The sequence below is a fragment of the Kiloniella litopenaei genome, from assembly GCF_000982415.1.
GTDB classification, from domain to species: Bacteria; Pseudomonadota; Alphaproteobacteria; order Kiloniellales; family Kiloniellaceae; genus Kiloniella; species Kiloniella litopenaei.
Genome location: NZ_LANI01000002.1, coordinates 57,672 through 114,350 on the forward strand (window position 1 = coordinate 57,672; position 56,679 = coordinate 114,350).

Consider the following 56,679-nt stretch of genomic DNA (forward strand, 5'->3'; position numbering starts at 1 on the left):
ACAGCTTGGGGATGAAATTCAGAAATGTCGGGATCTGTCCGGCGGCAAGCCCTTTGGGGTCAATCTCTATATTTCTCCCAGACAGGATGCCAATGACCGTCTGGAAAAACTATTGACGGTGGTCCGGAATGAACAGGTTGCCGTGGTCGAAACTGCGGGCGGCAATCCCGGACCTATTATTCCCTATATGAAAGAAGCCGGGATCAAGGTTATTCATAAAGTCCCCGCCGTCCGCTTTGCGCTTTCTGCCGAGCGCGCGGGCGTTGATGCCATCAGCCTGGTCGGGGCTGAATGTGGCGGACACCCCGGTTACATGATGATCGGGTCCATGGTACAGGCCGCTGACGCGCCACAAAAACTGTCTGTCCCCGTTATTCTGGGTGGCGGCATTGGGCACGGCAGCCAATTGACCGCCGCTCTTGCCATGGGCTGCGATGGTATCTTGATGGGAACCCGTATGCTGGTTTCCAGTGAACTTCAAGCCCACAGAGACTATAAGCAACGCGTGGTCGAAGGCACAGGACTGGACAGCATTGTTGTGCAAAGCAAATTGAAAAACCACCATCGGGTTCTGGATAATAAAACCGCACGGGCCGTTCTCGCGCTGGAAAATGAAGGTCGGGAAAACTACGAAGATTACGCGCACCTGCTTAGCGGTCAACTCGCGCAAGAGGCCTATGCATCAGGCAATACAGATCAGGGATTACTCGATTATGGGCAAAGTGCCTGCTTTGCCCATGCCATCGAACCGGTCGAGACAATCATCACACAGTTTATGGAACAGGCTCATACGGCCATAGAACAGGTTGAAAACCTTTCCAGAAGATCGATAAGTTCTTAATCCCGCTTGATCATCGGCTGGTAGAAATAGGGAAAACCTTCATCGTCTCTGTTGATAATCAGGCTACCGCAAACGTCCCACCCTTCATTGAGTAATGAAGTTACCTTATCGTTGAGATCTTCGCGACTGTGCTCCAGAACGAGTTCATATTTCTTCATCTGAAATTCGCTTCCCTTTTCCGAATTGGTTATCCGATTTACATCCAGCATGAACCAGAAAGATTAAAAGGTTCTGAAAATTTTTATGAAGCCATTTTCTGAACCTTAAGAACATATCAGCTTTGGGGGACTTCCACTTCTTTTTTGATAATCCCGTTCAACTTTTCCAACAAACCGGACGAAATACTATTCTTGCCAAACATTATATGAACAGGGCCCAAATCAACTTTGACATTATTATGGGGCACAATTTGTCCCTGTAAGCCATCGGCCTCGATCCGCGCTTTGCCCGTTTCCTTGTCGACCAGAAAGCCATCAACCCGATCACTGATCAGCATTTGGAAATTTTCACCGCCGATTGCCTGAAAAACACGACTTTTGAATTTTGGGTCTTCGATTAGTTTCAGATATTCATCGCCATAATAGGCGTTCCGGGATACCCCCAAGCGAAACTGAGTGCCAATAATATCCTTTAGACTCGTGAAATGGTCAAAATCATGCTGATTAGACCGCATGAATAGCCATACCGTTTCGTTCCGATAGGGCGAACTGAACTTGGCGTATTTGCTTCGTTCGTCCGTCTTGGACATACCAAGCAGAACATCCAGACGCCCCTCTTCCATCGCTTTTAACAGCCGCGCCCAGGGTTTTGATACAAATTTCAGATCACAGCCCAACGCGCCCAAATACTTTCTTGCTGCCTGAATATCCACTCCCACAGGTTGGCTACTGTCATTATCTTTGCCAACCATCTGGTACGGTGGCCAGTCAATCCAACCGACCGTCAGCTCCCCGCAACTTTTATCTTTCTGTCCTGTTATGGTTTCTGCTCGCACAGGCGTGGCAAGGATCAGACCAACCCCCATCAGGACACCAAGCACGGAGCCCAAGCCACGTTTTAACCCCCTGTTCATTCTGCGTTCCTCCTCTCACAAAGAAATTCGGCAATTCCTTTGAAAGATTATTTACCAACCAATATTTTTACTAACTTTCAATAACTAAAATACCACAAGCATTGTTCACACAAAGAGGTTGAACGGCCTGGTTCATAACCAAACACCCGCGTTACACGCTGCCCCCAAATAAAACCTATGTCGCGACATTAATAATATAAATTATGACCTTATAGGCTTTATAAGTTAAAAAAACTGTTAACCGAGCTTCCTGTTTCTTGAAACTTTAATGACAACTATCTGACAAATAATACCCTGTCTTTCTTGTCATCAACTTAGTCAGATTGATGCAAACCTGGTAATAAAACAAAAACAGTTCTTATTATTTACTCAATCATTCTACTCATTATTCGAATTTATTTGAAGTATCTAATTTATCTTCCTCTGCTACTTAAATATAAGTATTCTTTTTAAGTAAAGAGTGCCCCGGTGTTAATGAGGACCTCTATGTTAATAAAAACTCCATGTTAATTAAGAATCTCTGTGTTAAGACAGAAAGTTCTACAGAAGTAATGTGACGCACGACAAAGCATCTGAACGCGACATTGCCTCCTTTGCCTAGCTCTGAAAGCTGGCCAAGACTATTGAAAAGCCACAGAGTGTGATCGGATAAACAAAAGTGCTAGAAATAGGACGAGATCTGGAAATCAGCATAAATCACCCCGCGATCAAAGGTTTTCTGAACCTTTGCGATCAAGCACGGGGGAAGCGACAGATGTCCCTTGACCTGATCCAAAGCCGCCCTTTTGTCCCTTATTGGTCAACACTGATCGTCAACCGCTGGCACGAAGACAAACAAGATTTTCTCTATAGTTTCTGGGGCTCAAAACTGTCCAGCATATACGGTATGGACCTAACCGGGAAATACATCCTGCGCGGAGAGTTCAAATCAACAGAAAAGGTGTTCTGGAACGCCCATAAAGACGTTATCACAGACCTGAATCCCGTCTATCTGAACACCAGCATTCATTGGCTAAATAAAGAACATCAAAGTTTTAATGCCGTCATCATCCCCATGGAACGTAACGATAAAATTACAGAAACTATCGCCTACATCGCCTTTGATAACTAGATTATGATATCTGGTTTTTGATATCTGTTTTTTGTAAAACAGACAAAAATCTTACCAAAGCTCACTATGCATTTGGCAAGAAGCCGCGATACATTCTTTGAGTGCCTTGATTGTTTCTTCGCCCCCCGCACCATCTGTCTGTCCGAAATAGTACCCGTTTTCCTTGAGCCAGATTTGATCCATTTCGATGCGGTCTTGCCCGCCAATTTCCTGAGCTTTCAAATAGGCATCCAGGGCTTTATCCCCCTGTCCATCTTCCACATAGGCCGCCGCCAATGTATCCCAGATTTCATAATCATCGGGGTTCACATCCAATGCCCTCTGGGCAAAGGTAATGGCCTCGGCCCCTCTTCGTTCTGCCTTGTCCGGATTAACCGCCAAAAGCCACGCCAGCGAATTCAGCCCATAGGCATCATCAGGGTCAAGACGAACAGCTGCCCTGTAATCCAGAATTGCCAGATCTACCTGTTTTTTGTCTGTAAAAAGACCTGCGCGATAAAAATAGGCTTCTGCATTGTTCGGATCAATGGCAATGGCCTGATTATAATCATCCATAGCCAGACCATTATAATTGCGTAAGCTATGGGCATAGGCCCGGTCCAGATAATTAGATACCCGCTTGGGGTCATGGGCAATCGCCTGGGTCAAATCTGCAACAGCAAGATCGTAATCTTCCCCGTCAATATAAGCCATTCCCCGCAACCGATAGACAATCCCGTACCCCTTGTCAGGCAATTGACCAGACTGGATAAGCCAGCCACATGCCTCGATCCGCAAAGCAACAGAGGCATCAGGGTTATTACAATGCCTTGATTGCGTTTGAAAATTTTGGGCATGCGTCAACTGGGGAAAGAAAAAAGAAATCGCAAAGAGCGCACAAACGTAAAGAGAAAGTGATCGAAATATCATTATTCTTTTTATCCTAGACCCAACTAACCCGGTCACACTACAATCAAAAGATGTAATTTATAGGCTGTGACGTGAATTGCAAACCCTTAGGAGATGCAAGGTGGACACCATAAACGAAATACTAATCGCCTTAACCACCCTCATTCTCGCTGGTTCGGTTATTGTCGTTCTAATCATCGGGCACCTCAATCGCAAAGGCGGCAAAGACGGCGAAACCCGGGGGATTGGCTGGCAGTTTATTCGCTATACGGTGCTGAGCATCGCCCTGCCTATTGTTGCCATTTTAGCCCTCAACAACACGTTGGAAGGTGAAGCCGCGACCATTATAGCCGGGGCGCTGGGCTATGCTTTTGGCAAAAAGGATGATAGCTGACAAAATTCAGTGCATGACCCAGCATTAATTTCCAATAGTTTGTCACCATCGAATATTCGCCCCACTTCCCCTTTTTTCCTCTTATTTCAGAGACCACTCTCATGATACAAACAAGTAACCTTACAAACGCAGCATATAAACAGATTGAAATAGAGGAATGGGATCAGGCAGCAGCCGCCTGGCATAAATGGATACCCATCATAAACGCGTTTGTCAGCGTTGCCACAGACATCATGCTGGATCAGGCAGGTGTAGAGACAGGTAATCAAGTTCTGGATATCACCGCGGGTGATGGCAGCCAGTCGATAATGGCCGCGGAACGTGTCGGCAAAACTGGCTCTGTCCTTGCCACCGACATATCACCGGCCTTTGTCAAACTTGCGCGGCATATCGCACGAACACAAGGGGTCACCAACATGACCGCAGAGGTTATGGACGCCGAAAACCTTGCCCTGCAAGACAACAGCTTTGATGCCGCAATATCTCGTTTGGGCATGATGTTCCTGCCCGATCCTCTCAGGGGGGTACAGGAAATCCATCGTGTCCTGAAGCCTGCGGGGGCCTTTGCCGCCATTGTTTATACCACGCCGGATAAAACACCCTTTTTTACCCAGTCCCCACAAATCATTCGTGAACAACTGAACTTGCCAGAACCGCCAACAAAAGAAGCACCAACACATACATCCCCGGCGCCACAAGCCCACCAACCCGGCCCCTTTGCCTTGGGAACGCCAGACTTCTTTGCCGATCTCTTTGCACAGGCCGGCTTTGTCAATATTGAACAGGAAATCATAGAGGCCCCCCTTCGGTTCGACACAACCGAAGACTTTATTCAATGGCGTCGTGACGTTGCAATCTCTCACAAAACAATGCTGGCCGGACAAGACACAGAAACCCAGGAAAGAATTTGGCAGGAAATCACCAAGGCCATGCGCCAATACGAAACCAGCGACGGCTTTGAAACCCCCACCGAACTCCTGATCTGTTCCGGGCAAAAGCCGGGAAACTCCTGATCTGTTTTTATTCTAATTTATTCAGAGAACATTTTTTCAAGCATGACACATAGCCTAAACTTCAAACAACGGTTGTTTCTAGTGCTCTTAACAGTCTTGGTAGGAAGTCATATAGAGATATTTGAATTTGAAATTCACTTTCACCTAAGGCAAATCATTGAAATAAAATACTATTACGAATCAGTGGCTATAAATATAGATCGCTTTGCTATTGAATTTTTGATTCAACTCACTGCCGCTATTCTGTTAGGTACAACAGTAATCCCGAGATGGATGAAAAACACCATTTTCTCAAAATGGGATCGTGTTCTGCTTAGTTTATTTCTGTTTATCCCTATTGCGATTTTCTGTGATCAGGCCTTCATAGGTCGCTTTATCCCTGGCTCAATCTACTTAAGTGACTTAACCACTGGCCTCTACTTCACACCGCTTTTTCTTATCATTGGCCTGTATATCCTGCCCAAATTTATCACGCTGACTGAATACAATCCTGCAAAAGCCTTTAAAGGGGGCCTTTTGGCGTGCTTACTATGTCTTCCCTTTGTTTGGCTTTATGACACACTGTTCAATCACTTCCCCTTCTACCTTTCGGCTTACAGTGATTGGTTACAAACCAAACCGGAAGAAAATCACATATATTACTTTATCGGATATCTAATAGGTCACTACAGTACTTTTGAAACCTATATCGGCTCTGCAGGCCTGATATGGCAGTGTATCTGGTTTATCGCCAGCGGCGTCTGCGCTTGGTTTGCCTACTTTGTCATTTACCAAAACAACTTGAAAAGCTGGCGGGAGGAAGCGACTGTTTTTGAGTAAATACCCGCCGCATTGTCTCTCCGCAAGAAACGAAAACCCCCGCGCCTTTGAGCCGGGGGTTTTCGTTACGCCTATCCTTTAAGATAAAGCGTCCAGATATTTATACAGCTTATAGAACCTATTCCAGAGACAGATCTCTTTCTACATTCCTTACTGGGTCTGCATACTATACTGGGTCTGCCTACTATACTGGGTCTGCCTACTATACTGGGGGCTGCATTCCTTACTGGGGAATGATGTCACGAACCAGACGTGGGTCCAGATCGTTCAGGATCTTTGCAATACGACGTTCCCGACGTTTTGCTTTATAAGCAATAATCGCGTCTGAAACAGCGGTTTTAACAAAAGCGACGATGCCTTCTTTAGCGAAGGAAACGGGTTGTGCAACATTTACTGACACATGTGCCATAGTCTTAATCCTAATCAAAGGGCCCGGTCCCGTAAATCCCGACAGCCAAGTTGTTTCTACTGATTCCTAGGTACGCTCAGTTGATCAAATCGACAATTGAAATTTATTCATTCTGGCTATGCATTTTCAGCATGGAAGTCCCCCTACAAGCCCCTCTCAGCAAGGGTTTTGTCGCGATTAAGACAAATCAATGTCGCATATAATCCTTGCCCCTGATTTGCCTCATTTTTGAAAATATTTTACGTCTGAAAAAGTTTTATTTCGGACAGTTTTTTGTGTCGTAAACAGCACACAAATGCCGCTATTTTGATACTCGATCTTTCTGCCTGTCCTTTTGGCATCATATCACAGAACATTTTCTATCCATCACGATCGATGAACGAACCGAGTCTTGTTAAAAACAATACCTGTCGGGGCATAATCCATGGTTTTTGATCCCCCGCTTGCCCCACGCTAGTGGTCAAAAACAAGCGACATAAAAACGACATAAAGAAGCGACAAACAGTTGAAAATCTATTTATATTCATCGCTATTTTAGAGTACCATCACGAGAATTGTGGATTTAGGTCATGTGCGATATACAAACAGGACCGAAATTAAAGTTTAAGTGGTGGGGATAAATGACACTTGAGAACGTAACAGCCAACGAAGGCCTGGGAAGAAAAATACTCGCAAGAACATCCTGGCCCGTGCTTCTTACGCTTTGCATCTGTACCACGGCCTATGGCTTTGCCATTGATCGCCCTGTCATCGTTTTCAACCTGACCTATCTTGGCTTGGCCATTGCTCTCTTTTTACTGGAACGCAAAATGCCGTTCGAGAAAACCTGGCTGGAAAACGACGGACAGACCTTTGCCAACATCGCCCACACCCTGACCAGCAAAGGCCTTGTCCAGGGCCTGGTCACCTTTAGCGGTGTCATCGGCATTACCGCCTATGTAACGCCTCTACAGGGCGAAGGTTATGGCATCTGGCCACGCGACTGGCCACTTGCCATTCAGGTAATCATGACGCTGGTTGCAGCTGAATTCGGTCTCTATTGGGCGCACAGAATTTCCCACGAATGGAAACCACTGTGGAAATTCCACGCCATCCACCATTCCGTCACCAGACTGTGGATCGTCAATACCGGGCGGTTCCATTTTATTGATTCCCTGTTGTCCATCGTACTGGGCATCAGCATCCCCCTCGCGCTGGGTGCGCCACTGGAAGCAATCACATGGCTATCGGCCATAACCGCCTATATCGGCATGCTGACACATTGCAACGTGGATATGCGTTTCGGGCTGCTTTCCATGATCTTCAACACCCCCGGTCTGCACCGCTGGCACCACAGTAAAAAAATCGTCGAAGGCAACAGAAACTACGGCGAAAACCTGATGGTATGGGATATGGTTTTTGGCACCTGGATCAACCCGGACCGTCGCCCCCCGGCCAAGATTGGCATCACCGAAGAAATGCCGCCAAGCTTTCCCGCCCAACTGGTCTGGCCCTTTAAAGAAATCAAGGAACTGGATCATGAAGGTTGGACAACGCTGATCTCGGAAGAAAATACCAAGCCGAAAGTTTAGAGTTTGAAACCGACAGCAGCACAAAGAAAAACAGAGCCTGATCAAACAAAATAGGGTATGTTTGAATTTCAGGGATAATGACTTAGATAACAAACGGGTAGCAGGCTTCTTATATGCGCATTCTCTATGTAGAAGATGATCAGGAAGTCCTGAGCTATATCAGCAATGGCCTCAAGCAAGAGGGGCATAATCTGGATACGGCGGACAATGGCAAAGACGGGCTGTTTTTGGCAACGACCGAAAACTACGATGTCATTATCGTTGATCGCATGCTGCCAGAGTTAGATGGCCTGACCATTATCAGAACATTACGGGGGACTGATAACCATACCCCCGTTCTCATTCTCAGCGCCCTTGGCGAAGTCGATGATCGGGTAAAGGGACTTAGATCGGGCGGCGATGACTATCTGGTCAAACCCTTTGCCTTTGCCGAACTTCTGGCCCGTATAGAGGTTCTTGCCAAACGAAACGGACCACAAGGCACCCCGCAAGATACGCGGTTAAGCGCACAGGATCTCGAAGTTGATCTGCTCTCGCGCAAGGTCAAACGCAGTGGACGGGCCATTGAGCTACAGTCACGCGAATTTCGTCTGTTGGAATACTTGCTAAAGCACAAGGGGCAGGTTGTGACCCGAACCATGCTGCTGGAAAATGTTTGGGATTATCATTTCGACCCCCAGACAAATGTGATCGACGTGCATATCAGCCGTCTAAGAGGTAAGGTCGATAAAGATTTTGACGTTTCACTGATAAAGACGATACGTGGTGCCGGATATATCATCGAAGACACCCCATAGACCCTACGCCCGAAGCTCTAGCTTTCAGATGGCTGTTCTGTTTCTGCTGCTTTGCGGAACGGCTGTTATCATACTTGGCTATTTTAGTTACTATTTCAGTCGGGGGCACTTTGTCCAACGTACCGAAGCCATCATTGACACCGACCTGCATTATGTATCGCAATGGCAAGATCCCGCCCGCATTGCCAAGGCGCTGAACAGGCCCGATCGGGTTTATCTTTTGCTGTCACCGGATGAAAAAAAGATTATTGGCAATCTGGATGAATTACCGGAAACAGTTTCCCTTTTGGCCGAAGGTACTCTGACCTTTTCAGTCACGCCCCCTGCCGAAGCAAAATCACCCGTATCAAATTCCCCAGATATAAAGACCCCTGATATAAATACCCCCGATATAAATCCTTCTGATACAGAAAAAGATTACGCCGCGAAGATATACACCTATCCCAATAAAAATCGTTTGTTGATCGGCGTCGATATCACGTCGGTGACAAATGATTATAAATTGATGCAATGGCTAAGCTTTCTCAGTATCGGCTTTATGGTACTCGTCATTGTCACCAGCTATCTGATCAGCCGTTTTGTTGTATCCAACACCAACCGCATTGCCCTGACCGCAAAGCAGATCATGGAAACCGGCGACCTTTCCCAACGGATTGAGTTGACGTCCCGCTGGGATGATCTTAGCTACATGGCGGGGATCATCAATGATCTGCTTGATCGTATCCAGCTGTTGATGCGGGGTATCCGACAGGTTTCTGACAACATTGCCCATGACCTGCGTACACCCTTGACCCGCCTGCATCACAATCTGGAAGATTTGCGATCACAAGATCATATCACTCAAAACCAACAGGCCTATGAAACCGTTGACAAGCTGGTCAATGAAACCGACCAGATGCAAAGAACCTTTAACGCTCTGCTCCGCATTTCGCGGATTGAAGCGGGCAAACAGCACTCTGCTTTTGAGCCAATGGATCTGGGTGAACTGTTACAGGACGTTATTGAGCTCTATGAACCTCTTCTGGAAGAAAAGGCCATCACCCTGGAACAAGATGTCCAAAACATCACTTTGCGGGGTGACAGGAACTTACTGTTCCAGGCCTTTGGAAACCTTATGGACAACGCGGCGAAGTTCACCCCGACCAAGGGTTGGATCAGGCTCAGCCTGCGTAAACAGGAAACCGGGATCATTTTTGTCATTGAAGATAGCGGCCCCGGCGTTCCCCCGACCGATCTTAGGAAAATATTCGAACGCTTCTATCGCACAGAAAGCAGCCGACACACCCCCGGCAGTGGGTTGGGATTGAGCTTGGTTGGCGCAGTCATCGACCTGCACAAAGGACAAATATCAGCCGAAAACGGTGAAAAGGGCCTGCGTCTGACCATACGTTTTTCATAGTTTAAAACGGTACAATCAAAAGAGAAACCAACGGAGAAAACAAATCATTTTCTTTCATTACCATTTTGTAATGTTCAGGACAGCAAGAGGTAAGACGCCATAGCCGATTGTAATCGCATGAAAATAGCAATCATTGGCTCAGGTATTTCCGGTTTGGGCGCAGCATATCTGTTGCATCCCCATCATAACATCACCGTTTATGAAAAAGGAAACTATCTGGGGGGACATAGCCGGACAATCGACATCTCTCCCAAAGGGACGCAAACACCTGTGGATACAGGGTTTATTGTTTTCAACCACCGGAACTATTATCACCTGACCCGGCTGTTCAAGCACCTGAACGTTCCCACCATCGAAAGCGACATGTCTTTCGGGGCCAGCATTCAGGACGGTTGGCTGGAATATGGCAGCAAAGGCATGTTCGCCCAAAAGCGTAACCTGTTGCGCCCCAGATACTGGAAAATGATCCGGGATATTCTCAGTTTTAACAAAAAAGCCCTGCCCTATCTCGAGAAAAACAAAGATGCCACCCTGGAAGAGTGCCTGAATGACCTGAAACTCGGGGACTGGTTCAAACGTTATTACCTACAGGCCATGGGCGCAGCGATCTGGAGCTGTTCGGTTGAAACCATTCTGAAGTTTCCGGCGCGTACCTTTATTCGCTTCTTCGACAATCATGGCCTGTTAAGCGTTAATCAACATCCCCAGTGGTATACGGTAAAGGGGGGAAGCCGCGAATACGTGCAACGAATAAGCGCAAGCTTTCACGATCACATAAGGCTGAATTGTGGTGTTGTTTCTGTCAAAAGAAAAAACGGAAAGGTCGAAGTACTGGACGACAAGGACAATACAGAAACCTATGATCAGATTGTTTTTGCCTGTCATGCTGATCAGGCCCTGAAAATGCTCGACACCCCGTCAAAAGACGAAGAACGCATTCTTGGAAACTTCACCTACCAGAAAAATCTGGTTGTCGTTCATGGGGACACCAGCTTTATGCCCCGCAAAAAAGGATCATGGGCCAGTTGGGTTTATCTATCAGAACAACAGGAAGACAAAAGCGAAAGTGTCTCCCTCAGCTACTGGATGAATAATCTTCAGGATATTGGTCACGATGCCCCAGTCATCATCACCCTAAACCCCGGCAGACAGCCCGCCGGGCACCTGATTTATGATGTTAATGAATTCGAGCACCCGGTTTTTACAAAAGATGCAGTCGATGCCCAGGAACAGATCAGTGCTATACAGGGCAAAGACAATTTGTGGTTCTGTGGGGCCTATCAACAATATGGTTTTCACGAAGATGCCTTGGCCAGCGCCGTCAGGGTTGCGCAAAAAATTGGAGTGTCCATTCCATGGGAATAGCGCCCAAACTTCTAAACGCCCCAAAACTCTTGAACGCAAAAGTTTTTCACAAACGCCTGTCCCCAAAGGTGAACAGTTTCACCTATGGCATTTATTACTACTGCCTGCCACTCTCTCAACTCTCCCCCGTAAACGGCAAGCCGCGCAATAGCGATCTGGAATTTCCCATAAACAAAAAAGGACTGGTCAGCTTTTATCAAAAAGATCACGGCAAGAAGGATGGAAGCTGCCTGACCACATGGGCCAGAGAACTGCTTGAGCGATTTGATGTAACACAGGCAGATGGTGAAATTATACTTGTCGCCATGCCCCGTGTTCTTGGGTACGTTTTTAACCCTGTAAGCTTCTGGCTTTGCCTTGACCGGAATGAAAAACTCCGCGCCGTTATCTGCGAAGTTAATAACACCTTTGGCGAAACCCACTGCTATCTATGCAAACACGACGATGGCCGCGCCATTGAAGCAAACGATACGCTACAAACAGAAAAGCTGTTCCATGTTTCCCCCTTTATTGAACGCGAAGGTCATTACGACTTTCGCTTTAATGTCAAAGAAGATCACTTTGCCGTCTGTATCGATCTCTTTAACTCCAATGGTGAAAAAACACTGGTAACGTCCTTGGCTGGCAAGCTGTCCCCCCTGACCAAAGCTGCTGTAACCGCAGCGTTCTGGAAACATCCGCTGGTGACCTTCAAGGCTATTTACCTTATCCACTGGCAAGCGCTGAGGCTGATATTAAAAGGCATAAAACATCTGACGAAGCCCGAACAAAAGTCAGAAAAATTCAGTGCGACCCGCAACCTTACCAAAAGTTAATGTCCGCGTAATCCAGGGGTTATTTTCATCCTTGTATTCTGAAAGCATCACAGAAAACAATCTGTTCTCAACACCCACAAACAAATAACGAAACCCAACGAGGCCTGATAAAAAATGTTTGGACTAAAAGCGTCATCACAACTGTTTAAAAGTCTTGATAGTCTTCAATATGGTTCTCTCGCCCTGACCACACCTGATGGCCAGATTCGTGTTTTTGAGGGCAAGCAACCTGGCATCAAAGCCAAGATGGAAATGCACGACTGGCGCGTGATTACGAATTTGGCCGCACGCGGGGACGTGGGTTTCGCCGAAGATTATCGTCAGGGACATTGGGAAACAAACAATCTGCCCAATCTCATCGCCTTGGGGCTACAAAATGATCAGGCATTCAGACGCTTCGTTTTTGGCAGCCGTCTCTTCCAAACCTTTTCCCGACTGACCTATCTTTTCCGCATTAATACCCTACAGGGCAGCAAACGAAATATTCATGCCCATTACGATCTGGGGAATGAGTTCTACAAGCTTTGGCTTGATCCAACCATGACCTATTCTTCGGGGCTGTACCTGAACGAAACAGATAATTTAGAACAGGCACAGAACAACAAATACGACCGCCTGTTAAACAAGTTGGATCAAAAATCCGGGTCACTTCTGGAAATTGGTTGCGGTTGGGGTGGTTTTGCAGAACGCGCCGCCAACCGCGGGGATTTCGACATAAAGGGCATCACCCTGTCAAACGAACAACATCACTATGCCAGCGCCCGCCTGGGTCCCCGGGCCAAAATCGCGCTAGAGGATTATCGGCATCAAGATGGTAAATTTGATCATATTGTTTCCATTGAAATGTTCGAAGCCGTTGGCGAACGCTATTGGTCCACCTATTTTGACAAGGTTAAATCCCTGCTAAGTCCCACCGGCAAGGCTATGATCCAGACCATCACAATCGACGATAGCCGCTTCGAAAGATATCGCCGCGGTGGCGATGTTATCCGCAGCTATATTTTCCCCGGCGGTATGCTCCCCAGTCCCAGCAAATTCAGACAAGAAGCAGCCAAATCAGGTCTCGTCGTCAACGAAGAATTCCACTTTGGTCAGGATTACGCCCGCACACTCGAAGAATGGTTGCATCGCTTTGATAGCCAGCGGAACAATATCAAGGCACAGGGCTTTGACGACAGTTTTATTCGTCTGTGGCGCTTTTATCTGGCGGCCTGTATCGCAGGTTTTTCAACCGGACGCACCAGCGTCATGCACGCAGAGCTATGCCATGCGTAAAAGGTACATTGCCCCATTCGCCCTGTTCCGAAATATAAAGTTCGCCATCGGTCTCATTCTATCACTGGTACTGGCAAGCCACCTTGCCATGTCATCCCCCGCCACAGGCAACGAGCTGGTTGCAAAGCATGTTCCCTCTGCACAGGCTGTTGGCAAGGGCAGATTATCGATCCTGTTTTGGGACGTTTATGACGCTGTACTACTGGCCCCCAATGGTCAATGGAATATCGCCCCTCCCTTTGCGCTTAGTTTGACCTATCTGCGCGACATTAATGGTCGGGATATCGCCGACAAGTCCGCAGAAGAAATTCGCAATCTCGGCTTGGATGATGAAGTCAAGCTCGCGGCCTGGCACAACCAGATGCTCAATATTTTTCCTGACGTTAAAGAAGGCACCAACCTGACGGGGATCTATGCTGAAAATGGCGAAAGCATCTTTTTTCACAAAGACAAAGAGATCGGACGGATAAGCGACCCTGATTTCGGGCGTTACTTTTTCGATATCTGGCTTAACCCCAAAACCAGTGCACCGCAATTACGCGCAAAGCTGTTGGGACAGTCATGACCGACAACACGACCATATCCAGAAAAAGCCTGTTCCAGTACAGCTTTCTGGCAATTCCATTGGCTTTTGCCGGATTGCCGCTCTATATCCATGTGCCGGATTTCTATGCGACCACATTGGGGCTTTCTTTGTCCGGTATCGGTATTGTCATCATTCTGGTCCGGGTTTTCGACGCGGTTCAGGACCCGATGATCGGTGTGTTTTGTGATCTTTATAACGACAAACGTCCCCTGATCATATTTATTGCCAGCCTTATGATGGCTCTTGGCTTCTTTTTGCTCTTTCACCCACAAGAAAGTTTGGGGTTAGCAGGCTTGGCAATCAGTCTGGTTCTCGCAACAACAGCCTATAGCATGATGACCATCAACCTCAATGCATTGGGCAGCACATGGAGCCAGGATGGCGTACAAAAAAACCGCATTACATCCTGGCGTGAAGCGTTTGGATTAATCGGGTTGATTATTGCCGCCGTTCTGCCGGGGATTATCACCTTTGATCAATATTCCTATGTGCTGATCCTCTTTCTTGTGCTCGGTTTTACCATTTTTATGCTCTGGAACAAAAAGCACAAAAAGTATGACGCGCTTATAAATCTGCGTAACAAAAACAACAAAGACACAATAAAGCTGCACGAACTGTTACTGCCATCCAACAAATGGTTCTTCGGTATCTATTTTATCAGTACGCTCGCCTCTGCAATCCCCGCGGTTCTTATGGTTTTCTTCACACGGGATCTGTTGGGCGCCGAACAATACACGGGTGCTTTTTTGCTGATTTATTTTCTGTCTGGTGCTTGCGGCATGTCCGTCTGGTTAACCATCGCTAAACGATCGTCAAAACTTATTTCCTGGGCACTCGCAATGCTGCTTGCGGCGACAACCTTTGTCTGGGCCTTTTTCCTGCAACCCGATGACGTCTGGCAATACGCGCTCATCTGCGTTCTGTCCGGTATTGCACTTGGGGGTGAACTCTCCCTGCCCCCGGCCATTCTCTCTGAATTGATTGATGCACAGGATAAAACAAGAAATACATCGTTTTTGTTTTCCATCCTGGCATTTCTGTCCAAAACAGCCCTCGCTTTGGGAAGCGGCATTGCCTTCCTGATCTTGGGCGTCACATCTTTTTCACCCGCAACACAAAATGATAGCGAGGCACTTTTGGCCCTCAGTTTCACCTATGCCCTTGCCCCCTGCATTATCAAAGTATGTGCGGCTTTGGGGCTTCTTTCCTGGCTTCGAAAATTAAAACAAAGGAACGATCATGCGTATTCTTCTGGTTATAACTCTTCTTTTGGGGGGCAGCATGATGCTTAGCGGTTGTTCCGGTCCTTCGCTCAAACACTATGAGAACTCTGAACCGACAATGGATTTACAGGAATACTTTACAGGCCCGATAAAGGCGTGGGGCTTGGTTCAAAACCGAAAAGGCGAAGTTGTCAGACGCTTTGATGTTGTCATGAACGGCACATGGGATGGCGACACAGGTACGCTTGAAGAAACCTTTGCCTATTACGACGGCGAAACCCAGGACAGAACCTGGACTATCAAGCGTCTCGCCCCGGGAAAGTACGAAGGGACTGCCGCCGATATATTGGGAAAAGCGGATGGTCAGGTAAACGGCAGTGCCATGCGCTGGGCCTATCAAATGGATCTTCCCGTTGGCGATACCAGCTATAAAATTACTTTTGACGACTGGATGTTTCGTATGAATGACGGCATTCTTATCAACCGATCCTATCTCAAGAAGTTTGGATTTACGGTTGGTGAACTGACGCTCTTTATGCAAAAGCAGGACGGATGATTAAAAGCTTCAAAGGGGCACATATCTGGATTTTAGGGGCCAGCAGCGGCATTGGGCTGGCGCTTGCGCGCGAGCTTTCAGACGCGGGGGCTATTCTTGCCCTCTCGTCGCGCCGACGCCCGGAATTGAATGATATTAACGAAGCATTGGGCGGACAGCATCTTGTTGTCCCCTGTGATGTCAGTATCCCCGCATCCCTTAAAGAAGCTTCGGACAAAATAGCACAATCCTTTGCCAGACTTGATAGCGCGATCTATATGGCGGGTTATTATAACCCGACCAGGTTTGAAGACATTGAAGTTGAAGAATTGCGCAAAACAATAGACATCAACCTGACGGGTGCTTTTGTTTTCAGCCACCATGTTCTCGCGATCTTGCAAAAGCAGTCAGCCGGACAAATAGCCCTCTGTGCCAGTGTCGCGGGTTTCAGAGGACTGCCAAACGGCCAACCCTATAGTGCAACAAAAGCCGCCATGATCAATCTGGCCGAAAGCCTGCGTGCAGAAAACAAAATACCGGCGATCGATATTAAAGTCATCAATCCGGGTTTTGTCCGAACCCCCATGACAGACAAAAACCCGTTCAAAATGCCGATGATTATTGAACCCGAAGATGCAGCCAAAGCCATTGCCGTTGGCTTGCAAACCAAAGCGTTTGAAATTCATTTCCCCAAAAAGTTCACGTACTTTCTGAAACTTTTGCGAATACTACCTAGCTGGGTTTATTTTCAGATAATGAAAAAGCAATAAAGCCCCATATCTTTTTATCCGTATAAAACACAACGATCCATCCGGTAGGCCGTTCAACCTTAATTTAGAAACCTGAAATAATAGAGCCAACCTTCGCCTGTTATAGCTCTTTTCGCCTGAGTTCACCCAGTTATATTTCTTGTATTTCTTATGTTTTTTATATTTTTTTGGACCTGATGCCATCAGTCCTTAAAGTCAGAAACCCCGGCCCCAATATCAATAAAATCACGACGGACAATTGTTATATTTTCCAAACGGGCATTATCGGGAAAATGTTCTTCCCCCAGAGGTTTTATCTCATTGCTTTGACACAGAACAATTGGGTTTGGGCTCATGTCATTTTCCAGTGGCAGCATGAACACTTCCAAAAACATTTTGCGACCCGTCGACATACCGTGATTTGAAACCACCCGCATACCGCAAGGCTGCTGAACAACAGAGAAAAAAGACTGGCTTGCCTTTTCCTTGCGTTCATCCGCCACATAATTCAGATAATTTTCCCCAGTTGGATCAAACCCCATGCGTTCTCGTACCGCCGTGCCTGCAAGTCGAAAGCGGATAAAATCCTTGGCCACCATCTCGTAGATAATAAGGCTGGGAAGTATTTGCGGCACTTTTTCCGGAAAAAAAGCGCTTCGTAGCGGCAGAACCCCCTCACGTGGAAGGCTCAACCAATGATCAAACAAAGCCTGGCTTCTGGGGTGATAAAGCTCAATAATTGTCCAAACTCCACACTGTCAGATTCATCTGTTGGGGCATCAATATGTGCTTTGCCTAACTTCTACATGCTTCATTGCATATACTAGCATTCATTTTGTCAAAAAATACATACAAATTATTATATTAAAAAGCTTTGATTTCAATAAACTAAATAAAAAAAATCAGCCCGCTTTCGCCATAGAAAGCGTCTGTTTAAGTATCATGGGAACACACTTATCAAGGCGGTGTTTCCTGCTTCATCTTTCCCATTAATTTCAGTAAGCTGCACTTAGCAATCAATAACGGTATTTTCCCAGAACCTCTGTCAGGTTCTTTTCTACAAGTTCTACAAACCAAGAGTTCCCGATGCCTGTTTATCTTATTCGCCATGGACAATCCGAATTTAACGCTGTTGCCCGGGATGGCATTGATCCATTAATATATGACGCACCTTTGACCGCGCTGGGACGATCACAGGCCGATCAGGCACGTAAAAATATTGCTGGGTTGAATATACAGCACGTTATCTGCTCGCCCCTGACCCGTGCAGTTCAAACGGCATTACGTATCTTTGGGGATGATGTCCCCATTACCATCGATGCAGGTCACAGGGAAATGGTCTGCAACAGCTGTGATGTCGGTCGCCACCCCCATATACTATCCCGCGACTTCCCAAACCTCAGCTTTGATCATCTGGATGATCACTGGTGGCATAAAGGTCCGGAAAACGCCCATGGTGTTCCCCATGAACCGGAAGACATTTTTACCAGACGCATCGAAGATTTCGTCGCCCGCCTAGAAGCCGCTGCACAGGAAACCACCACAACAGCGCCTTTTGCCACACGCCCCCTCGCCATTGTTGGCCATGGGCTATTTTTTCAAGGGCTGGTTGGGCGGTTGATGGATAATTGTGAAATCGTCCGATACAAATAGCCCTCTCAACCGGGTAGAGAAAATTGCTCAATCACGGGGGATGTCTCACACAGGGTATGTATCAATGCCTGTTGCATCAGTGACTTTGACCTGTCAGGCCAGTTAGCAATTATCCTTGATCAGGCCCTAATAAGGTTGAAATCTCTTCTTTGAAGTCCGCGACGGTTGCCATCAACCAATTGCGGAATATTTCCACATGGGTTTGCCCGACTTTGCCCGCCTCGGTGACGAGGTAATGCGCCCCAATGGGCAAGGGGGCAACATCCACAGCGGGAACCAGACTGCCCAAATGCAGCTCATTTGAAATATAGGCCAGATTAGCCAAGGCAATGCCATGCCCTGCGACAGCGGCCTGAATAGCAGTATCATCGTGTTCGAATTTAAGTGCCCGATCCAAAGCAAGCTCAACATCACCAGATTTCATTGCCCAACTGCGCCAATCCCGCCCCGTGGGCTCATTAAAAATCACCCGATGATTTTTCAAATCCTGCAACGGGAATGCTTTTTCGTGGTGAAAATTCCCTGGTGAATTTTTTTCAAGATACCCCGGTGCACAAACGGGCAAAAGCCATTCAAGCATAATCAGCTCACCATTTTCGGGTACAGAACTTGTTTTGTCCGCCGGGTCACCAAGCTGATAGATAATCGACGTATCAAAGCGGCGGCTTTGCGATGTACCCGGCGAGGTAACTGTTTGCAGACTGATCGGAATATTAGGGTGTTGAGCTTCAAACCCTGATAATCGGGGCATCAACCATCGAATGGCAAAAGAGGTGGTTACAGAAAGCGTAAAGTTCGAAACACCACCCAGAATTTCATCACTTACCGCCGCAATCTGAAACAATGCCTGATCCGTAACCTCAAAGAGCTTTCGACCTTCGTCACTTAGCTGAACCCCCCGATGCAAACGCAGAAATAACGCGCATCCCAAATATTCCTCTAGCACTTTTATTTGGCGACTTATGGCCCCCTCGGTCACACATAGTTCCCGTGCTGCCTCTTTAAAGCTCATATGCGTTGCCGCAGCATTAAAATGTCTGAGTGCAGTCATTGGGGGTAATTTCATCATAGCTGCGATTGATCCAATCAATAGGGAAAAACAATTGGCATTCATTGTTCAAGACGAAACATATCACTTGATATTATGTAAAGCCAAATTGATTTTAAATCGTTTGAGCAAATAAACAGATAGCTTATTTTATGTGTTAGAAAATCGTCGTACACTGAAAATATAGCAAGAAAGATTAGCCACGATGCCCATGAACATTGAAAAGGTTTTTGCCGACACTCCGGGTAAAAAAAGCTGTATTCACCTCAATAACTGTGGATCATCCCTGATGCCACAGTCTGTATTACAAAGCCAGATCGATCATCTTGAACTGGAAGCTGCAATCGGGGGATACGAAGCCGCCAATAAAAGACACGATGCCATCGAAGCCGTCTATGATTCTGTCGCTCGCTTGATAAATTGTCATCGTGATGAAGTTGCCGTTGTCGAAAACGCAACCGTGGGCTGGGCCATGGCTTTTTATGCCATTCCCTTTCAGGCTGGTGACCGTATCTTGACCGTAGAGGCAGAATACGCATCGAACTACGTGGCTTATTTACAGATTGCCAAAGAAAAAAATGTTTCCGTAGAGGTAATCCCCAGCGACGAAAACGGTGTGGTTTCCCTTGAAACACTCGAAGACATGATTGACGAGCGCGTCCGGGTCATTTCCGTCACCCATGTTCCAACAAATTCCGGGCTGGTAAACCCGGTCGAAGAGATCGGGAAGATTGCCCGCAAACACAATATTCTCTATGTGGTTGATGCTTGCCAATCCGCAGGGCAAATGCCGCTGGATGTCGAAAAAATTCAATGCGATGTTCTCTCGGCCACCGCCCGTAAATTCCTGCGGGGTCCCCGCGGTGTCGGCTTCGTTTATGTCAGATCATCCGTGATTGAACAGCTGCATCCCCCCATGATTGATCTGCTCTCTGCAACTTGGGTCAGCGAGAACGAATATGTCTTAAGATCAGATGCCCGACGTTTCGAAAACTGGGAAAACAACTATGCCGCAAAGCTCGGCATGGGGGCATGTATCGACTATGCACTGGAAATCGGACTGGATAATATTCAAGCCAGAATCAATGAATTGGCTGATTATCTGCGCAATAGCTTGCGGAAAATCAAGGGCGTCAAACTCCACACCCTTAACCCCAACCAATGCGGTATTGTTACCTTTTCCATCGCTGGGGTCGAGTCTGCGGATGCTGTTCAGACCATCCTGCAACAGGGTGTGAATGTCAGCACGTCATCCCCCGCCAGCACTTTGTTGGATGCAACAAAAAACAATCTGCCTGTTCTGGTGCGTTCTTCGGTACACTATTACAACGACCATCAAGAGATTGATAAATTTATCAATATTGTGCGCAACATCGCGAACTCTTGATAATCCAGCGGTCAAAGGACCTATGAACTGATAAATCCAACCGTCTAATTGCTCAATCTGCTTGCTGTTTAATCTTTGACATGACCGCGTCACCAGTCTGCCGCGTCACCATCAAAGGTGAAACCCGCCCGTCAAAAGAACTAAACAGCAAGCGATTTTCTCATTATATCTTTAGAATTTATAGCCTATCCTGTACTTTGTTTGTAAAATTACATGGTGATGAGGCTCTATGTTTTTATCCGCACAATCGGATCTGACAGAACTGGAAAAATACCCCAGACTGCGACAAAGTTGGCAATGGTATTCTGATCTTTGCGCAAAGTTGGGGCGGATTCCCGCGCGGCAAGATATCAACCCGGCTGATATTAAATTTGCGTTGGGGTACGAATTACTTGTCGAAATTAACCGCGAGAGCAAAAATCCGCGGGTGCGTCTGATCGGCGTTGTTACCGAAGAGTTCTTCAAACTGGCCAACGGTCGTCATGCGGGCAAAGACTATGACACCTTTCTGACCGAAGAAAGCCAAATAGCTGCGTCTGAAAAACTTACGGAATCCTTGGACCAGGGACAGCCTATTTTTGGCACAGCAACCTATACCCGCAAAGATGGACGCCGCTTCGGCTACGTCAGAATAATTTTTCCCCTTCAGTCACAAAATGACGAGCCGGAAATGGTCTTCCTCATTTTTCAGGACTTTACCGAAAACGAAGACCGCGAAATCGGCGCTCAAAAGGAAGAGGCTATGAAACGCTGGTCTTAAGTTAATCAATAAAAATACGCAATTATTTGATAATGAGCCGCTTGGCTATATCCTGTTTAGGATTGATGTAATATTCTGATACCTGTTTATAATAATCACACCGTGGTGGCACGACATGTTCATTTCCGCCCAATCGGATTTATCAGTACTCGAGGAATATCCCCGCCTGCTGCAAAGCTGGCATTGGTATTCCGGGCTTTGTGAAAAGCTTGGTCGATTACCATCCAGAAAAGATATTAACCCGGTTGATATCAAATTTGCGCTGGGCTACGAAATGCTGATCGAAACGGATCGCGAACACATGAATCCCAGGGTAAGGCTAATCGGCACAGTTACCGAAGAATTCACAGGCCTCCCGCATAGCGCAACCGGCAAGACCTACGACGCCTTTCTGTCAGAAGAAAGCCGCATAAAGGCCTGTAATTATCTTATAACTGCCCTTGATCGGGGACAGCCGCTTTTTGGCATCGCAAAGTATGCGCGAACAAATGGACAGACCTTTAGTTTCGCAAGAATAATATATCCGCTCTACACCCTGGAAAACGAGCCTGAAATGACTTTTGCCGTTCTTGAAAAGTTTAAAGAAAATGACAACAGGGAAGCTGGCGCTCAAAAGGAAGAATCCATGAAGCGCTGGCTTTAACCTCTTGGTAAAACGCACACAATAAATTCTTTCCGAATGAACAGTTTGGTCATATTCTGTTTAGGATTTATGTCATATCCTGATACCTGTTTATAAATAACGACACCGTGGTGACACGACATGTTCATTTCCGCACAATCGGATTTGTCAGAACTGGAACAATACCCCCGCTTGCTCAAAAGCTGGCACTGGTATTCCGGACTTAGTGAAAAGCTGGGCCACCTTCCGACCCGTCAGGACATTAACCCTGCCGATATCAAGTTTGCGCTGGGGTATGAAATGCTGGTCGAAAACGACCGCGAGAACAAGAATCCACGCGTACGTCTGGTCGGGATCGTTGCCGAAGAATTTATGGACCTGCCTGTCAGTGGTACAGGTAAAACCTATGACACCTTTCTCGATGACCAAAGCAGAATTAACGCCTGTGAACAGGTAACATTGGCACTGGATAAGGGACAGCCCCTATTCGGAACAATGACCTGCACCCGCAAGGATGGACGCTCTTTTGGTTATGCACGCATTATCTGTCCGCTTCAAAAGCTGAACAATGAACCGGAAATGGTTTTTATCACCTTTCAGTCATTTATCGAAAACGAAGGCCCCCAATCAGGCGCACAAAAAGAAGAAGCTGTGAAACGCTGGTTATAGGCCCACCTTTCAATTTAACAATCTAATTATCAAAAAATAAGAAACAATCATTATAGTTTTTTGCATATTATCATTTGGCAAAAAAGGCGCATATTAGTCATCAAGGGCAACCACTCTATTACGAGTAACCAAGAGGACCAAGTCGATGAAACCCATCGTAACTGCCAAAGATTTTGATTTTACAGCCGCTGACATCGAACACCACATTCGTGAAGCGCACCGTCTGCGCTCTGAAGCAATCGGTGGTGCTGTTGTTCGTGCTTTCGCCACAGCATTCAAATCCACAAAGGATTTTCTCGGCCGCATGAGCTACCACAAAGTGAAACACGCTTAAAACATTAGGCTGGAACCTGTGTTCCAAAAAGCCGGATAGTGCTAACCCCACGGTGTATGGTTTTCATCCGAAAGGAAACGATACGCATATTATCCGGGCAGATTGAACACAGTGATCAGCTAAAATGCCCAAGCAAAGAAAGAGGATGTCATTTCGGCATCCTTTTTTTGTGTTAAAACCTCTTACAGCCTCAAGAATATCCCATCACCTCAAATTCATGAGCTCAAAAATTCATGAGCGCAAATTCATGAGCCCGAATTTATGAGCACACTCTGCTTTGCAGATCATATACTCCATAATTCCGAAAGCACCCGGCAATATCACAGATGAATATTGCACCCCGTCTGTGACTTGCTATTCTTCCCCCTATTAAAACAACAACAATTCATTCTCTAAAAGCGGTCCTTTCCCGATGCCACAAACTGCGCTCTTTTCAGAACAGACAGAACAGGTCATTGATCTGGCGACATGGCCACGGCAAAGCCAGTATGCCATGTTCAAAGACTTTGCTGCGCCGCATTTCAGCATAACAACACGTATTGATGTTACAGCAATCATGACAGCAAAGCAGCGCAATGGTGCCTCGCCCTTTAATGCTATGCTCTTTTGTATCATGCGGGCCTTCAATACCGTGCCTGAACTCCGAACCCGCTTGCGCAACACTGACGGGCGACAAACCGTTATTGAACACAATATCGTTCACCCCTCGGTCACGGTCCCCATTGAAAATGACCGCTTTGCCTTTTGTGAAATTCCCTATGCCTGTGAATGGTCAACTTTCAATTCAAACTGTGAAAGCGCAATTACAGAGGCAAAATCACAGACAGAGCTGGACGAAAAAACCATCGATACTGATTTTTGGGTTTTCATGTCTTGCATTCCCTGGCTGGATTTCACAGATATGCAACACCCCCTAAAAGGGCCAGACGACTGTATCCCCCGCCTTGCATGGGGAAAGTTTGTGCCGCACGTCACCCCGCAAAATCAAGATGGGTGGGAGGTTGCGGTAAACCTTACCGCCCATCATGCCTTGGTCGATGGTATCCACATGGCAAAGTTCTTTCAGCATTTACAAGAAAATTGCCATCGCTTTTCATAACCAATCCCCAAAAAAATTCCCGCATAATAATTCCCGTATAATAATTGCCTTCATAACTCGGCTTAAAATCCGATCCAGCACCACGGAATAAAATGATATTCAATCACGTACAGATAAAAGTAAAAGACCTTAAAACCAGTAAACTTTTCTATGATCGCGTCATGTCTGCCCTGGGTTATGATCAGGTGCTGGACATTCCCGATATTGTCATTGGCTATGGCACCAGTGTTCACGACATGTTTGAAATACGCCAAGCAGACCAAGATGCCCCCTTATCCCATGCGGTTCATATATCCTTTAACGCCGATACAACCAAAAGCGTTGATGACTTTTATCACCTTGCTCTTGAAAATGGTGGGACCTGTCATGGTAAGCCTGGCCCCCGCCCGGAATATGAAGATGGCTATTATGCCGCTTTTGTTCTGGACCCGGATGGTCACAACATCGAAGCCGTTTACGCCGAACAGCGTGAATAGCTTTTACCCGCGCAGCATTTCCTGTTTAGGGCTGACGCCATAACGTCGGGTAAAGGCGCGCGATAAAGCCGCCGAACTGGAAAAGCCAATTCGTCCGGCAATGGTTTTTAATGGTATACCCTTTGCCAATTCAGTGCGTGCCAGTGTCAATCGCCAGTTCGAAAGATACTGGCCGGGCGTTACCCCCACAAGCCTGCGAAAAGAATTGGCAAAGTGTGTTCTTGACATTGCGGAAATTTCGGCCAGATCCTCTAGATTGAAATTACGATCCGGACTTTCGTGCATGGCAATAATCGCCAAGGAAATATTGGGGTCTGCCAAACCAGCCAGCAACCCAACCTCTGTCTGTCCTGCCTCGATCAAATGCCGTAACAGACGTATCACCACAATTTCACAAAGACGGTCAATCACGGCACGCCCGCCACACCGGGGGGCGTCGGCTTCTTCCAGCAAAATATCCGTAACCGCCTTCAGGGGCGCAGATTGGTCCAACCTGACAACAACCAGATCGGGCAAGGCCAAAGCGATTGGATTGGCTTCACCGCCTGTGTCGACAACCGCACACACAAACCCCGCAACCTGTGCAGTCGCCGCAGATTTCTGCCCCCTATCCTCCTGAACCGAATCAACTACATCACGGGGCTTGATCTTAAAATCACCCGGGACGCCACGCGGATAAAACACGAGCAAAGGAACATCCGGCGCTAACAGATCAAAATCTGGTGCAGATGATGCTATTTGCCCACTGTGAACCACAAAGAAATTTGCTGACCCGACACTTTGCCCCCTATTGCAAATATCGGTAACTTTTTGTTCCAAATTCTCACCAGCTTTATCACCAGATAATGCGCCAGAGTTATGATCAACGTAATGCTTACCGGGTGCTGCAAAATCAAAATTCCCCCCGCTATCATTTCGCAATGGTCGATTATTTTGGCTACCAACCTGATCAATAGCACCCCCACACCCAAGTCTCTGTACACGAGCACGAATATGAAACCGCTGTATAAGGGCAGATAAACGATCAGCTTTTTTAAAGGGTTTTTCCAAAACAAGTCCTCGGCGCACAGAACAACATGCCAGTACACTACAATAATTTTGTACTATGGATCAACTTATTTGCACAAAAAGAAACCAATAGTTCACTATATTAAATATCAAGGGCGATAAGCCAGCCCAATTATTTATGTAACAACCCACAGATGACCCGGAAGGTACCCCCCGTTATGCTGATGCCCCGTCAGAAAACTCCGAACCTCTCACTGCCAACACTTGGTGGTGGAACGTTTGACCTCAGCACTGATGGTGCCGAGCGTTATACACTGGTGACTTTTTACCGCGGTCTCCACTGTCCGATCTGTGCCAACTATCTCAAAGAGCTAGAGCGTCTGACACCTGAATTTGCAGAGCGCGGTGTAAAGACCATTGCTATCAGTTCAGACGGAAAAGATCGCACAGAAGAAATGGCGGCAAAAATCGACGCCAAAAACTTGCGTTTTGCCTATGACCTGCCCCTGTCTGTCGCCAAGGAATGGGGCCTGTATATCTCCACATCCCGTGGCAAGACCTCTATCGGCATCGAAGAACCCGCTCTCTTCTCTGAACCGGGGGTTTTCCTCGTGACGCCCGAACAAACACTCTATTACGCCTCTGTCCAGACAATGCCATTTGTTCGTCCGGTCTTCAAAGAAATGATTGGCGCACTGGATTTCGTTATTGCAAACGATTACCCGGGCCGTGGCGAATACACCGGCGAAGTGTAGGAACAAGATTAAGCGGCGTTACTGTTTCTCAGGCCGCTTTTCGCCAGTCAAGACATACTCCATTCCCGGGGTCGTGTTTTGGAAGCATTGCGACCTGAACGCGAACGACAACCCCAGGATAAAAGCCCCCGGCCAACCACACACACAAGCAGGTCGGGGGCTTTTTCTTTCCCAAGACCATGATGTTTGCCTTTGGCAGGATCCGAAACTTAATCCACCATCAGGACTGTTCGGGTGATTACATCGCCATCTTCGTCAAAATCGAATTCGTGCTGAAAACCGAATTTGGAAAGGATGTGCAAAGAGGCGGTATTTTTCTTTTGCGCAAAGGCATAGATCTGTTTCATGCCCAGCGCCTTGATTCCGAAATCCAATACAGTCGCCGCCGCCTCTGTCGCCAGACCACCGCCCCAGAATTCAGGTAACAGGCCATAGGATAGTTCAACCTTGTCATCGGTTTCGTTTTCTTCCCGCAAGCCACATTCCCCCATAAAGGTTCCGCTATCGCGATCAAAAACAGCCCAGAGACCAAAACCACGACGTTGCCAATGATCGGTAATAATTGCCAACTGGCTATCACTCCCCTGTCGGCTTTGCGTGCCAATTTTGCGAATTGCCATCACATCCTTGTTGCCATAAAGGCGAAACAAAAGGTCGCCGTCTTCTACAGTAAAGGGGCGCAGAAACAATCGTTCACTCGTTAAGGTTTTCGAAATCGGGCAACTCGTCTCTGAAGTGTGGCACAAAGATTGATCTGGGGCTTGATCCAGGGACTGATCTGGGGTTTTAGAAGGCATTCAATGCGACCTGAACGGGATAAAGAATTGAACACAAAAGATAGCAGAAACCATTAAAAATCATACGGTCTATTTTAAAGACCATACGGATTATTATTAATACCATGCACCACTAACAATAATCCAAAAAGCCAAGAGAGAATCGTAGCCCATTGATTTTACTTCGTTTTTAAAAACGCCGTAGCAGCGCCCCTCAGCTTCACCAGCCCCCGTAAAATCCGTAACACATCGTTATTTGCAAAAAAAAGCACTGTAAATCAGCAAGACACGACAGGTCTATTCTGCAGCAACGCTTTCATCCCGACGGAACATTTCAAGCAGCAGATTGATCCGGTGATCTCCGTTGAATTCCGGACGATGAACCAATGCAATTTTGATCTCTGCATTGTCGCCTTTCAGTGGAAAGACCGCCGCTCTGTTTTCCAGCTCGAAACTCTCGACAATCGACCGTGGTAAAACAGAGGCGCAAAGGCCAGCCTTGATGCAAGCAAGAATGCCATCCAGTGTCGAGATTTCCATCATCTTGGGCGCAGTAAGATTTTGCGCGCGATACCAGTCAATTGCAAAGTTGCGATAGCCACAGCCTTCCTGAATTAAGACCATTATAGGTAATTCCAGCGCCTGTTCTAACCGCGTCAATCCCTGTGGCGCAATATAAACCAGGGGTTCAGTGAAAAGCATATGCGTCGTCAAGCTATCCTGATCCGTACTGCGCTTGCGACGGTCAACCACAACGGCAGCATCCAAACGGCACTCGTCCACCGCCCTATTGAGAAAACCGGAAACACCCGTATCCACAGAAATCTCTGCATCGGGATGAAAACGTCGATATTCCGTGATAAAGCGTGGCAGCAAATGAGATGCCTGGGTATCCACAAAGCCCATTCGTATATGGCCGGCATCACCCGGGTTCACCGCGCCCTTTGCCGCACGTTCCAGCGTCAACATGGCATTGGCATATTCCAACAGCTTTTCCGCCTCGTGCGTTGGTACCAGACGTCGATGCGCCCGCAGAAACAGGGAAACGCCAAGCTCATTTTCCAGCTTGCGAATACGGGCCGTGACATTGGGTTGTACTGTGTTCAGATTTTCAGCCGCAGCCGTCACACTTCCCAAATCCATCACCAGCTTAAACGTGCGTAATGCCGAGAGGTCCATTAGCTCAATCCTGTTCAACAAACAATTCACATCATTATTTTTTATTTATAAATAAAAATAAACTATTTTTTTTGATTTAAATTCTGCGATTAACTTTCCTTGTTCATTTCCGGCCAAATAGTCCGCCACAGCTATCTGTCAGTCAATTCGGAACGAACAAGAAAAGTTTTTATCAGGAGCCCACAATGACCTTTGAAATCTGGATCGCCTTTGTTTTGGCCGCGAGTGCAAATATCCTCGCCCCCGGTCCGGCAATCGTTCTTGCAATCAGAAACGGCCTTTCATTAGGTATGGGCAAAACGATCTATTCAACCCTGGGCAATGTTGTGGCGATTGGTTGTGTTGGCCTCGCGGTTACACTTGGTCTCGGGGCAATTATAACCACAGAGCCAAGAATACTTTCTGTTTTGCGGGTTCTGGGGGGCAGCTACCTACTCTGGCTTGCTTATCAGAACTGGCAGAGGGGCATGATCTCGCTGGACAATCTTACCAAAGATGATAGGGGCGGAAAAGTCACGACAGTCAATGCAGGGGCCGACACCAATTGCATTGCCTCTTCTTTCCCATCGTCCCTTGAAGCTCATCAAGATCCGGGATCTGCCCCTTATCTTTTCCGGCAATCTTTACTTGTCGGCCTGACAAACCCAAAAATGATCATCTTCCTGCTTGCCCTCTTTCCACTCTTTCTCAACACACAGGCCGCAGCAACACCACAGCTATTGCTTATGACAGCAACCTTTATGGGGTTGTCCTTTTTATCCCTCAGTGCCTTTGCCTATACCGCCGTAAAACTGTCACGGCTGATCCAAAGACCGGCGACAGTGACCTTTATCAACAAGCTCATTGCCCTCATCTTTTGTGGGTTTGGGGGCAGCTTGATCTATTTTGGCCTGACAACATTGTGACACCACCCGCTATCGTGCCAGTTACATTCACGGCACATCAGGCTTTAACTTGAAACGCCCCGATCTTAATGTTTGCTTGATGAAAATTATGCGCCCGCGTACAGTTTACTGGCGTACACAGCTAACCAGAACACAGCTAACCAGAACACAGGGACAGAGCACAGAGACAGGGGGCATTCACCTTTATCGACCCCCAAAAAGCTCGGAAAAGTTCTGGAACCAAAGGGGCAAAGATGTCGGCAAACTTAAGAACGAACAAAACACCCCGCTACAGACACAATCTGCCGCAACTCAAGGGCGGGCTTTTCCTGACCGATGCGGGACAGGAAACAGACTTGATCTTTAACAAAGGCATTCCAATCAAGGCCTTTGCTGCCCACACTCTGTTACCTGACGAACGTGGTCGTGCCGCCCTGACAAACTATTACAACGGTTTTCTGGCTCTGGCTCGACAGACCAACACAGGCTTCATTCTGGATGGCCAGACATGGAAAGCACATCCCCATTGGGCAAATGATCTGGGACAGACGATTGACGAGATCAAGGCCGCGAACCAGTCATCAATCGATTACACCGCACAAATCCGGGATGCTTGGGATAACGGCCAACACCCCATCGTCCTAAATGCTGCACTTGGGCCGCGCGGTGATGCCTATGCACCGGATTATCAGATAACAACCAATGAAGCCGAAGACTATCACGCACAGCAAATCAGTTGGCTGGCCGCCACCCAGGTGGACATGATTTCAGCCATGACCTTTACCCAATCCGAAGAAGCCATCGGGGCGATACGTGCTGCGCACAAAGAAAACATGCCCATTGCAGTTTCCTTTACGGTCGAAACAGACGGCTTGCTGCCCAGCGGACAATCCCTGGCCGACGCCATTGATCAGGTTGATCGGGAAACCAGTTCTCAGGCGATTTACTTTATGATCAACTGTGCGCACCCGGACCACTTTCCGGATCAACTGTCAGACAACAACCTCCAGGATCAAAAGTGGGCGCAAAGAATTAAAGGCATCCGCTGTAATGCATCGCGGATGAGCCACGAAGAGCTGGATAATTGTGAAGCACTGGACGCAGGAAACCCAATCGAGTTGGGACAGCAATACAAAGAAATCTATTCAAAAATGCCGTGGTTGAACATTTTTGGCGGATGTTGCGGATCTGACCTGCGCCACGTGACTGAAATTGCGCGTGCGATCCTTTCGCCCCAAAACCGGTGATTAAAATCGCCCCGAATAACCGACCTCATAAAACCAGCCAGCGGTAGAAATAATTGATGCTCGCTTTTGGTATTGGACTAAAGCCCAGTCCCCAATATTAAGCCGAACAGATCGCCGAACAGATCAAGGTATCAGGTATCGGTTTTAGGCATCAGTTAAAGATGGATAGATCAAATCCTGAACGCTATCCAATCCGGCACCAATATCAATAAACTGCCTGGAATAAATACGCAGATAATCCCGCTTTTCAGAACCTTCATCTGGTAATCGTTTTTCACAATCCAGTTCATTTTTCTGAAACAGGATCAGTGGATTACCATCATTACTGTTGAGCAAAGGAAGGCCGACAGTTTCCAAACAGACGCTCAGGCCACTTTTCATAACCTGTTCGACAACGCCAACGATACCACAGGGCTGATTAACAACGGACCACAATGCTTGTAAAGCCTGTATCTTCCGTTCCTGTCCAACAAGATCCAGATAGTTGCTCCCTTCACAAGCCTCGCCAAACTTTTCACTCAAATTTGATCCCAAAAGACGAATTTTTATATAATCATCTGAAATCATTTCATAGATCATGAAATTAGGGAGCAAAGACGGTATCTGTTCAGGTCGAAAGCTATCCCGGGACGGTGCAAAGCCATCACGCGGTAAATCGAGCCAATATCTATAAAACTCTGCAGATTTCGGATGTTTAAAATCCATGAAGAGTCACAGCCTTTATTATTCTTTAACCACAAGCAAAGCAGCCTTCGGACCCAACGATTAATTTTCTGACTTAAGCACTAAAAAAATAAGAGAAGAAAACAAATTAGATAAGCGTGAAAACTACCAGTACTGATCATGCCTGTGATAATTGATATTAATCAAGGATTATCTTCCTGATTTTCAGATTGCAGTAAAATAAACCAAAATAAATAACTCACCATGATATAAAATTACACAAAATAGATAAAATTCAACGTTAAATTACCAAGAAAAATCGACACAAAGCCCTTGTAAATGAATGATAAATCACCTGACTGTAATGCGAATCAATCTCTCAATTCGGGAATACCCATCCCAAGATCAAAATAGGACCGTTCCACAACCCGGATATACTTTAACAAACTGTCATCATCATTCACCAAATCTTGCTGACTTTTCTCTCGCGGTTCATCATTATCTTTATGAACTTCATTACTCTGGAAAAAAAGAACAGGGTATTTACCCTCATCATTTGAGACAGGCAAACCAAGGGCTTCGATATAAGCCAGGCGGCCTGAAACCAATTCCTGTTCCAACAACGCATACATACCACAGCTATTTTCCACCTGTGCCCACAAAGCCGCCGAGGCACTGAATTTTCGATGATCTTCGACCATATCCAGATAATTGGTTCCTGTGCGCCGTCCGCCAAAGCGTTCTTCGACAGTCGATCCCATAAGCCGGATACGGATCAGATCATGCGAGACCAATTCATAAACAATCATCGTGGCAAGTAAATTGGGGATTTGTTCCGGTTTAAGGTGCTTTTTTTCCGGTAACACCCCTGTTTTTGGCAACTGACACCAATAGTCATAAAAGGCCTGACTTTTGGAATGTCTGAATTTAATCAATGCCTTCATCCCTTTCCGGGCGCCACGTTCTATTCTTCACACGCTTTGCCTAACGCAACCAACAAAACGTTAATATAGAAACACAAAACAAATGGTTAATAAAGTGTTAACGCAGCATCACCTGATATTACCTCTTATGATCGAAAACGTTGAATATCAACACACTTGGGCAGATCCAGCACACTGAAAATACGATGTTGAATTAGACTGATAATAGAATATACATAGTCTCTGGGCATACGGGGCTCTGGGCTTGCGGGTCTCGGGCTTGCAGGTCTTCAGAATTTCTGGATAAATTTTCTCGCAAGGCATTACATCCGCACCCTTGAAGACGATTCAAACACGATAAAACAAACAGGTTATAATTCGCCAATGAGACCATCTTTACGACAAAAAATAATCGACGTCTGTGATCTGAAGATGGACAGGAAAGGCGAGACAGTCGGTCTGTCTTTCTACGCTTTTTTTGCCAACAAAAACGACGATCCTGACCTTTTGATGGAAGCAGCAACCTGGTGGATCAAAACCCACCAACTGGATCATTTTGAAAAAGCAAAAAAGATCAAGGATATGGTTATAAATGGTAAATAGAAATTCAGGACCAGATTATTTGACGTAAATCAGGGAAATCCCCGTTCCACCTGTTAAGCTACGAGAAGAAATTGTTCGCGTATACACAGTAACATTTATAGCATGGGGGCTTGTTTGCTGTGATAACACGATTACAAAATACGTCAGGCTGATTACATGAAACTGGAACACGATCATTCGTCCGAAGCCATACGAGAACGCTTTGCCAAGGGACACAAGGCAAGTTACCTACAGGACTGGGTGTATGGCAGCATTGATGGTGCTGTGACCACCTTTGCGGTTGTGTCTGGTGTTATCGGGGCACAGCTGTCCGTGCGCGTCATTCTTATACTTGGGGTTGCCAACTTACTGGCAGACGGTTTTTCCATGGCCGCGGGCAACTATAGCGCAACCAAATCAGAACTGGATGACACCGAACGCTTACGTGAAATAGAGCGCAAACACATCAAACAAGTTCCAGAGGGAGAACGGGAAGAAATTCGACAAATTCTGTCCGCGAAAGGGCTAAGCGGATCAACATTGGAAGAGGCCACAGAGGCAATAACATCCAACGAAGAATTGTGGATAAACACAATGATCACCGAAGAATATGGTGTTTCTCCAACACCACGAAACCCCTTAAAGTCTGCTCTATCAACCTTTGGGGCTTTCTTTGTCGCGGGTTCGATCCCCTTGCTGCCCTTTATTCTGGACCTTCAAAATGCCTTTTCATTGGCCTGTGGCATGACCGCCTTGGCATTCTTCGCAACAGGCATGATCAAAAGCCGCTGGTCCTTAGCCCCTTGGTGGCGATCCGGCAGTGAAACCCTGTTAATTGGCGGGTTGGCTGCACTTGTTTCCTATGGTGTTGGTTATCTTCTACGCGATATCGTCGGCTGAACCTCATAGGAATACCCATCTGAAAGCCAACCGAAATTTGACCTGGACAAAAAACAACCGTTCAGGGTAAATCCCCAAAACGCGCCAGAAAGCGTGCAAAGACACTGGTCAAAGTTTCTCAATTTCTTCCATCGTGCGGCCCGGCTTGCTTTTATAAGTTGGCAGGTTCCATCCGTAATACAGCGCCCCACCACGAACGACAAAGGCAACCAGAAAGCCAAGGATTGAGCCAACGACATTCTCTAACCCCGCATGATAGGAAAGCACCCAGGCGACAGAACCAAACAACGCAGCAGTCACATAGATTTCCCGTCTCATCAGGACGGACTGCTCCCCGGAAATAATATCTCGTAAAACCCCACCAAATGTTGCGGTCAATATCCCCGTTACAACAGCAATCGATGACGACCCGGTGGCAAGAAAACCGATTTCTGCCCCCTTCACCGAAAAGACCGCCATCCCAATAGCATCCAGCCACAACAACACCTTGTATCGGGATTCAAATCTGTGTGCAGTGAAAAAGACCAACGCGCCTGTGCCTGCACAAATCAAAAGATAGGCATGTTCCCGTACCCAGAAAACGGGTGTCTGACCCAAAATTGCGTCGCGAAAAGTTCCCCCGCCAATGCCCGTTACCGCCGCAAGAAATATAAACGCGATAAAATCAAGCTGTTTCCGCGAAGCCGCCAAAGCACCCGTTGCTGCAAACACCGCAACCCCGGCATAATCAAGCCATTGAACAATTTCCACCTTCGCCCCCTCACTTTATTGTAAAAACAATTCAAGCCCTACCCATCTTGGTAACATATAAGCCTATCCGGGTAACATATAATCAAAATGAAAAGCAGAATTATTAACGAAAGCAGGGCCATTAAAAGGCATGATGCTATCCGGCACCTCCCCCTTAGTCGATAAATGTTGGGGCCCCTTTGCCCAGATCGATCATTTGCCTGTCCACCACCAGAATAAGTTCCAAACGCTCATTGGATTTGAATTCAAATGGCTTTAAATCTTCAATTTCATTGCTTTGATAGACGATTATCGGATTGGGTTCACTGCCATCCAAGGTAGGAATATCGTTGCGAAGCGGAAAACCGATTGATTCAACGCTAACATTACGTCCGCTGGATAATGCGTGTTCCAGGACGGCACAGATACCGCAAGGATGCTGCGCCATGAGCCAGAAAGCATCTGATGCCACCTGTCTACGATCATCGGCAACATAATCCAGATAGTTTGCGCCAGTCATATCATGGCCAAAGCGTTCATTAATTGCGGTGCCCTGCAAACGAATTTTGATATTGTCCCGGGAAATCAGCTCGTAAATAATGATATTCGGCAATAATGATGGGATATCTTCTGGGCGAAAGGAGCTCCGGTTTGGCATATCAAACCCTTCTGCCCTTTCTAAACCCTGCCAATAATCATAAAACTGGCGATTTCGGGCATTTCTTATTTTCACTGAACCTCACCTAATGCCCCGGCGAATGTGGCACCGGGTTTCAATTCTTTCTCCAGCCGACCCTGATTACCCCCGTCATCAGACAAACGCAGCCTACAGATATTTTACAAAAGCTTACAGCAATTTTTTATACTGATTTTGTGACAGGATCTTAATTCAAGAATTTATCACAGCACAAAAACACTAACGACAGGGTGCATAGCATTAAACCAATACAATCATGCGGACACACATCGGGACTTGCTTTCTTTCTTGACCTTGTTTCAAAGGGGTGGTTTTATGTTTTCACATTTCACATAAAGCAACTGTGTGACTGCATCTGTTTTTGCAGCTCACCCAGATAAACGACCGGATATCACTATCAGAACCTCGGTACGCAGTTTTATTCAGTTTCCAGAGAACGATGGATAAAGCTTTATCAGGTTCGGATAACCGGCCAGAACCTAAAACACATAAACCCTTTCCAGCACCTTGTTTTTCAGGGTGATGTCTGGACCTTGCTTCGTCCGTCGCAGTGGATTTCCCATGCCGAGGCCACGGATGATTATTATTTTAAGAGCAGTTCCTGCTTTCACGGGGAACCAATCCGGATCAAAAAGATCAGGATAGGATCTCCACAGAACAGCTGCGCCGATAACGAAGTTCAATTTCGATATTGGTAACATTCATTATTGGTAACGAGACCATAAGACAGAAACAAAGAAAAATGCTCTGAAAACAGGGTGAGATAACGGAGAATTCGAATGTTGACACTATTTCACGCACCGGGTGCTTGTTCTTTGGCCTCTTGCATCGCCCTGGAAGAAACAGATGCAGAGTTCGAAATCAAAACAGTATCCTTTGCGGATGGTGAACAGCATAAAGCAGATTACCTGCGGCTTAACCCCAAAGGGCGCGTCCCTGCGCTGGTCGTAAATGACGGGACAGTGGCTGCACATTCCAAGGACGCCACAAGTTCACAAGGCACCAAAGGTGTCCTGACCGAAACACCGGCGATCCTTTTTTATCTGGCACAACAGTTTCCCCAGGCTAATCTGGCCCCTCTTGGCGATAATTTTGCCCTCGCCCAAATGCAATCGTTCAACAGCTTTCTCTGTTCAACTGTTCACGTCGCCCATGCCCACAAGCTACGTGGCGCACGCTGGGCAAACAAAGAAAGCTCTTATGAAGACATGCGCGCCAAGGTGCCTGAAAACATGTCAACACTCTTTACCATGATAGAAGAAACCTATCTTGGTCAGCCATGGGTATTGGGCGAACAGTACAGCATCTGCGACGCCTATCTCTATACCATCGCGCGTTGGCTGGAAGGTGACGGTGTCGATATCACCGCCTTTCCCCGTGTCAATGCGCATTTCAAACGTATGGAAGACCGCCCTGCTGTACAACGAGCCCTGAGGCACTAGCCCGGCTTGGGACCTGATGACGGCACTCATTGATTTTGCTGCCTCAGGTCTTAAACGACAAAGATAGAAACTGTTATGAATAAAAGTCCTTTAAAACTACCCGAGTTTGTCATTCTTTTTGCCCTGATCACCTCCATTACGGCCCTCAGCATTGATGCCATGCTGCCTGCCCTGCCCCAAATCAGTGCAGACCTCGCCATTTCTGATCCGCTAGATAGTCAGTTGATTATCTCGCTCTTCATTTTCGGGATGGTCTTTGGTGAACTTTTTATCGGTCCTGTCTCTGATGCGATCGGACGCAAAGGGGCAATATTGCTAGGGGTCGGGATCTATGTCGGTGGTACGCTTGTTGCCATGACCGCATCCAGTTTCGAGATTTTGATCCTGGGACGAATTATTCAGGGTGTTGGCGCGTCAGGCCCCAAGATCGCAACCCGTGCCCTGATCCGTGACCAATACGAAGGTGAATCCATGGCCCGGATTATGTCTTTTATTATGGTGATCTTTATCATGATTCCTATGATCGCCCCGGCCTTTGGTCAAATGGTTCTGGCCGTTGCCGAATGGCGATATATCTTTTTCTCTTTTCTGGTGCTTTCCGTTTCAACCGGGCTTTGGCTGATCATCCGTCAACCAGAAACCCTGGCGCGGGAAAACCGGATACCACTTTCACCAAAAAAGTTGATGCATTCCACAAGCCGCATTCTAAAGCATGGCAAAGTCATGTGCTATTCCGTCTCTGGCGGTATGATTTTCGGGGCTTTGCTGGTCTATGTCAGCACATCCCAATCAATTTTCGAGGATCTTTATGGCGTGGTTGATAACTTTCCGCTTTATTTTGCGGTTCTCGCCTCTGCCGTTGCCCTGTCTTCGTTGATCAATTCACAGCTTGTCATGCGGTTTGGTATGCACAGAATGGTTGTTGTTGCCCTCAGCGCCCTGATTTTCTTTACCGGAACCCTCTTTTTCTTTGCCTTGCCCCATGATGGTATCCCACCCTTTACGATCTTTATGATCAATGGCTTTCTGATTTTTCTCTCGGTCGGTATTCTCTTTGGAAACATCAATGCCATGGCAATGCAATCTTTGGGAAAGATGGCGGGATTGGGTGCATCGGTTATTGCTTCTATTTCCAGCCTTGTAGCCGTCGCCGTTTCGGTTTCGGCAGGGCGGCTCTATGACGGAACTGTGATGCACATGGTCTTTGCCTTGTGTTTCTGCGGGGTAACAGCACTGATTTTGGTCTTGATAGCCAAACGGAGTAAGGCAGGAATTTTACTTCCGGCTTGATATTCTATATTTCCGGCTTATATGACGAAAATAAGTAATAATTTAGCTTTCCCTCCTTCGACAAAGAAGATACCTAGGGCTAAATTATCTCATTAAGTATGGGCCCGCATTATTCTGGCCCTGCTTAACGGGGTCCATCATATCCCCCTTAATGATGGACCCCACCCTTTCACTTGAAATTATCGGTAAAATCAAGAACAACTGCGCGCCCCCCTGATTTCACGTACTTGTTACACGCACTTGTCACACGTACTTGTCACACTCACTGGCCACACGCACAGGTTTATGAAAAATTAATATTATTTTCCTATGGTTATTGTCGTGGATGCCACCCCAAAAAATATCCACTCAGAACGCTGTCGATTACGTATCAATTTTCAGGAACGATCGTGCCCCACATGGCAGAGGATGTGATATGCTTGGTCTCTCAAAAAAGAATACCCCCACCGATTATCAGCCGAAAAACTGTAAATTCAACAAGGCAGAAATGAACCTGATCCTATCTGCTTTAAATCGATCCCAAGCAGTCATTCAATTTGAACCTGATGGCACGATCATCACTGCCAATAAAAATTTTCTGGCGGCTATGGGATATACGCTGGAAGAAATCAAGGGCAAGCATCACAGCATGTTTGTCGAAGAAGAATACAAGAACTCCCAAGAATATCGGGATTTTTGGAAAAATCTTGGAAAAGGAGAATTCCAGTCCGCCGAATACAAACGTCTTGGAAAAGGTGGTAAGGAAATATGGATACAGGCATCCTATAACCCCATGATGAACGCATCGGGAAAAGTCGTAAAGGTTGTTAAATATGCAACAGACATAACGGCACAGACCATACAAAATGCTGATTATCAAGGTCAGATAGATGCAATTGGCAAATCGCAAGCCGTCATATCCTTTCATCTTGATGGCACTATTATCGACGCAAATCAGAATTTCCTCGACGCTGTAGGATATAAACTTGATGAAATTCAGGGGCAACATCACAGCATATTTGTCGAACCCGAATACAAAGAATCAAAAGAATATGCTGATTTTTGGAACAGGTTACGGAATGGCGAATTCCAAACCGCTGAATACAAACGTTTCGGCAAAGGCGGAAAAGAAATATGGATACAAGCAACCTACAACCCGATTTTTGCCCCCGATGGGAAACCCTTTAAAGTTGTCAAGTTTGCCACTGATATCACCCAGCAGGTAATCAACCGGGAAAAAGCAACAAAGGTTAGTGAAATTGTTGATGAAAACCTGGGAAACATTCTGCAAACTGTTGTTGCTGTGAATAATCAATCCTCTTCAGCTGCTCAGGCATCAAATGAAACATTGCAGATGGTTGAATCAATCGCTTCGGCATCCGAAGAATTCCAAGCTTCAGTTGCGGAAATCGCCCGAAGCATGACAGCTTCGCAAGATGATGTCAGAAAAGCCATAGAAGAAGCCCATATAGCAGATGATCTGACCAACAAATTGACCGAGCAAGCCCTGTCAATGGATAGCGTTGTCAGCGTTATTCAGGATGTTGCCGGGCAAATCAATCTACTTGCCCTAAATGCAACGATTGAATCTGCACGGGCCGGAGAAGCCGGAAAAGGCTTCGCAGTTGTGGCATCAGAAGTCAAAGCACTCGCAAACCAGGTTGGAAGCGCGACAGAAAAAATATCCTCAGAGATTAGCAGCATGCAATCAATTTGCAGCAGCGTCGTAGAAAATTTAACCAGTATCAGAGGCGCCGTTGAATCCGTCGAAGGAAGTGTTACCTCAGTATCAGGGGCGATAGAGGAACAAACTGCTGCATCAGGTGAAATATCAGCAAACATTCAAACCGCAGCAACCGCTGTGAATTCAGTAAATAACAATCTGGACAGTATCAGTAGCGCGGTTCAAACCGTCGAAAATAATGTCTCTGCAGTATCCACAGCCATCGCGGAACAATCAGCATCAATTTAACGGATGACGGCACCGAAACTGACTGATTTCTTGCCTGAATACCCGACAAATTAACGATGCACGACCAAAGGAAGAACGGGAACAATGGCCACAAGTCTCTGACTTTAGAGACCAGATCATGCTGCTATAAAAATGTCATTGGACAAATAAATTCAACGACTGATTTAAGCTAAGAAAATGACTAAACTCTTGGGGAAAATATGAAATTTCCAAGCAAAGATTCAATAAAATTTAACCTTTGATGATTACCAATCAACGGGCCGAACAACCTGGTCAAAGATATCTTCTCCCATTGATATTTTTGACCATTAAATGACTGCTCTCTGAGATGACATTGCAGAGAGTTTGAAAGGATTTATGCGTATGTTCTCGTTTGGTAAAAACGCCCGATTAACAGCGGACCAACCAAAAAGCTATAAACTAAACAAGATTGAAATGACGTTGATTTTGAATGCCCTGAATAAATCGCAGGCAGTCATTCAATTCGAAGTCGATGGCACTATTATCACTGCAAACCGCAATTTTCTGGCCGCTATGGGCTATTCGCTCGACGAAATAAAGGGCAAGCATCACAGTCTTTTTGTCGAGACGGCTTATAAAAACTCTGCTGAATACAAACAGTTTTGGGCGAGCTTGCAAAAGGGAGAATTTCAATCTGCCGAGTACAAACGGATCACTAAAAGCGGCAAACCCATCTGGATACAGGCATCATACAACCCGATAATTGATTCCTCGGGCAAGGTTACAAAGGTCATCAAATACGCAACCGATATCACTCAACAGACATTGCAAAATGCTGATTTCATAGGCCAGATTAAAGCCGTAAACAAATCACAGGCGGTTATTTCCTTTCATCTGGACGGCACCATCATTGATGCCAACGAGAATTTCCTTAAAACGGTGGGTTATGATCTGCACGAAATTCAGGGTCAGCACCACCGAATGTTTGTAGAGGAAGAATATAAAAACTCCCATGAATATGAACAGTTCTGGGCCTCTTTAAAACGTGGGGAATTCCAATCCGCCGAATACAAACGTATTGGCAAAGGTGGCAAGGAAATCTGGATACAGGCGACCTATAACCCGATTTTTGACCCGGATGGCAATCCCTTCAAGGTTGTGAAGTTTGCCACAGACATCACCCAACAGATTACCGATCGGCAAGAAGCAGCCAGGGTAGGTCAGCTTGTTGATGATAATCTGGGAAAAATACTTGAAGCAGTCGGTAACGCCAATAACCAATCATCCGCTGCCAGTTCTGCCTCTACGAATACCTTACAAACCGTTCAATCCGTAGCATCTGCATCCGAAGAGTTTCAGGCATCTGCCAGCGAAATCGCCCGCAGCATGAACACATCACGCAATGATGTGAAAAAGGCAATTGACGAGGCAACAAATGCGGATCAGCTGACGCAAAAACTGACTGAGCAAGCTCTGTCCATGAACAGCGTGGTAAGTGCTATTCAAGACATTGCCGGGCAAATCAATCTACTTGCCCTGAACGCTACCATTGAATCTGCCCGCGCAGGTGAAGCAGGCAAGGGTTTTGCCGTTGTCGCATCCGAAGTGAAAGCACTGGCCAATCAGGTTGGCACCGCCACCGAACAGATTTCATCCGAAATCATTGGCATGCAATCTGTCTGTGATAACGTTGTTGAAAACCTTAACAGCATCAAAGATGCCGTAGAATCAGTCGAGGGCAGTGTCACCGCCGTATCCGGCGCTGTTGAACAGCAAACATCTGCATCCAGCGAGATTGCCGCCAGTATGCAATCCGCCGCAACAGAGGTCAGCGAAATCACCGACAACCTGGCGTCAATCACCAATGCCGTTGATAATGCCCATAACTTTGCCCGCGAAGGCACCGACCTATACCGAAGCCTGAATAAACAGGCACTTTAAAACCTCAAGCATTCAAACAACAAGGGCCGGGGAATTCCGTAAGAAATTCACTGGCCCTTGTTGCTTTTGATCATAAGGCACACTTCTAAGAGCTAACAGCCATAAAGACCGTCTTTCGGAAAACGCCCGGCACCCTGTCGATCAGGGTCAAGGGGCGCAAAATATCCTTTCGCCTGTCTGAGGGCCTCAATTGCTGTTGCCTGAGCCAAAAGCTCATCAACCGGACTTGTTGCAATACTGGCCTTATAGGCAGCTGCAACAGCACGGGTAATGGTCGGCGCAGCAACAGAAGTTCCATCCAATGTGACTGAGACACCGGATTTGACGCCCGATGCCCGCACCCCCCTGAAAACAGGACTGCGATCGCTTTCCGCAGAAACCAAAGGCGTCTTCGCCTGTTCAGGCAAAGCTGTCTCTGTTGTCTGATATCCGCTATAAATCGCGGCACGCCCGGTTGCTTCGACATGGCTTGCAACAACAATCGGTGTTGTACCTGTTGCCAGACCATTGGATGATCCATCCCGCTTTACGATGGAATGGTTATCGTGCACCTGTAGCTTCCCTTGATGATCATAAAGCTCATAGGCCCTGTCATCAAAATAGGACTGCCGCCCCAAAGCTGGATAGCCAAAAGGCGATGCGTCGCGCTGGATACGGGCATGGATAGGTTCAGATAATGCCTTGTCTGATTTTTTGATAACCCGAACGGTCCACAAACCATTGGCAACGGGTTTCAAAGGACCGGGATGAAGCGCTGTATCTGCCCGTACATCTGGCACCTCTGTTGGCGCAAGAACCAGCATAAAACGACCACGCGCATCCTCTTCTGACAAAGGTGTATGCTTGTCATAGGACAACCGTGCGATGGCCTTTGCCCCCCGGGTCAGAACAACCGCGCTATTCACAACCGCTGTTAGCTTTTGTGCGGGAATTGCCTCTGTTGTTGGCGGGATGACCTCGATCTCAATATCCCCGTCATCATACCCAGCCTTTGGCATCCATATTTCAAGATAGCTGGACGTTCTGTCATTGGGTTGCACCCGCCACGGCAGATCGCAATACCCCTTATCTGTATCGGCGCAATTATCAGCCTTAAAATCGTCATCTGTTATTACCGCATGGGATCGTTCCAGATGATGATTTCCCGAGGGCAACACCACGGACGTCGGTGCAACACGGTCATTTCTGGCGGTGACAATTTCATCAATCGCCTTTTCCAGCAACGATGTGCCATCATGTGGCCCGCCAAAAATGCCATAGCTGAAATTAATCACCACGGGCAGGTTCGGCGCGATACGATCAGCCCGATCAAGGATATAGTGCACCCCGGCCAGAATAAAACTGTCCAGCCCCATGCCAGACGTGTCCCAGGTCACAGCGGCTGGCACCTGTACCGTGATGATGCGATCTTCTTCCAATTGACTGGATGACGTATTGTCATAATCAGCCCCGGCCGCCAGATCCAGCACATGCGTACCGTGTGCTGCTTTGCCATCCAGTGAGTTTGGCATCACCTTGCGGCTATCCACCAGCCCCAACGCCCGATAAAGCGCGGCCTCGTTTGTTGCGCCCAGTGCATCTGTGTATTGGGCAAGAGCACTGTCAATACCGGCCTTGGTATATTCACGGCCAAAAGCGACATTGGAACCAGAACCAGCCCCCAATTGGGCATCACCATCCTGCACCCATGCAAAATCAATCCGGGTGCTGCCGGGTGCTGACTGGAACCTGCGATTGGCAATGGCAATACCATCATCTATCACCCCCACCACAACCTTTGCAGGCGAAGATGAAGCACAGGATGAATTCGCTGAGACTTGGGGAGTAGCCTCGGGCACATAGCTCTGGTTTACACTTGCCGCGCGCAGGGGAATACCAATCCGTCGTTTAATCCCCGAGCTTTCGGTGTTAGAATGGTCAAAGCCAGAAGACCTCTCCCGACCAACAGTACTTTCCCGCAGAACAAAGGGGCGAAAGCTGGGCTGTTCCCCATCTGGCCGATAAAGCACGGGATAAATGGCATCGGGATTTTCATCGCCTGCAACAAAATTTTCCGACGCTTCTGTTCCGCTATAACAATGCGTTTCATTCGGTGGACCAAAGGGAAAGCCATAGCCCGCCCCTGTATCCAGCAACCAGTCTTCATAGGGGTCAACGGCCTTGATGCCATCGTCCTGCCAGTGATAGGGATCAGCCATTGTTGCCTCCTGCAGCAGGGGCTTCCTCCCACTCGCTTTTGGCCTTGAGCCACAACCAACGGAACAGGTTATCCGGCTCTCCATGAACCTCGGACGTGCCCCACTTCACAACCGGATCACTATCCCCATCACCCAATGCAATGACAGATTTATCAAAATCGCCCGTGGCGTTGTTGCCGATAAATTCAACTGCATCAATATCACCACTTTCCCCGCTGGCAAGCTGTAACAGATAATGCCCAAGCGTCGTCCCCAACGCCGCCCCGGCCGTACTGTCCGCGGGGAAATGCACCCCGGCAACAGTCCGGTTCACCGCAATACGTTCCGCAACAGAAAGCAATAATTCCTTGATCGAAGGACTTTGTTGAAACGACATAATCGTATCATCCAGCAAGGCCCCAAAGACGGTTGCAACCGTGAAAGCTTCGGTGGAATGACCGCTTGGCAAGGTCCCGTGCCCCGGTGTTGGAATAATCGGCTGTATCTGTGCCGAATAGATATCCGGACGGCGACACGCCAAAGAGTGTTTGGTGCGAAGGACAACATGCGATGCAAGTTGTTGAACAAGGCTAATGAGTTGGAGTGTATGGCTATGAGTAACAGCGTTCAAAGGCACAACTGAGGTAAAAAATTCTGTCGGATATCCAACCTGAGCCAAAATTTCAGCCGCGCGCTCGGATCGTTGATCTGCATAGTTTCGTACATATTCTAACTGTGAACGAAATACCTCTTCACTTGGACGTGATAACTTGGCTAGCTTCGAATAGGAAGGATGCGGCGCATGATCCAACCCACCGTGTGGATGATCATGCTGAAACCAGATTGAAACAGCCCCTTCATCAGCGTCCCCTTTAAAAGACAAGCGAGAGAGCAAGTCAGTTAAAATGGTTGAAGCCCGAACACGAGGAGACCATCGAGCAAGATTATCTGCCTGATCAGCAATAATATGAGGAGGTTCAACACCCGGTTCAGGTAAATTCCAAGGATCACGGATAGCATCTGAAGATGTTAAATGTGCTGTTGTGTCAACTCCGCTGACCCCACTAACTCCACTAACTCCGCTGACCCCGCTAACTCCGCTGACCCCACTAACTCCACTAACTCCACTGACTCCGCTAACTCCACTGACCCCAGAATTAATTGACATAATAAACTTCCTTTCGCCGACTTTGTGGTCGCGTTTCACCACTAATTTTCACTTATAAATTTGAACAGTAATCACAGCTCAGGTACGCCTGATGCTTTAAGTGCCTTTGCCCATTCCTGCCCGGTACCAAAAGCAGCAGCTGGATGCTTTTTTAAATAACCAGAAATTGTCAGATGGGGTTCTAATTTCATTAATTCTGCCGCAGTACATTTTGCTTCTTTTTGCTGACCTAAAGAATGCTGTGCTACAATTTTTGCTCTTAGTGTAGAAGTATGACTTTTGTTAGCTTTTAGCGATAACTCAGCTAAGCTAAGCGCTTCTTGATACTGTCCGTTTGACAATAAAGCGGTAGAATGAAGAGCATCAAAATAATATTTATAAGGATCCAGTGGCGATAAAGAACGCGCACGCTCTGTAAAAGAGACAGCCTTATCGCCTTCATCCATAAAAGCATGTAGAGTTCCCTTGAGTAACCACGCCAAAGCATCATTTGGGTTAAGCTCAACAGCGCGATCAAAGCGGCTAAAAGCTGTATCAAATTGCTTTAAGAGATTATTCTGGACCAATCCGTCAACAGCTAGAGAAAACGAATTATCCGGGTCCAAATCCAGAGCTTTAGCGGTACAATCGCTTGCAATTTGACTATCTTTTTTAAGATCGTTACTCCACCCCTGCTGGACGGACAACACATACCACTTTCCCAGCCAAGCGTAGAGAGACGCATGATTGGGTGATTTGCGGATAATTTCTTCGATTAACGGTCTGGCTTTGGCAAAACTTGCAAGTTTTAACCTGTGCATCAAGGCAACACCGGAAACCAGCAATGCGTGGCTCGCCACTTCTGGTAGGGGTTTACTTGTCGCCAGTTCAATAGAGGTCGATAGAATGGACTGTCCAATCTGGCGGGAAATATCAGCAACAATTTCCTGCCCACCATTCAGAAAATCTGACATCCGCGCAGAAAACTGACGCGACCAGATAATCCGCCCACTTTCCGCATCCAGAAAATCGGCATCCAGATGAAAGTGTTCCCCCGACAAACGGTAGCTGCCGTGGATAACATATTCCACATTCAACGCGCGCCGAACATCCGCCAGATTTAAAAGGCGCATGTTGAGATTACGACAGGATAGATGGGAAATAACGTCGATTAACTGTGATCTTGAAAGTGCACGTGAGACTTCCTCGGCCAGCATATCGCCCAGCACATTTTCACCGTCCCGCTTGAAACTTTGTAAAAAGGGAAGAACTGCAACAGCCGGCAAGATTCCTGTTTTATCCGATGGATTAAAAAATTCCAGTGTAGAACTTAGTTGAGGGCGGTTGCTTCGTTGTTCATTTACCCACGAAGTAAAACCACCTTCGGCGATCTCTATACCCTCTAGAAATTCGCCTTCAGCTGGCGTGCCCACAAGCTCGACAACATTCTCATTAAGAGCAATATTGTCATGACAGACGTCAAACAGGGTTTCAAAGTCAGCACCAATAGCGCGTTTTAGATCACTCAGCCCCCGACGCAGGCTTGCCCGCCCCAACTCTGCGCCCGACAAAGACCACAGCTTATCCTGTAACCAGGAACGGGTCCGCGTCATATCCGGCGCCATTGCCAACAGCGCAATCATTGCCCGCAATTTTGTACTGCGCACATTAAGCTTGGCACCATCAGACCATTCTGCGCTAAAGGTACCGTAAAGTCGCAGTTTAAGTGTTTTTTCTGCCGGGTTATTTTGCATTTTTATACCCAGAGCCTATCCCTTTATCAGAAGCATCAGAACAATGCCCCTAAATTACCCTTTTAAGTTCACAGAGATTACCACCTGTAGAGAAAGTTAAAAAACCTTTTACGTTTTTTTCACGCTTTTTGGACGCTACCTGAACTCGCAACTGCTTCATAATACACTATATAAAAAATTCAATTTTAGATTGGCGGATACCAGCTTGACCAAAAATCAACATAGCCTTTGCCCTTAGGAACACAACAACAAAAAACAAAAAAATGCATTCATAGCAAAGACTTGAAGCCATAAGAATAGGAAAAATCTGTGACCGGCCGTAATAAACCGACCCCACAATTAGTACCAGAGCAGGACTCCCTCAAACCACGAGACCTCAGTGATTTTTGCCAGAAATGGAATGACCTGAAAATACACGCAAGCGATGAACAACTGGAAGCCGCCAAACTGTCGCCTGAAAGCCGAGAGGTTATTTCCTGGCTCACCATCCTTGCCGACAAAGTTTGCCACACCGAAGACTTTTAAGCGGTTCACCCGCCATTACATCTAAGTTTTGGGACGATAAATCGTAATATTATTGGCTGTTAAAAGGTTTATTGAAAACTTCAAGATGACTGGTGCTTAACCTAGCGTTCACGCCAGAAAGAATAGAGGCCGGTGGCAATCAACAGGCTACAGCCGATCAAGGTTGCGGCATCCGGTGGTTCGTTGAAGACAAAATAGCCAACCAACAGCGCCCAGACCATCACCGTATAGCGGAAGGGCGCAACAAAAGCGACCTCGCCCACGCGCATGGCCCGGATCAGGGTGATATGAACCAGCATAATGAAAACAGCGGCCCCCATCAAAAGCCCGACGGTATCACCCGTGACCTCTTTCCATTCCATGGTCGGTAATAACAAGGCACACACCAGCGTCACAGAAACCATTGTCACAAAGGCCACGAATAAAGACGGCAGACCCGATGATATCTTACGCGTCGCCAGATCGCGCAAGGCAACAGACAACATTGATGCCAGCGCCCATAGGGAATAAACGCTGAACCCGTCTGTTCCCGGCTGAACAATTATCAGGACGCCGACAAAGCCCAGTGCAATACCGCCATACCGCCGCCAGCCGACGGTTTCCCCCAAAAAGACCGCCGCCCCCAGTGTCACCACCAGCGGCAAAGCCTGAAGGATCGCCGTCACATTGGCTACGGGCATATTAAACAGGGCCATAAAGTAGCAAAGCGATGCGCCAATTTCACCAATCACGCGGATAATCAACACCTTGGCATCCTGCCCACTGAGCGAGACAAATAGTTCGTTGCGATACCAGGCAAAGCCCCCCAGAACCAGTGCCGCACAACATCCACGAAGGAAAATCGCCTGAAAGAGGGTCAGATCAAAAGACACAAGCTTCATCAACGTCACATTGCCAATAAAAGCTGCCATACCAAGTGACATTAACAAAGCCCCGCGCAAGTTTCCCTTTGCCCCGCGCTCACCATCATCGCTGGTTTCAGCTATCGCGGCATCAAGGGCCATTGTCTCGGCGACGCACTTCTTCCCGGTTATTGTTCCGGCTTTCTTTGCAAACGTGCCCTCATCACCCGATGTTCTTTGGTGGGCTTGATCTCTTTGGTTGGTTTGATCTGGTCCCTTGTTTGGCTCGGTCAATAAACTGTTCCCACCTGTACCTTTATCGATTGATCATTTCTTCGGCCTTTTCCAGATCTTTGATCTTTTCCGGCCAGATGGTTTCATCTGTTCCATCGTTTGACGAATTGATGGCATGCTCTTTTTCTGCCCGTTTTTTCAGCTTGTTTTCACGATAGAAGGTATAAACACCCGTAATGACCAGAATAATACTGCCAACAATCGTCCAGAAATCAGGTATATCCCCAAAAACGACAATCCCGAGCAGGATAGCCCACAGCAAAATTGTATAGCGGAAAGGCGAAACAAAAGAGGTTTCCCCCCGTCGCATAGCCACAATCACACTAAGATACCCAACCATAACGAAACAGCCTGCACCGATCAGATATCCCACGGATATTAGCTGAACCGGTTGCCACCCAGATGTCGGCAGTAAAATCCCCGCCGTCAGGGTTAAAAAGACAGAGGTTAACAAAGCGACGTAAATCGAGGGAACAGCATTAGAAACCTTTTTCGTCGCGAGATCCCGCAACACAATAAAGACAACCGCAGCCAAAGCCCAGAAAGAATAGGCGTTAAAGCCCTCTGCCCCCGGCCGGACAATAATCAGAACCCCGATAAAGCCCACAGCAATCGCCGAGTAACGTCGCCACCCCACAGCTTCGCCCAGAAAAAGCGCCGCACCCAAAGTAACGGCCAATGGCAAAGCCTGTAGAATAGCCGTCGAATTGGCAATCGGCATATTAAACAAAGCCGTCAGATAACAAAGCGTGGCCCCGACTTCGCCAAAAATGCGAAAGGCCAGTATTTTTCTATCGGCCACAGAAACGGTGCGAAACAATGCCTTTGTACGCCAGGCAATCGCCCCCAAAAACAGTGTCGTGAAAATGCCACGTAGAAAAATTGTCTGAAACAAAGACAGATCGGCAGAGGCCAATTTCATCAAGGCATCATTGAAAACAAACGCCGCCTGGCTCAACACCATAAAGGCTGCCCCCTTAAAGTTCTCACGCGGATCAACCGCCGAGCCTTCGACCTGCGCAGACGCACCACTGTTCCCAGAAATATCACTCTTTGGGGTCATTGACCTGTTCCAGTTTTGATAAGCATCCAACCATAGAGCAAGGTTTAGATTTTAATTGCAAGCAAGATTGTAGAAAATATTCATTTTAACACAGAATAGAAATGTTATTGAAAGATCCATCCCAGATTTTCATATAAAAGTTTTCTCTCTAAGTCAGCGGCAGCAAAAGGCGTAACATGACAGAATACCTCTGCAAGACTTGTGGAACCCAGTACCCTGACCAAAATCCGGACCCTGAACTTCCGCCATCGCACTGCCCCATCTGCGAAGATGAACGCCAATACGTACCGGAAACGGGGCAACAGTGGATCACGTCATCTGAATTAAAAGCCCAGCACAAAATCAAACGCACGGAACATGGCCCCGGCTTATATAGTTTTGAGATTGTCCCACGCGCAGCTATTGGGCAACGCGCCTTTTTCATACAGACACCCTATGGCAATATTCTTTGGGATTGCCTTGCTATTCTTGATCAATCAACAATTGACTGGATCAAGAACAAGGGGGGATTGGCCGCAATCGCAATTTCGCATCCGCATTACTATACAGCGATGGGAGATTGGAGCGATGCGTTCGATCAGGCAGAGATATACCTGCATCACGATGACGCAAAATGGGTACAGAAATGGCATCCGGCTGTCCACCATTGGACGGGTAACAACATCAAGCTCAACACAGATATAACCCTGATAAAATGCGGTGGCCATTTCGAGGGCGGCACGGTTCTTCACTGGCAACAGGGCAAGGGGTTTCTTTTCACCGGGGATATCATGCAGATTGTTGCAGATCGCAAATACGTCAGCTTCATGCGAAGTTATCCAAACTATATTCCCTTACCTGCGACAAAGGTAAAGGAGATCGGAAATTCTGTTGCTGATTATGATTTTGATACGGTACACGGGGCCTTTGCAGGGCGAACAATCAGCAACAATGGCAAGCAAGCTGTAGAACGATCGGTTACGCGCTATATCAATGCCTTGCAGGCCAGTTAGTCCTCGTCTTTACCATTCATCCAATAATAGCCCCCTCCCAATACGGGTGATCACCGCCAATTTTTTCGGTCAGAAAGTCAATAAAAACCCTGACCTTGGCGGGCAGATGACGGCGTTCGGGAAAAACCGCATAGATTGTCTGGCTCGGTAATTTATATTCAGACAACAACGGCACCAAGCGGCCCGCGGCAATATCAGCGCTGGCGATAAAGGTTGGTAATCGCGCAATGCCAACCCCCGCAACCAATGCTGTGTAGAGCGCTTCGGAATTGTTTACCTGATAATTGCCAGTCACCTCCAGATTGATGAATTCACTACTATCTTGCGTCTCAAACCGCCAGTTGTGAATGGTGCTGGCATAGGCATATTGCAAACAGTTATGCCCCAACAAATCATCAGGGTGCATTGGGGACCCATGCTTATCCAGATAGCTGGGTGCAGCACATAGGACATTGTGACAAGGTGCCAGCTTGCGCGCGATCAAGGCGCTATCTTCCAACGACCGAACCCTGATTGCCAGATCAAAACCGCCCTGTACCATATCAACCACGCGGTCATCCATAACCATATCGACCCCGACACCGGGATAGGTAGCCAGAAATTCGGGGATGAGCGGTGCGATGTGTAAACGGCCAAAAGACATCGGCGTATTGATACGCAATCGCCCCTGAGGCGCCCCCTGTAACTGGGCAACAGCATCCTCTGCATTCTGTGCTGCCGCCAGCGATTGAACCGCATGAATGAAATACTGCTCCCCCGCTTCGCTCAGGCTTAGTTTACGTGTGCTTCGATGCAGTAATTGCACACCTAGATCAGCCTCAAGCTGTGAAATGCGTTTACTGACTGCTGACTTTGTGACCCCAATTTTCCGGGCAGCAGCGGCAAAGCTTCCCTCCTCCACAACAGCAACAAACACGGGTATTGCATTCATATGTTCCATAAACACCCTGCCACAAATATCGTCAACTTTTACTCACCAATAAGTTTCCCAATATACCCATTATAAACCAGAGAGAAACTTATTATTTTAAATTCAGAAACAACAACACTTGGTTGTGATTGACAAGACGAACAATTAGCCAAGTTAAATCAAAAGCTTGAGGAAGAAGGAGAGCCCCATGGTGCGCTTTGAACACGCAAATTTGGTTGTAACTGATTTGAAAGCAACTCTGGACTTTATTCAAACGGCCTTTCCCAAATGGATCGTACGCGGCCAAGGGGAAATGAAATGGAAGGGCAAGCCACGCCGCTGGTTACATGTCGGCGATGACACGACATACATTACCCTGAACGATAATGGCGAAGGAGAAAATCGCGAGCTTGCCGGTCACAAACCCGGGCTGGCCCATTTGGGTTTCGAAGTCGATGACGTCGATGGCATCATCGAACGCCTGCAAAACAAGGGATTTGAAATTGACATTCTGGGGGGCGACCATCCGTTTCGCAAGACGGTATATTTTGTTGATCCCGAAGGTTTCCAGTTCGAATTCATTCAGTATTACAGCAATGATCCTGCTGAACGAAATCTCTATGACACACCTTGATTGAGAGCCGCATGGGATTGATCCCTTAACGTCCCCCAATTCACCCTGCGTCAACAGGGTTAATACCTGCCCCTAACCACCCCTGTATGAAAAGAGAAGAACATGACAAAACCTGCTTATAAAACACCTTTGTCCGCCACAAAGATCAATGCATCAGAAGCCACAAGTTTTATTACCGACTTGTATCAGGCTGTGGATGAAAAAAGCACATCGAAACTTGGTGTGTTCTTGGCTGATGATCTTCGTTTTCAACTTGGAAACTTTGATGCTGTCATAGGGAAGGAAGCCGTTCTGGAAGCCAACGAGAACTTCTTTCAGATTATCGATAGCATGGCCCACAGAATTGATGGCATATGGACACAGGATGACCATATCATTTGTAAAGGCGAAGTCCATTACAAGCGCCTGGACCAAAGTGAACTCACCCTTCCCTTTGCAACGATTTTCCGTATCAAATCCGGACTTATTCAGGATTATCAGGTTTATGTCGATGTAACGCCGCTTTAATTCTTTGTCAGAACATCATCGTTCATTCGTTTGAACAACCATTTGTTTATAGCTATTCGCTACTTAGGTGAATATTTATATGGAGAGCCCGCTTAACTATCTGGCTCTTCATTGTATCACCTGAATTCTATCTCGATTTTTTTATTCCATAACTGGCGCTAATTTCAGGACGGTATACAGAAATCAAACGCCATATATCTTGGGAAATTTTGCTATTATTCTTAAAAAACCCATGACCTATCATCAAATAATAGGCTTTTTGTTCTATAATTGGCTCAAGCTTAATAATATTCTTAAATCTATTCGATTTAGCCTCCAGCAAGAAATCACCCACTTGTTCCAATGTAACGACGGCTTCAACGCGCCCGTGTTTCAGCATATCAAAAAGCTGTTCAGTATTCGCATGCTCAGATACCTTCACACCAGTACGAGCCAATCTGGGAACAATCGAATAACCAAGAGGCACACCTACTAATTTTCCCTTAATATCAGACAGCTTACCATTCCATATAAAGGGGTGATCACTCATTCTGAAGATAGAATAGCTTTTCATAGCTAATCTTGCGTTTAAATCCAAAGCCCCGTTTTTTTGAGGATAACGTCCTATTCTTTTACGTTCGGCCAGAAAAGACACCCCCATCACCCCATCAACCCGGCCCTGTTCTAGTAGCTTCAGACACCGTTTCCATGGGCGTCTTACAGGAGACAACTTAAGTCCTAGATCAGAAGAAACCTTATGAAGTATTTCCATATAAACCCCTTGATTATGAGAGGGTACTTCAATACCAGTACCGTTATAGTATGGAGGCTGTTCTTGATCCTCATAACAAATCTTAAAATCCAATGAACTTGCATAAGGTATGTTTTGAAATAGAAAAAAACAAAAAAACGAAATAAAAAGATAAAATCTCATCACTACACACTAAAGACAAAAAAATCATCAGAAAAATAAATAACAAAACTTAATTTAAAAAACATTAAGGTTATACAACACACACAAAACACAAATAACTTTAAAAACAAAACAATTATTATTAAAATTTTACACACTTTACTTTCAATACAACACACAACTTGCATTGTATAATGCTTAACCTTCCCCTTGTTGATCTATAGTATTTTCATTCCTTATCTGATAGCATAAATACAGTACCTTTAAGCGGGGGGCAGAAAGGGGGCTGAAATGAACTGTAAAATTACTTTGGCGTTTATTGCCAAATTGATCATTACGACAAGTCTTCTTATCAGTCTGTTTAAAACCACTGCCTCGGCCAAAGAACCTCCCTTTGTATTATGTGCTGAAAACCAGAGCTATCCGCCCTATTTCATGGGGGATCAAAGCACCTTTCCCGTGAAAAACCCTGGTATCCTTGTTGAGATTATCGACGCATCGCTAAAACAAAACGGATTTAAAGCCGAATTTATCCGGCGACCATGGAAACGCTGTCTCAAGCTTATTGAACAGAACAAGGTTGATGGCATTTTTGCTTCTATCCATCTGAAAGAACGCGAAATTATTGGGCGGTATCCCTATTTGCCCGTCCGGATAAGTATCAGCAACAAGCCAGACCCCAAACGTCGTCTTCGCCGCGTTACCTATAGCCTGTTCAAAAAGATAGGGAGTGATTTTGATTGGGACGGCACAAGTTTCAGCAACATAAAACAATCCATTGGTGCTCCGATCGGTTATGTGGTTGTTAAAAAGCTAAAAGACGACCACAACATAACCGCAAATACCCGTCATCTGCCCGCCAAAGGCTTGGCCCATGTCGCAGAAAGTCATCTGGATGCCTATATTGTCGAAAGCAGTATTGGCAATAGTCTTGTCAGAAAACACGGGCTAGCTGATAAATTAATCGAAATAGAACAGCCCTTTGCCAGTTATGACTGGTATATGATGATCAGCCATCAGTTCTATAATAGAGACCCGGAAATGGCAGATAAAATCTGGACCACACTAGGCCAAGTAAGAGAACAGAAAATTCCACCGTTGATCCAGCATTACAACAAACTGCCTTAACGCCAAACCAATAGCGTTTTATTTATCATTTATAAGTGCACAGTTTTATAAGCTCACGGTGTTGCCCTGATGAACAGGCCCACAGGTAAAGTCATGAATCCTTGCAGACAAGTGCCTGTTTGGTATCCGCATCTATCAGATCGCGAAATGCGCGGGTGATATGGTCAAAATCGGTCTGCTTTCTGCCATAGGTCAAATTAAACGCGTAATCAAAATCATGCGCGTTTTCACCCTGCAGATGCTGTAACATGGTCTCAAGCTTATCCAAGGCCTTTGCCAGTTGCGCCTCTGCTGATCCACCCTGTTCATAATCGTCCCACAAGGCCATAATTTTGTTCTTTGACCCTTCAGGCAAGACAGAAGTCAGTTCGTCCAGATCGCGACGCTCCTGTTGATTTTTGTCGTGTTCGGCAGTTTGCTCGACCGCGGGGATATCACCGTTAATAACTTCCCCCAAATCATGAACAATACATATTTTTATAAGCTTGAGGATATCCAGATCCGGGTATTCATCTTCCAGCAACATTGCCATAAGACAAAGCCGCCAGGTGTGTTCCGCTGTGCTTTCCCTGCGTCCCGATGCCGTAAACCCGCTGCGTAAAGTCGATTTCAAGGGCTCCGTCGCACGTAAAAAATTCAACAGGTCGACAATATCATTTTTGTTCATCGAAAGTTTTTCCACCAAGAACGATGACGTAACAACAAAATAAATTCAACTTTTAAGTGTAAACATCATACCCACTATTCAGGCCGCTTAAAAGCCTTTCGCGCTTCTTCTACTTTTTCCCGTATTGCACACCCTTCGACATGATCGTTAATCAACCCCATTGCCTGCATCAGTGCAAACATGGTCGTTGGCCCAACAAACTTCCACCCCAGTTTTTTGAGATCTTTGGACAACCTAATCGATGCCGCCGATGTCGTGAGGGTCTGAGGGGCTGCAAGCTCGTCTTCGCGTGCTTCATACCGCCAGATAAAAGCAGCCAGTGATCCTTCGCGCTTTACAAGTTCCTGTGCCCGTTTGGCATTATTAATCGTGGCTTCTATCTTGCCCCGGTGGCGAATAATCCCCGGATCCAGTAATAGTCGATCCCGGTCTGCGTCGGTGAACTGCGCAACCTTGTCATAATCAAAATGATGAAACGCAGCGCGAAAATTCTCGCGCTTGGCCAATATGGTGCGCCAGCTTAACCCAGACTGAAACCCTTCCAGACAGATTTTTTCAAATAGCTTGTGGTCATCCCCAACGGGAAAACCCCATTCGTTATCATGATAGTCAATAAACTCTGGGGCCGTGTCACTCCAACGGCAACGATGCTTTCCATCAGGCCCAAGGGTTGTTTCGCTCATAGCTTTCTCCTCAAGCCAACAGAAAACTTAATCTGTCATCGGCTTTTGCCGGGTCAATTTCCAATATTTCTGCACTGACAATATTCTCAACAACAAAGGGATCGTCCTTGACCCGTTTGTCCAGTTCTTCCAGCGAACTATTATGGGCAAGAACTACTCCACCGGCCCCAGGCTTTAAACTGCCCACCATCAAGAAAACATCATCATCAAAACCCTGTTTGATCCAGGCTTTGTGTCCATTCATAAACTGACCTGCCTTGGCCTTTTCGGCTGAAAACTTTAGCAATACGATAAACATTATTCTTCCATTTCTTTAAACATCACTATTTTTCGGTACTGAGGTCAATTACCCTTTAGACAGGTGCATACCCGTCCACCCATTCACACATCTGGGTGACTTCCTGATCAATGAATTTGGCATCATGAAAAGCACTGGCCAGCGTGGCAACGCCCTGGGACCTTGCCAACAAATGCATGGCACGTTCATCTGCATCGTCCTCTTGGCATCCGATCTGGATAAACTGTTCTTGCAACCAACAACGGAATAGCGTGAACAGGGCATTTGCTTCGGCTCGCGATGCATGATTTAGCTTGGCCAGTTCCGTCGTCAGGGTTCCCACCGGACA

61 protein-coding genes (2 of these 61 running past the window's edge) are annotated in these 56,679 nt (G+C 46.8%); 37 read left to right on the top strand and 24 right to left on the bottom strand.

Annotated features, from left to right (window positions below; genetic code table 11):
* A protein-coding gene (locus tag WH95_RS01905) for an NAD(P)H-dependent flavin oxidoreductase (protein WP_046502306.1) crosses the window boundary here: on the top strand, positions 1–841 show its 3' portion. 179 nt of this gene lie to the left of the window's left edge; only the last 841 of its 1,020 coding nucleotides appear in the window; the start codon falls outside the window, past its left edge; it ends in the stop codon at positions 839–841.
* Here the strand turns inward: WH95_RS01905 and WH95_RS01910 are convergent.
* On the bottom strand, positions 838–999 hold the full coding sequence (locus WH95_RS01910; protein ID WP_157845861.1) for a DUF1737 domain-containing protein: 162 nt from the start codon (positions 997–999) through the stop codon (positions 838–840). The genes WH95_RS01905 and WH95_RS01910 overlap by 4 nt on opposite strands.
* Positions 1,000–1,115: 116 nt before the next feature.
* On the bottom strand, positions 1,116–1,913 hold the full coding sequence (locus WH95_RS01915; RefSeq protein ID WP_046502310.1) for a substrate-binding periplasmic protein: 798 nt from the start codon (positions 1,911–1,913) through the stop codon (positions 1,116–1,118).
* A 658-nt stretch (positions 1,914–2,571) separates the two neighbouring features.
* Between WH95_RS01915 and WH95_RS01920 the strand changes: the two genes are divergently transcribed.
* The gene (locus WH95_RS01920; RefSeq protein WP_046502312.1) at positions 2,572–3,024 is read left to right on the top strand and encodes a PAS domain-containing protein; all 453 of its coding nucleotides are present in this window, start codon (positions 2,572–2,574) and stop codon (positions 3,022–3,024) included.
* A 51-nt stretch (positions 3,025–3,075) separates the two neighbouring features.
* On the opposite strand, the gene WH95_RS01925 is transcribed toward WH95_RS01920, so the two are convergent.
* Positions 3,076–3,933 (bottom strand): tetratricopeptide repeat protein, encoded by an 858-nt coding sequence (locus tag WH95_RS01925; protein WP_052741710.1) that lies wholly within the window; start codon positions 3,931–3,933, stop codon positions 3,076–3,078.
* 100 nt (positions 3,934–4,033) lie between these two features.
* On the opposite strand from WH95_RS01925, the gene WH95_RS01930 reads away from it, so the two are divergent.
* The 3 genes from WH95_RS01930 to WH95_RS01940 all read left to right on the top strand — a co-directional run bounded on the left by WH95_RS01930 (position 4,034) and on the right by WH95_RS01940 (position 6,138).
* Positions 4,034–4,306 (top strand): hypothetical protein, encoded by a 273-nt coding sequence (locus WH95_RS01930; protein WP_046502318.1) that lies wholly within the window; start codon positions 4,034–4,036, stop codon positions 4,304–4,306.
* A 101-nt stretch (positions 4,307–4,407) separates the two neighbouring features.
* Positions 4,408–5,319 (top strand): class I SAM-dependent methyltransferase, encoded by a 912-nt coding sequence (locus WH95_RS01935; protein ID WP_046502321.1) that lies wholly within the window; start codon positions 4,408–4,410, stop codon positions 5,317–5,319.
* Positions 5,320–5,361: 42 nt separating this feature from the next.
* Positions 5,362–6,138 carry a hypothetical protein gene (locus WH95_RS01940; RefSeq protein ID WP_157845862.1) on the top strand — a complete coding sequence of 259 codons (777 nt, stop codon included), beginning with the start codon at positions 5,362–5,364 and terminating at the stop codon, positions 6,136–6,138.
* Between the two features lie 223 nt (positions 6,139–6,361).
* On the opposite strand, the gene WH95_RS01945 is transcribed toward WH95_RS01940, so the two are convergent.
* Positions 6,362–6,547: a hypothetical protein gene (locus tag WH95_RS01945; RefSeq protein WP_046502326.1), complete on the bottom strand. Its 186-nt coding sequence runs from the start codon at positions 6,545–6,547 to the stop codon at positions 6,362–6,364.
* Positions 6,548–7,167: 620 nt separating this feature from the next.
* Between WH95_RS01945 and WH95_RS01950 the strand changes: the two genes are divergently transcribed.
* The 10 genes from WH95_RS01950 (at position 7,168) to WH95_RS01995 (ending at position 16,883) form a co-directional block, all read left to right on the top strand.
* Positions 7,168–8,118, top strand: coding sequence for a sterol desaturase family protein (locus WH95_RS01950; RefSeq protein ID WP_082113938.1), 951 nt, complete (start codon positions 7,168–7,170; stop codon positions 8,116–8,118).
* 113 nt (positions 8,119–8,231) lie between these two features.
* Positions 8,232–8,915: a response regulator transcription factor gene (locus WH95_RS01955; RefSeq protein ID WP_046502328.1), complete on the top strand. Its 684-nt coding sequence runs from the start codon at positions 8,232–8,234 to the stop codon at positions 8,913–8,915.
* Between the two features lie 28 nt (positions 8,916–8,943).
* A complete protein-coding gene (locus WH95_RS01960; protein WP_052741711.1) occupies positions 8,944–10,314 on the top strand; it encodes a sensor histidine kinase in 1,371 nt (456 codons plus the stop codon).
* Between the two features lie 117 nt (positions 10,315–10,431).
* Positions 10,432–11,679 (top strand): NAD(P)/FAD-dependent oxidoreductase, encoded by a 1,248-nt coding sequence (locus tag WH95_RS01965; protein WP_046502331.1) that lies wholly within the window; start codon positions 10,432–10,434, stop codon positions 11,677–11,679.
* Positions 11,670–12,494 carry a DUF1365 domain-containing protein gene (locus WH95_RS01970; protein WP_046502334.1) on the top strand — a complete coding sequence of 275 codons (825 nt, stop codon included), beginning with the start codon at positions 11,670–11,672 and terminating at the stop codon, positions 12,492–12,494. Before WH95_RS01965 ends, WH95_RS01970 begins: the two co-directional genes overlap by 10 nt.
* A gap of 114 nt (positions 12,495–12,608) precedes the next feature.
* Complete coding sequence (locus WH95_RS01975) at positions 12,609–13,769, top strand: SAM-dependent methyltransferase (RefSeq protein ID WP_046502336.1); 1,161 nt, start codon at positions 12,609–12,611, stop codon at positions 13,767–13,769.
* Complete coding sequence (locus WH95_RS01980; RefSeq protein WP_052741712.1) at positions 13,762–14,334, top strand: chalcone isomerase family protein; 573 nt, start codon at positions 13,762–13,764, stop codon at positions 14,332–14,334. The genes WH95_RS01975 and WH95_RS01980 overlap by 8 nt, the downstream gene beginning before the upstream one ends.
* Positions 14,331–15,647, top strand: coding sequence for an MFS transporter (locus WH95_RS01985; RefSeq protein WP_046502340.1), 1,317 nt, complete (start codon positions 14,331–14,333; stop codon positions 15,645–15,647). Before WH95_RS01980 ends, WH95_RS01985 begins: the two co-directional genes overlap by 4 nt.
* Positions 15,595–16,134: a DUF3833 domain-containing protein gene (locus tag WH95_RS01990; protein WP_046502343.1), complete on the top strand. Its 540-nt coding sequence runs from the start codon at positions 15,595–15,597 to the stop codon at positions 16,132–16,134. The genes WH95_RS01985 and WH95_RS01990 overlap by 53 nt, the downstream gene beginning before the upstream one ends.
* A complete protein-coding gene (locus WH95_RS01995) occupies positions 16,131–16,883 on the top strand; it encodes an SDR family NAD(P)-dependent oxidoreductase (protein ID WP_052741714.1) in 753 nt (250 codons plus the stop codon). Before WH95_RS01990 ends, WH95_RS01995 begins: the two co-directional genes overlap by 4 nt.
* 182 nt (positions 16,884–17,065) lie before the next feature.
* Here WH95_RS01995 and WH95_RS02000 read toward each other — a convergent pair whose 3' ends face one another.
* A complete protein-coding gene (locus WH95_RS02000) occupies positions 17,066–17,602 on the bottom strand; it encodes a PAS domain-containing protein (RefSeq protein ID WP_082113939.1) in 537 nt (178 codons plus the stop codon).
* A 346-nt stretch (positions 17,603–17,948) separates the two neighbouring features.
* Between WH95_RS02000 and WH95_RS02005 the strand changes: the two genes are divergently transcribed.
* Entirely contained in the window at positions 17,949–18,515 is a 567-nt protein-coding gene (locus WH95_RS02005; protein WP_046502349.1) for a histidine phosphatase family protein, read from the top strand.
* Positions 18,516–18,624: 109 nt separating this feature from the next.
* Here WH95_RS02005 and WH95_RS02010 read toward each other — a convergent pair whose 3' ends face one another.
* Positions 18,625–19,566: a LysR substrate-binding domain-containing protein gene (locus WH95_RS02010; RefSeq protein ID WP_218044425.1), complete on the bottom strand. Its 942-nt coding sequence runs from the start codon at positions 19,564–19,566 to the stop codon at positions 18,625–18,627.
* A 202-nt stretch (positions 19,567–19,768) separates the two neighbouring features.
* Here WH95_RS02010 and WH95_RS02015 point away from each other — a divergent pair, with 202 nt between their 5' ends.
* The 7 genes from WH95_RS02015 (at position 19,769) to WH95_RS02045 (ending at position 24,910) form a co-directional block, all read left to right on the top strand.
* Positions 19,769–20,950 (top strand): aminotransferase class V-fold PLP-dependent enzyme, encoded by a 1,182-nt coding sequence (locus WH95_RS02015; protein WP_046502352.1) that lies wholly within the window; start codon positions 19,769–19,771, stop codon positions 20,948–20,950.
* A 229-nt stretch (positions 20,951–21,179) separates the two neighbouring features.
* Positions 21,180–21,710 (top strand): PAS domain-containing protein, encoded by a 531-nt coding sequence (locus WH95_RS02020; RefSeq protein ID WP_046502354.1) that lies wholly within the window; start codon positions 21,180–21,182, stop codon positions 21,708–21,710.
* Between the two features lie 115 nt (positions 21,711–21,825).
* Entirely contained in the window at positions 21,826–22,353 is a 528-nt protein-coding gene (locus WH95_RS02025; protein WP_046502356.1) for a PAS domain-containing protein, read from the top strand.
* Positions 22,354–22,473: 120 nt separating this feature from the next.
* Positions 22,474–23,001 carry a PAS domain-containing protein gene (locus WH95_RS02030; protein ID WP_046502358.1) on the top strand — a complete coding sequence of 176 codons (528 nt, stop codon included), beginning with the start codon at positions 22,474–22,476 and terminating at the stop codon, positions 22,999–23,001.
* Between the two features lie 145 nt (positions 23,002–23,146).
* Positions 23,147–23,335, top strand: a complete 189-nt coding sequence (locus WH95_RS02035; RefSeq protein WP_046502361.1) for a hypothetical protein — start codon at positions 23,147–23,149, stop codon at positions 23,333–23,335.
* 412 nt (positions 23,336–23,747) lie between these two features.
* A complete protein-coding gene (locus WH95_RS02040; protein WP_046502363.1) occupies positions 23,748–24,434 on the top strand; it encodes a CatA-like O-acetyltransferase in 687 nt (228 codons plus the stop codon).
* 92 nt (positions 24,435–24,526) lie between these two features.
* Positions 24,527–24,910 carry a VOC family protein gene (locus WH95_RS02045; RefSeq protein WP_046502365.1) on the top strand — a complete coding sequence of 128 codons (384 nt, stop codon included), beginning with the start codon at positions 24,527–24,529 and terminating at the stop codon, positions 24,908–24,910.
* A 3-nt stretch (positions 24,911–24,913) separates the two neighbouring features.
* Here the strand turns inward: WH95_RS02045 and WH95_RS20340 are convergent, their stop codons facing one another.
* Positions 24,914–25,978 carry an AraC family transcriptional regulator gene (locus WH95_RS20340; RefSeq protein ID WP_052741715.1) on the bottom strand — a complete coding sequence of 355 codons (1,065 nt, stop codon included), beginning with the start codon at positions 25,976–25,978 and terminating at the stop codon, positions 24,914–24,916.
* A gap of 158 nt (positions 25,979–26,136) precedes the next feature.
* On the opposite strand from WH95_RS20340, the gene WH95_RS02055 reads away from it, so the two are divergent.
* Complete coding sequence (locus WH95_RS02055; protein WP_046502368.1) at positions 26,137–26,673, top strand: peroxiredoxin-like family protein; 537 nt, start codon at positions 26,137–26,139, stop codon at positions 26,671–26,673.
* Between the two features lie 209 nt (positions 26,674–26,882).
* On the opposite strand, the gene WH95_RS02060 is transcribed toward WH95_RS02055, so the two are convergent.
* Together WH95_RS02060 and WH95_RS20345 are read right to left on the bottom strand one after the other, a co-directional pair.
* Positions 26,883–27,470, bottom strand: a complete 588-nt coding sequence (locus WH95_RS02060; protein ID WP_046502370.1) for a GNAT family N-acetyltransferase — start codon at positions 27,468–27,470, stop codon at positions 26,883–26,885.
* A gap of 276 nt (positions 27,471–27,746) precedes the next feature.
* Positions 27,747–28,628 carry a LysR family transcriptional regulator gene (locus WH95_RS20345; protein ID WP_052741716.1) on the bottom strand — a complete coding sequence of 294 codons (882 nt, stop codon included), beginning with the start codon at positions 28,626–28,628 and terminating at the stop codon, positions 27,747–27,749.
* A 185-nt stretch (positions 28,629–28,813) separates the two neighbouring features.
* Here WH95_RS20345 and WH95_RS02070 point away from each other — a divergent pair, with 185 nt between their 5' ends.
* Positions 28,814–29,533 carry a LysE family translocator gene (locus WH95_RS02070; RefSeq protein WP_046502373.1) on the top strand — a complete coding sequence of 240 codons (720 nt, stop codon included), beginning with the start codon at positions 28,814–28,816 and terminating at the stop codon, positions 29,531–29,533.
* 233 nt (positions 29,534–29,766) lie between these two features.
* A complete protein-coding gene (locus tag WH95_RS02075; RefSeq protein WP_046502376.1) occupies positions 29,767–30,759 on the top strand; it encodes a homocysteine S-methyltransferase family protein in 993 nt (330 codons plus the stop codon).
* A 144-nt stretch (positions 30,760–30,903) separates the two neighbouring features.
* Here WH95_RS02075 and WH95_RS02080 read toward each other — a convergent pair whose 3' ends face one another.
* Entirely contained in the window at positions 30,904–31,464 is a 561-nt protein-coding gene (locus WH95_RS02080; protein ID WP_046502380.1) for a PAS domain-containing protein, read from the bottom strand.
* A gap of 329 nt (positions 31,465–31,793) precedes the next feature.
* On the bottom strand, positions 31,794–32,366 hold the full coding sequence (locus WH95_RS02085; protein ID WP_046502383.1) for a PAS domain-containing protein: 573 nt from the start codon (positions 32,364–32,366) through the stop codon (positions 31,794–31,796).
* A 363-nt stretch (positions 32,367–32,729) separates the two neighbouring features.
* Here WH95_RS02085 and WH95_RS02090 point away from each other — a divergent pair, with 363 nt between their 5' ends.
* The gene (locus WH95_RS02090; protein ID WP_046502386.1) at positions 32,730–32,948 is read left to right on the top strand and encodes a DUF6500 family protein; all 219 of its coding nucleotides are present in this window, start codon (positions 32,730–32,732) and stop codon (positions 32,946–32,948) included.
* 156 nt (positions 32,949–33,104) lie between these two features.
* Complete coding sequence (locus WH95_RS02095; RefSeq protein ID WP_046502389.1) at positions 33,105–33,827, top strand: VIT1/CCC1 transporter family protein; 723 nt, start codon at positions 33,105–33,107, stop codon at positions 33,825–33,827.
* Between the two features lie 108 nt (positions 33,828–33,935).
* Here WH95_RS02095 and WH95_RS02100 read toward each other — a convergent pair whose 3' ends face one another.
* Both WH95_RS02100 and WH95_RS02105 read right to left on the bottom strand, forming a co-directional pair.
* Positions 33,936–34,577: a trimeric intracellular cation channel family protein gene (locus WH95_RS02100; RefSeq protein WP_046502391.1), complete on the bottom strand. Its 642-nt coding sequence runs from the start codon at positions 34,575–34,577 to the stop codon at positions 33,936–33,938.
* 154 nt (positions 34,578–34,731) lie between these two features.
* The gene (locus tag WH95_RS02105) at positions 34,732–35,289 is read right to left on the bottom strand and encodes a PAS domain-containing protein (RefSeq protein WP_046502394.1); all 558 of its coding nucleotides are present in this window, start codon (positions 35,287–35,289) and stop codon (positions 34,732–34,734) included.
* 743 nt (positions 35,290–36,032) lie between these two features.
* Between WH95_RS02105 and WH95_RS02115 the strand changes: the two genes are divergently transcribed.
* From WH95_RS02115 to WH95_RS02130, 4 genes are all read left to right on the top strand, one after another.
* Positions 36,033–36,695 (top strand): glutathione S-transferase family protein, encoded by a 663-nt coding sequence (locus WH95_RS02115; protein WP_046502400.1) that lies wholly within the window; start codon positions 36,033–36,035, stop codon positions 36,693–36,695.
* Positions 36,696–36,770: 75 nt separating this feature from the next.
* Positions 36,771–37,985, top strand: a complete 1,215-nt coding sequence (locus WH95_RS02120; protein WP_046502403.1) for a multidrug effflux MFS transporter — start codon at positions 36,771–36,773, stop codon at positions 37,983–37,985.
* Positions 37,986–38,400: 415 nt separating this feature from the next.
* Positions 38,401–39,936 carry a methyl-accepting chemotaxis protein gene (locus WH95_RS02125; protein WP_082113940.1) on the top strand — a complete coding sequence of 512 codons (1,536 nt, stop codon included), beginning with the start codon at positions 38,401–38,403 and terminating at the stop codon, positions 39,934–39,936.
* Positions 39,937–40,293: 357 nt separating this feature from the next.
* Positions 40,294–41,838 (top strand): methyl-accepting chemotaxis protein, encoded by a 1,545-nt coding sequence (locus WH95_RS02130; protein WP_082113941.1) that lies wholly within the window; start codon positions 40,294–40,296, stop codon positions 41,836–41,838.
* A 92-nt stretch (positions 41,839–41,930) separates the two neighbouring features.
* On the opposite strand, the gene WH95_RS02135 is transcribed toward WH95_RS02130, so the two are convergent.
* The 3 genes from WH95_RS02135 to WH95_RS02145 all read right to left on the bottom strand — a co-directional run bounded on the left by WH95_RS02135 (position 41,931) and on the right by WH95_RS02145 (position 46,916).
* A complete protein-coding gene (locus WH95_RS02135; protein WP_046502409.1) occupies positions 41,931–44,036 on the bottom strand; it encodes a S8 family serine peptidase in 2,106 nt (701 codons plus the stop codon).
* Positions 44,029–45,183, bottom strand: coding sequence for a phosphatase PAP2 family protein (locus tag WH95_RS02140; protein ID WP_052741717.1), 1,155 nt, complete (start codon positions 45,181–45,183; stop codon positions 44,029–44,031). Before WH95_RS02140 ends, WH95_RS02135 begins: the two co-directional genes overlap by 8 nt.
* Before the next feature lie 71 nt (positions 45,184–45,254).
* Complete coding sequence (locus WH95_RS02145; protein WP_052741718.1) at positions 45,255–46,916, bottom strand: hypothetical protein; 1,662 nt, start codon at positions 46,914–46,916, stop codon at positions 45,255–45,257.
* A gap of 309 nt (positions 46,917–47,225) precedes the next feature.
* Here WH95_RS02145 and WH95_RS21235 point away from each other — a divergent pair, with 309 nt between their 5' ends.
* A complete protein-coding gene (locus WH95_RS21235; RefSeq protein ID WP_157845864.1) occupies positions 47,226–47,441 on the top strand; it encodes a hypothetical protein in 216 nt (71 codons plus the stop codon).
* Positions 47,442–47,542: 101 nt separating this feature from the next.
* Here WH95_RS21235 and WH95_RS02155 read toward each other — a convergent pair whose 3' ends face one another.
* Complete coding sequence (locus WH95_RS02155) at positions 47,543–48,577, bottom strand: DMT family transporter (RefSeq protein ID WP_218044426.1); 1,035 nt, start codon at positions 48,575–48,577, stop codon at positions 47,543–47,545.
* A 22-nt stretch (positions 48,578–48,599) separates the two neighbouring features.
* Complete coding sequence (locus WH95_RS02160) at positions 48,600–49,640, bottom strand: DMT family transporter (protein WP_082113942.1); 1,041 nt, start codon at positions 49,638–49,640, stop codon at positions 48,600–48,602.
* 176 nt (positions 49,641–49,816) lie between these two features.
* Between WH95_RS02160 and WH95_RS02165 the strand changes: the two genes are divergently transcribed.
* On the top strand, positions 49,817–50,632 hold the full coding sequence (locus WH95_RS02165; protein ID WP_046502415.1) for an MBL fold metallo-hydrolase: 816 nt from the start codon (positions 49,817–49,819) through the stop codon (positions 50,630–50,632).
* Positions 50,633–50,648: 16 nt separating this feature from the next.
* On the opposite strand, the gene WH95_RS02170 is transcribed toward WH95_RS02165, so the two are convergent.
* Positions 50,649–51,572, bottom strand: coding sequence for a LysR family transcriptional regulator (locus WH95_RS02170; RefSeq protein WP_046502417.1), 924 nt, complete (start codon positions 51,570–51,572; stop codon positions 50,649–50,651).
* A 178-nt stretch (positions 51,573–51,750) separates the two neighbouring features.
* Between WH95_RS02170 and WH95_RS02175 the strand changes: the two genes are divergently transcribed.
* Positions 51,751–52,176, top strand: coding sequence for a VOC family protein (locus WH95_RS02175; protein ID WP_046502419.1), 426 nt, complete (start codon positions 51,751–51,753; stop codon positions 52,174–52,176).
* A gap of 102 nt (positions 52,177–52,278) precedes the next feature.
* Positions 52,279–52,683 carry a nuclear transport factor 2 family protein gene (locus tag WH95_RS02180; RefSeq protein ID WP_046502421.1) on the top strand — a complete coding sequence of 135 codons (405 nt, stop codon included), beginning with the start codon at positions 52,279–52,281 and terminating at the stop codon, positions 52,681–52,683.
* Between the two features lie 127 nt (positions 52,684–52,810).
* Here the strand turns inward: WH95_RS02180 and WH95_RS02185 are convergent, their stop codons facing one another.
* The gene (locus tag WH95_RS02185) at positions 52,811–53,596 is read right to left on the bottom strand and encodes a substrate-binding periplasmic protein (protein WP_046502424.1); all 786 of its coding nucleotides are present in this window, start codon (positions 53,594–53,596) and stop codon (positions 52,811–52,813) included.
* Between the two features lie 270 nt (positions 53,597–53,866).
* Here WH95_RS02185 and WH95_RS02190 point away from each other — a divergent pair, with 270 nt between their 5' ends.
* Positions 53,867–54,703 (top strand): substrate-binding periplasmic protein, encoded by an 837-nt coding sequence (locus WH95_RS02190; protein WP_046502426.1) that lies wholly within the window; start codon positions 53,867–53,869, stop codon positions 54,701–54,703.
* Between the two features lie 91 nt (positions 54,704–54,794).
* Here the strand turns inward: WH95_RS02190 and WH95_RS02195 are convergent, their stop codons facing one another.
* The 4 genes from WH95_RS02195 to WH95_RS02210 form a co-directional block, all read right to left on the bottom strand.
* Positions 54,795–55,370: an HD domain-containing protein gene (locus tag WH95_RS02195; protein ID WP_046502428.1), complete on the bottom strand. Its 576-nt coding sequence runs from the start codon at positions 55,368–55,370 to the stop codon at positions 54,795–54,797.
* Positions 55,371–55,444: 74 nt separating this feature from the next.
* Positions 55,445–56,053 (bottom strand): DNA-3-methyladenine glycosylase I, encoded by a 609-nt coding sequence (locus WH95_RS02200; protein ID WP_046502431.1) that lies wholly within the window; start codon positions 56,051–56,053, stop codon positions 55,445–55,447.
* 10 nt (positions 56,054–56,063) lie between these two features.
* Positions 56,064–56,351 carry a YciI family protein gene (locus WH95_RS02205; RefSeq protein WP_046502434.1) on the bottom strand — a complete coding sequence of 96 codons (288 nt, stop codon included), beginning with the start codon at positions 56,349–56,351 and terminating at the stop codon, positions 56,064–56,066.
* 55 nt (positions 56,352–56,406) lie between these two features.
* Positions 56,407–56,679 carry the end of a TetR/AcrR family transcriptional regulator gene (locus WH95_RS02210; RefSeq protein ID WP_046502437.1) on the bottom strand. The gene runs 300 nt beyond the window's last position, so 273 of the gene's 573 nt are visible here — the last part of the coding sequence; its start codon lies beyond the right edge, outside the window; its stop codon occupies positions 56,407–56,409.

Excerpts from the sequence above, each read along its gene's own strand:
- WH95_RS02205 (WP_046502434.1), bottom strand. The coding sequence starts at position 56,351 with ATGTTTATCGTATTGCTAAAGTTTTCAGCCGAAAAGGCCAAGGCAGGT.
- WH95_RS01915 (WP_046502310.1), bottom strand. The coding sequence starts at position 1,913 with ATGAACAGGGGGTTAAAACGTGGCTTGGGCTCCGTGCTTGGTGTCCTG.
- WH95_RS02020 (WP_046502354.1), top strand. The coding sequence starts at position 21,180 with ATGTTTTTATCCGCACAATCGGATCTGACAGAACTGGAAAAATACCCC.
- WH95_RS02015 (WP_046502352.1), top strand. The coding sequence starts at position 19,769 with ATGCCCATGAACATTGAAAAGGTTTTTGCCGACACTCCGGGTAAAAAA.
- WH95_RS02145 (WP_052741718.1), bottom strand. The coding sequence starts at position 46,916 with ATGCAAAATAACCCGGCAGAAAAAACACTTAAACTGCGACTTTACGGT.
- WH95_RS02080 (WP_046502380.1), bottom strand. The coding sequence starts at position 31,464 with ATGGATTTTAAACATCCGAAATCTGCAGAGTTTTATAGATATTGGCTC.
- WH95_RS01940 (WP_157845862.1), top strand. The coding sequence starts at position 5,362 with ATGACACATAGCCTAAACTTCAAACAACGGTTGTTTCTAGTGCTCTTA.
- WH95_RS02165 (WP_046502415.1), top strand. The coding sequence starts at position 49,817 with ATGACAGAATACCTCTGCAAGACTTGTGGAACCCAGTACCCTGACCAA.
- WH95_RS02040 (WP_046502363.1), top strand. The coding sequence starts at position 23,748 with ATGCCACAAACTGCGCTCTTTTCAGAACAGACAGAACAGGTCATTGAT.
- WH95_RS01990 (WP_046502343.1), top strand. The coding sequence starts at position 15,595 with ATGCGTATTCTTCTGGTTATAACTCTTCTTTTGGGGGGCAGCATGATG.
- WH95_RS02175 (WP_046502419.1), top strand. The coding sequence starts at position 51,751 with ATGGTGCGCTTTGAACACGCAAATTTGGTTGTAACTGATTTGAAAGCA.
- WH95_RS01945 (WP_046502326.1), bottom strand. The coding sequence starts at position 6,547 with ATGGCACATGTGTCAGTAAATGTTGCACAACCCGTTTCCTTCGCTAAA.
- WH95_RS01955 (WP_046502328.1), top strand. The coding sequence starts at position 8,232 with ATGCGCATTCTCTATGTAGAAGATGATCAGGAAGTCCTGAGCTATATC.
- WH95_RS01925 (WP_052741710.1), bottom strand. The coding sequence starts at position 3,933 with ATGATATTTCGATCACTTTCTCTTTACGTTTGTGCGCTCTTTGCGATT.
- WH95_RS01975 (WP_046502336.1), top strand. The coding sequence starts at position 12,609 with ATGTTTGGACTAAAAGCGTCATCACAACTGTTTAAAAGTCTTGATAGT.
- WH95_RS02125 (WP_082113940.1), top strand. The coding sequence starts at position 38,401 with ATGCTTGGTCTCTCAAAAAAGAATACCCCCACCGATTATCAGCCGAAA.
- WH95_RS02160 (WP_082113942.1), bottom strand. The coding sequence starts at position 49,640 with ATGACCCCAAAGAGTGATATTTCTGGGAACAGTGGTGCGTCTGCGCAG.
- WH95_RS02060 (WP_046502370.1), bottom strand. The coding sequence starts at position 27,470 with ATGCCTTCTAAAACCCCAGATCAGTCCCTGGATCAAGCCCCAGATCAA.
- WH95_RS01910 (WP_157845861.1), bottom strand. The coding sequence starts at position 999 with ATGAAGAAATATGAACTCGTTCTGGAGCACAGTCGCGAAGATCTCAAC.
- WH95_RS02130 (WP_082113941.1), top strand. The coding sequence starts at position 40,294 with ATGCGTATGTTCTCGTTTGGTAAAAACGCCCGATTAACAGCGGACCAA.
- WH95_RS01995 (WP_052741714.1), top strand. The coding sequence starts at position 16,131 with ATGATTAAAAGCTTCAAAGGGGCACATATCTGGATTTTAGGGGCCAGC.
- WH95_RS02070 (WP_046502373.1), top strand. The coding sequence starts at position 28,814 with ATGACCTTTGAAATCTGGATCGCCTTTGTTTTGGCCGCGAGTGCAAAT.
- WH95_RS02085 (WP_046502383.1), bottom strand. The coding sequence starts at position 32,366 with ATGAAGGCATTGATTAAATTCAGACATTCCAAAAGTCAGGCCTTTTAT.
- WH95_RS01980 (WP_052741712.1), top strand. The coding sequence starts at position 13,762 with ATGCGTAAAAGGTACATTGCCCCATTCGCCCTGTTCCGAAATATAAAG.
- WH95_RS02180 (WP_046502421.1), top strand. The coding sequence starts at position 52,279 with ATGACAAAACCTGCTTATAAAACACCTTTGTCCGCCACAAAGATCAAT.
- WH95_RS01935 (WP_046502321.1), top strand. The coding sequence starts at position 4,408 with ATGATACAAACAAGTAACCTTACAAACGCAGCATATAAACAGATTGAA.
- WH95_RS02045 (WP_046502365.1), top strand. The coding sequence starts at position 24,527 with ATGATATTCAATCACGTACAGATAAAAGTAAAAGACCTTAAAACCAGT.
- WH95_RS02200 (WP_046502431.1), bottom strand. The coding sequence starts at position 56,053 with ATGAGCGAAACAACCCTTGGGCCTGATGGAAAGCATCGTTGCCGTTGG.
- WH95_RS01950 (WP_082113938.1), top strand. The coding sequence starts at position 7,168 with ATGACACTTGAGAACGTAACAGCCAACGAAGGCCTGGGAAGAAAAATA.
- WH95_RS02135 (WP_046502409.1), bottom strand. The coding sequence starts at position 44,036 with ATGGCTGATCCCTATCACTGGCAGGACGATGGCATCAAGGCCGTTGAC.
- WH95_RS01960 (WP_052741711.1), top strand. The coding sequence starts at position 8,944 with ATGGCTGTTCTGTTTCTGCTGCTTTGCGGAACGGCTGTTATCATACTT.
- WH95_RS02005 (WP_046502349.1), top strand. The coding sequence starts at position 17,949 with ATGCCTGTTTATCTTATTCGCCATGGACAATCCGAATTTAACGCTGTT.
- WH95_RS02095 (WP_046502389.1), top strand. The coding sequence starts at position 33,105 with ATGAAACTGGAACACGATCATTCGTCCGAAGCCATACGAGAACGCTTT.
- WH95_RS02010 (WP_218044425.1), bottom strand. The coding sequence starts at position 19,566 with ATGACTGCACTCAGACATTTTAATGCTGCGGCAACGCATATGAGCTTT.
- WH95_RS02075 (WP_046502376.1), top strand. The coding sequence starts at position 29,767 with ATGTCGGCAAACTTAAGAACGAACAAAACACCCCGCTACAGACACAAT.
- WH95_RS02140 (WP_052741717.1), bottom strand. The coding sequence starts at position 45,183 with ATGTCAATTAATTCTGGGGTCAGTGGAGTTAGCGGAGTCAGTGGAGTT.
- WH95_RS02120 (WP_046502403.1), top strand. The coding sequence starts at position 36,771 with ATGAATAAAAGTCCTTTAAAACTACCCGAGTTTGTCATTCTTTTTGCC.
- WH95_RS01985 (WP_046502340.1), top strand. The coding sequence starts at position 14,331 with ATGACCGACAACACGACCATATCCAGAAAAAGCCTGTTCCAGTACAGC.
- WH95_RS01970 (WP_046502334.1), top strand. The coding sequence starts at position 11,670 with ATGGGAATAGCGCCCAAACTTCTAAACGCCCCAAAACTCTTGAACGCA.
- WH95_RS02115 (WP_046502400.1), top strand. The coding sequence starts at position 36,033 with ATGTTGACACTATTTCACGCACCGGGTGCTTGTTCTTTGGCCTCTTGC.
- WH95_RS02170 (WP_046502417.1), bottom strand. The coding sequence starts at position 51,572 with ATGGAACATATGAATGCAATACCCGTGTTTGTTGCTGTTGTGGAGGAG.
- WH95_RS02090 (WP_046502386.1), top strand. The coding sequence starts at position 32,730 with ATGAGACCATCTTTACGACAAAAAATAATCGACGTCTGTGATCTGAAG.
- WH95_RS20345 (WP_052741716.1), bottom strand. The coding sequence starts at position 28,628 with ATGGACCTCTCGGCATTACGCACGTTTAAGCTGGTGATGGATTTGGGA.
- WH95_RS01965 (WP_046502331.1), top strand. The coding sequence starts at position 10,432 with ATGAAAATAGCAATCATTGGCTCAGGTATTTCCGGTTTGGGCGCAGCA.
- WH95_RS02195 (WP_046502428.1), bottom strand. The coding sequence starts at position 55,370 with ATGAACAAAAATGATATTGTCGACCTGTTGAATTTTTTACGTGCGACG.
- WH95_RS02030 (WP_046502358.1), top strand. The coding sequence starts at position 22,474 with ATGTTCATTTCCGCACAATCGGATTTGTCAGAACTGGAACAATACCCC.
- WH95_RS02055 (WP_046502368.1), top strand. The coding sequence starts at position 26,137 with ATGCTGATGCCCCGTCAGAAAACTCCGAACCTCTCACTGCCAACACTT.
- WH95_RS02035 (WP_046502361.1), top strand. The coding sequence starts at position 23,147 with ATGAAACCCATCGTAACTGCCAAAGATTTTGATTTTACAGCCGCTGAC.
- WH95_RS02025 (WP_046502356.1), top strand. The coding sequence starts at position 21,826 with ATGTTCATTTCCGCCCAATCGGATTTATCAGTACTCGAGGAATATCCC.
- WH95_RS02185 (WP_046502424.1), bottom strand. The coding sequence starts at position 53,596 with ATGAGATTTTATCTTTTTATTTCGTTTTTTTGTTTTTTTCTATTTCAA.
- WH95_RS02190 (WP_046502426.1), top strand. The coding sequence starts at position 53,867 with ATGAACTGTAAAATTACTTTGGCGTTTATTGCCAAATTGATCATTACG.